At 52.1% G+C, this 55,517-nt stretch carries 51 protein-coding genes and 2 pseudogenes (1 of these 53 cut by a window edge); 31 read left to right on the forward strand and 22 right to left on the reverse strand.

Annotation, left to right across the window (positions count from 1 at the left end):
- Both cyoC and cyoD read left to right on the forward strand, forming a co-directional pair.
- Positions 1-383 carry the 3' portion of a cytochrome o ubiquinol oxidase subunit III gene (gene cyoC, locus FCN15_RS09035; protein WP_138494677.1) on the forward strand. 235 nt of this gene lie to the left of the window's left edge, so the window shows 383 of its 618 coding nt (coding positions 236-618); its start codon lies beyond the left edge, outside the window; the stop codon is at positions 381-383.
- Positions 384-713: a cytochrome o ubiquinol oxidase subunit IV gene (gene cyoD / locus FCN15_RS09040; RefSeq protein WP_138494678.1), complete on the forward strand. Its 330-nt coding sequence runs from the start codon at positions 384-386 to the stop codon at positions 711-713. It abuts the gene before it with no gap.
- 277 nt (positions 714-990) lie between these two features.
- Here cyoD and FCN15_RS19175 read toward each other — a convergent pair whose 3' ends face one another.
- The 3 genes from FCN15_RS19175 to FCN15_RS09055 form a co-directional block, all read right to left on the reverse strand.
- Positions 991-1,152, reverse strand: coding sequence for a hypothetical protein (locus FCN15_RS19175; protein ID WP_162515329.1), 162 nt, complete (start codon positions 1,150-1,152; stop codon positions 991-993).
- Between the two features lie 157 nt (positions 1,153-1,309).
- Positions 1,310-1,825, reverse strand: coding sequence for a hypothetical protein (locus FCN15_RS09050; protein ID WP_203232110.1), 516 nt, complete (start codon positions 1,823-1,825; stop codon positions 1,310-1,312).
- An 83-nt stretch (positions 1,826-1,908) separates the two neighbouring features.
- On the reverse strand, positions 1,909-2,694 hold the full coding sequence (locus tag FCN15_RS09055) for a peptidylprolyl isomerase (RefSeq protein ID WP_138494681.1): 786 nt from the start codon (positions 2,692-2,694) through the stop codon (positions 1,909-1,911).
- Positions 2,695-2,903: 209 nt separating this feature from the next.
- Here FCN15_RS09055 and FCN15_RS09060 point away from each other — a divergent pair, with 209 nt between their 5' ends.
- Entirely contained in the window at positions 2,904-4,892 is a 1,989-nt protein-coding gene (locus FCN15_RS09060; RefSeq protein ID WP_138494682.1) for a methyl-accepting chemotaxis protein, read from the forward strand.
- 73 nt (positions 4,893-4,965) lie between these two features.
- On the opposite strand, the gene FCN15_RS09065 is transcribed toward FCN15_RS09060, so the two are convergent.
- Positions 4,966-5,388, reverse strand: coding sequence for a hypothetical protein (locus FCN15_RS09065; protein WP_138494683.1), 423 nt, complete (start codon positions 5,386-5,388; stop codon positions 4,966-4,968).
- Between the two features lie 86 nt (positions 5,389-5,474).
- Positions 5,475-5,651: a hypothetical protein gene (locus tag FCN15_RS19290; protein WP_203232111.1), complete on the reverse strand. Its 177-nt coding sequence runs from the start codon at positions 5,649-5,651 to the stop codon at positions 5,475-5,477.
- Positions 5,652-5,847: 196 nt separating this feature from the next.
- On the opposite strand from FCN15_RS19290, the gene FCN15_RS09070 reads away from it, so the two are divergent.
- Positions 5,848-7,731 (forward strand): sensor histidine kinase, encoded by a 1,884-nt coding sequence (locus FCN15_RS09070; protein ID WP_238996585.1) that lies wholly within the window; start codon positions 5,848-5,850, stop codon positions 7,729-7,731.
- A 47-nt stretch (positions 7,732-7,778) separates the two neighbouring features.
- On the opposite strand, the gene FCN15_RS09075 is transcribed toward FCN15_RS09070, so the two are convergent.
- From FCN15_RS09075 to ytaF, 3 genes are all read right to left on the reverse strand, one after another.
- Positions 7,779-8,036 (reverse strand): NHLP leader peptide family RiPP precursor, encoded by a 258-nt coding sequence (locus FCN15_RS09075; protein WP_138494685.1) that lies wholly within the window; start codon positions 8,034-8,036, stop codon positions 7,779-7,781.
- Positions 8,037-8,132: 96 nt separating this feature from the next.
- Entirely contained in the window at positions 8,133-9,095 is a 963-nt protein-coding gene (locus tag FCN15_RS09080) for a hypothetical protein (protein WP_138494686.1), read from the reverse strand.
- Between the two features lie 208 nt (positions 9,096-9,303).
- Positions 9,304-9,915, reverse strand: a complete 612-nt coding sequence (gene ytaF, locus FCN15_RS09085) for a sporulation membrane protein YtaF (RefSeq protein WP_138494687.1) — start codon at positions 9,913-9,915, stop codon at positions 9,304-9,306.
- A gap of 153 nt (positions 9,916-10,068) precedes the next feature.
- On the opposite strand from ytaF, the gene FCN15_RS09090 reads away from it, so the two are divergent.
- The 11 genes from FCN15_RS09090 (at position 10,069) to FCN15_RS09135 (ending at position 23,740) form a co-directional block, all read left to right on the forward strand.
- Complete coding sequence (locus FCN15_RS09090) at positions 10,069-10,278, forward strand: twin-arginine translocase TatA/TatE family subunit (protein ID WP_138494688.1); 210 nt, start codon at positions 10,069-10,071, stop codon at positions 10,276-10,278.
- Between the two features lie 169 nt (positions 10,279-10,447).
- Positions 10,448-10,828 carry a DivIVA domain-containing protein gene (locus FCN15_RS09095; protein ID WP_138494689.1) on the forward strand — a complete coding sequence of 127 codons (381 nt, stop codon included), beginning with the start codon at positions 10,448-10,450 and terminating at the stop codon, positions 10,826-10,828.
- A gap of 232 nt (positions 10,829-11,060) precedes the next feature.
- The gene (locus tag FCN15_RS09100; RefSeq protein ID WP_138494690.1) at positions 11,061-11,516 is read left to right on the forward strand and encodes a Dps family protein; all 456 of its coding nucleotides are present in this window, start codon (positions 11,061-11,063) and stop codon (positions 11,514-11,516) included.
- A gap of 207 nt (positions 11,517-11,723) precedes the next feature.
- Positions 11,724-11,891 carry a hypothetical protein gene (locus tag FCN15_RS19295; RefSeq protein ID WP_203232112.1) on the forward strand — a complete coding sequence of 56 codons (168 nt, stop codon included), beginning with the start codon at positions 11,724-11,726 and terminating at the stop codon, positions 11,889-11,891.
- A gap of 128 nt (positions 11,892-12,019) precedes the next feature.
- Positions 12,020-12,352, forward strand: coding sequence for a KGG domain-containing protein (locus FCN15_RS09105; RefSeq protein WP_138494691.1), 333 nt, complete (start codon positions 12,020-12,022; stop codon positions 12,350-12,352).
- Positions 12,353-12,782: 430 nt separating this feature from the next.
- Entirely contained in the window at positions 12,783-13,583 is an 801-nt protein-coding gene (locus FCN15_RS09110) for a cell wall hydrolase (RefSeq protein ID WP_238996586.1), read from the forward strand.
- A gap of 201 nt (positions 13,584-13,784) precedes the next feature.
- Positions 13,785-14,366 carry a TetR/AcrR family transcriptional regulator gene (locus FCN15_RS09115; RefSeq protein ID WP_138494693.1) on the forward strand — a complete coding sequence of 194 codons (582 nt, stop codon included), beginning with the start codon at positions 13,785-13,787 and terminating at the stop codon, positions 14,364-14,366.
- A 63-nt stretch (positions 14,367-14,429) separates the two neighbouring features.
- A complete protein-coding gene (locus FCN15_RS09120) occupies positions 14,430-16,616 on the forward strand; it encodes a YhgE/Pip domain-containing protein (protein ID WP_138494694.1) in 2,187 nt (728 codons plus the stop codon).
- Between the two features lie 666 nt (positions 16,617-17,282).
- Positions 17,283-21,878: a glutamate synthase large subunit gene (gene gltB / locus FCN15_RS09125; protein ID WP_138494695.1), complete on the forward strand. Its 4,596-nt coding sequence runs from the start codon at positions 17,283-17,285 to the stop codon at positions 21,876-21,878.
- 184 nt (positions 21,879-22,062) lie between these two features.
- On the forward strand, positions 22,063-22,977 hold the full coding sequence (locus tag FCN15_RS09130; protein ID WP_138494696.1) for an ABC transporter ATP-binding protein: 915 nt from the start codon (positions 22,063-22,065) through the stop codon (positions 22,975-22,977).
- A complete protein-coding gene (locus tag FCN15_RS09135) occupies positions 22,970-23,740 on the forward strand; it encodes an ABC transporter permease (RefSeq protein WP_138494697.1) in 771 nt (256 codons plus the stop codon). Before FCN15_RS09130 ends, FCN15_RS09135 begins: the two co-directional genes overlap by 8 nt.
- Positions 23,741-23,895: 155 nt before the next feature.
- On the opposite strand, the gene FCN15_RS09140 is transcribed toward FCN15_RS09135, so the two are convergent.
- From FCN15_RS09140 to FCN15_RS09170, 7 genes are all read right to left on the reverse strand, one after another.
- A complete protein-coding gene (locus FCN15_RS09140) occupies positions 23,896-25,074 on the reverse strand; it encodes a response regulator transcription factor (RefSeq protein WP_138494698.1) in 1,179 nt (392 codons plus the stop codon).
- Entirely contained in the window at positions 25,071-26,783 is a 1,713-nt protein-coding gene (locus FCN15_RS09145; RefSeq protein ID WP_203232113.1) for a sensor histidine kinase, read from the reverse strand. The genes FCN15_RS09140 and FCN15_RS09145 overlap by 4 nt, the downstream gene beginning before the upstream one ends.
- 140 nt (positions 26,784-26,923) lie before the next feature.
- A complete protein-coding gene (locus tag FCN15_RS09150) occupies positions 26,924-27,763 on the reverse strand; it encodes a carbohydrate ABC transporter permease (RefSeq protein WP_138494700.1) in 840 nt (279 codons plus the stop codon).
- Between the two features lie 17 nt (positions 27,764-27,780).
- Positions 27,781-28,674: a carbohydrate ABC transporter permease gene (locus FCN15_RS09155; protein WP_138494701.1), complete on the reverse strand. Its 894-nt coding sequence runs from the start codon at positions 28,672-28,674 to the stop codon at positions 27,781-27,783.
- 89 nt (positions 28,675-28,763) lie between these two features.
- Positions 28,764-30,107, reverse strand: coding sequence for an extracellular solute-binding protein (locus tag FCN15_RS09160; RefSeq protein ID WP_138494702.1), 1,344 nt, complete (start codon positions 30,105-30,107; stop codon positions 28,764-28,766).
- 228 nt (positions 30,108-30,335) lie between these two features.
- Positions 30,336-30,740 (reverse strand): bactofilin family protein, encoded by a 405-nt coding sequence (locus tag FCN15_RS09165; RefSeq protein WP_138494703.1) that lies wholly within the window; start codon positions 30,738-30,740, stop codon positions 30,336-30,338.
- A gap of 43 nt (positions 30,741-30,783) precedes the next feature.
- On the reverse strand, positions 30,784-31,797 hold the full coding sequence (locus FCN15_RS09170) for a M23 family metallopeptidase (RefSeq protein ID WP_138494704.1): 1,014 nt from the start codon (positions 31,795-31,797) through the stop codon (positions 30,784-30,786).
- 173 nt (positions 31,798-31,970) lie between these two features.
- On the opposite strand from FCN15_RS09170, the gene cls reads away from it, so the two are divergent.
- Positions 31,971-33,395 carry a cardiolipin synthase gene (gene cls, locus FCN15_RS09175; RefSeq protein ID WP_138494705.1) on the forward strand — a complete coding sequence of 475 codons (1,425 nt, stop codon included), beginning with the start codon at positions 31,971-31,973 and terminating at the stop codon, positions 33,393-33,395.
- 55 nt (positions 33,396-33,450) lie between these two features.
- On the opposite strand, the gene ligD is transcribed toward cls, so the two are convergent.
- Positions 33,451-34,338: a non-homologous end-joining DNA ligase gene (ligD, locus tag FCN15_RS09180; protein ID WP_138494706.1), complete on the reverse strand. Its 888-nt coding sequence runs from the start codon at positions 34,336-34,338 to the stop codon at positions 33,451-33,453.
- A gap of 296 nt (positions 34,339-34,634) precedes the next feature.
- Here ligD and FCN15_RS09185 point away from each other — a divergent pair, with 296 nt between their 5' ends.
- Positions 34,635-35,582 carry an ATP-dependent DNA ligase gene (locus FCN15_RS09185; protein WP_238996587.1) on the forward strand — a complete coding sequence of 316 codons (948 nt, stop codon included), beginning with the start codon at positions 34,635-34,637 and terminating at the stop codon, positions 35,580-35,582.
- Between the two features lie 316 nt (positions 35,583-35,898).
- Here the strand turns inward: FCN15_RS09185 and ku are convergent.
- Positions 35,899-36,777, reverse strand: a pseudogene (gene ku, locus FCN15_RS09190) (non-homologous end joining protein Ku); the annotation flags it as partial.
- Between the two features lie 289 nt (positions 36,778-37,066).
- On the opposite strand from ku, the gene tsaE reads away from it, so the two are divergent.
- The 6 genes from tsaE to FCN15_RS09220 all read left to right on the forward strand — a co-directional run bounded on the left by tsaE (position 37,067) and on the right by FCN15_RS09220 (position 42,011).
- Positions 37,067-37,549, forward strand: coding sequence for a tRNA (adenosine(37)-N6)-threonylcarbamoyltransferase complex ATPase subunit type 1 TsaE (gene tsaE / locus FCN15_RS09195; RefSeq protein WP_238996589.1), 483 nt, complete (start codon positions 37,067-37,069; stop codon positions 37,547-37,549).
- A gap of 3 nt (positions 37,550-37,552) precedes the next feature.
- The gene (gene tsaB / locus FCN15_RS09200; RefSeq protein ID WP_138494708.1) at positions 37,553-38,383 is read left to right on the forward strand and encodes a tRNA (adenosine(37)-N6)-threonylcarbamoyltransferase complex dimerization subunit type 1 TsaB; all 831 of its coding nucleotides are present in this window, start codon (positions 37,553-37,555) and stop codon (positions 38,381-38,383) included.
- A gap of 162 nt (positions 38,384-38,545) precedes the next feature.
- Entirely contained in the window at positions 38,546-39,016 is a 471-nt protein-coding gene (gene rimI / locus FCN15_RS09205) for a ribosomal protein S18-alanine N-acetyltransferase (RefSeq protein WP_138494736.1), read from the forward strand.
- Between the two features lie 32 nt (positions 39,017-39,048).
- On the forward strand, positions 39,049-40,104 hold the full coding sequence (gene tsaD / locus FCN15_RS09210) for a tRNA (adenosine(37)-N6)-threonylcarbamoyltransferase complex transferase subunit TsaD (protein WP_138494737.1): 1,056 nt from the start codon (positions 39,049-39,051) through the stop codon (positions 40,102-40,104).
- Positions 40,105-40,218: 114 nt separating this feature from the next.
- On the forward strand, positions 40,219-41,157 hold the full coding sequence (locus FCN15_RS09215; RefSeq protein WP_138494709.1) for a TRM11 family SAM-dependent methyltransferase: 939 nt from the start codon (positions 40,219-40,221) through the stop codon (positions 41,155-41,157).
- Between the two features lie 122 nt (positions 41,158-41,279).
- The gene (locus FCN15_RS09220; protein WP_138494710.1) at positions 41,280-42,011 is read left to right on the forward strand and encodes a metallophosphoesterase family protein; all 732 of its coding nucleotides are present in this window, start codon (positions 41,280-41,282) and stop codon (positions 42,009-42,011) included.
- Positions 42,012-42,144: 133 nt separating this feature from the next.
- Here FCN15_RS09220 and FCN15_RS09225 read toward each other — a convergent pair whose 3' ends face one another.
- From FCN15_RS09225 to FCN15_RS09240, 4 genes are all read right to left on the reverse strand, one after another.
- Positions 42,145-43,449, reverse strand: a complete 1,305-nt coding sequence (locus FCN15_RS09225) for an MFS transporter (protein ID WP_138494711.1) — start codon at positions 43,447-43,449, stop codon at positions 42,145-42,147.
- Positions 43,450-43,531: 82 nt separating this feature from the next.
- Positions 43,532-43,876 carry a DUF3889 domain-containing protein gene (locus FCN15_RS09230; protein WP_238996590.1) on the reverse strand — a complete coding sequence of 115 codons (345 nt, stop codon included), beginning with the start codon at positions 43,874-43,876 and terminating at the stop codon, positions 43,532-43,534.
- A 127-nt stretch (positions 43,877-44,003) separates the two neighbouring features.
- The gene (locus FCN15_RS09235; protein WP_138494712.1) at positions 44,004-44,384 is read right to left on the reverse strand and encodes a rhodanese-like domain-containing protein; all 381 of its coding nucleotides are present in this window, start codon (positions 44,382-44,384) and stop codon (positions 44,004-44,006) included.
- A 391-nt stretch (positions 44,385-44,775) separates the two neighbouring features.
- Entirely contained in the window at positions 44,776-46,740 is a 1,965-nt protein-coding gene (locus tag FCN15_RS09240; protein WP_138494713.1) for an ABC-F family ATP-binding cassette domain-containing protein, read from the reverse strand.
- 273 nt (positions 46,741-47,013) lie between these two features.
- On the opposite strand from FCN15_RS09240, the gene FCN15_RS09245 reads away from it, so the two are divergent.
- The 6 genes from FCN15_RS09245 (at position 47,014) to groL (ending at position 51,738) form a co-directional block, all read left to right on the forward strand.
- The gene (locus FCN15_RS09245) at positions 47,014-47,652 is read left to right on the forward strand and encodes a 5-formyltetrahydrofolate cyclo-ligase (RefSeq protein ID WP_138494714.1); all 639 of its coding nucleotides are present in this window, start codon (positions 47,014-47,016) and stop codon (positions 47,650-47,652) included.
- Between the two features lies 1 nt (position 47,653).
- Complete coding sequence (gene moaC, locus FCN15_RS09250) at positions 47,654-48,139, forward strand: cyclic pyranopterin monophosphate synthase MoaC (RefSeq protein ID WP_238996591.1); 486 nt, start codon at positions 47,654-47,656, stop codon at positions 48,137-48,139.
- Between the two features lie 49 nt (positions 48,140-48,188).
- Positions 48,189-48,674, forward strand: a complete 486-nt coding sequence (locus FCN15_RS09255; RefSeq protein WP_138494740.1) for a MogA/MoaB family molybdenum cofactor biosynthesis protein — start codon at positions 48,189-48,191, stop codon at positions 48,672-48,674.
- Between the two features lie 31 nt (positions 48,675-48,705).
- Entirely contained in the window at positions 48,706-49,464 is a 759-nt protein-coding gene (gene tatC / locus FCN15_RS09260; RefSeq protein ID WP_238996593.1) for a twin-arginine translocase subunit TatC, read from the forward strand.
- A 269-nt stretch (positions 49,465-49,733) separates the two neighbouring features.
- Complete coding sequence (gene groES / locus FCN15_RS09265; RefSeq protein WP_138494715.1) at positions 49,734-50,015, forward strand: co-chaperone GroES; 282 nt, start codon at positions 49,734-49,736, stop codon at positions 50,013-50,015.
- Between the two features lie 97 nt (positions 50,016-50,112).
- Positions 50,113-51,738 (forward strand): chaperonin GroEL, encoded by a 1,626-nt coding sequence (groL, locus tag FCN15_RS09270; protein ID WP_138494716.1) that lies wholly within the window; start codon positions 50,113-50,115, stop codon positions 51,736-51,738.
- Between the two features lie 164 nt (positions 51,739-51,902).
- On the opposite strand, the gene FCN15_RS09275 is transcribed toward groL, so the two are convergent.
- Positions 51,903-52,964, reverse strand: a complete 1,062-nt coding sequence (locus FCN15_RS09275; RefSeq protein ID WP_138494717.1) for a type I restriction endonuclease — start codon at positions 52,962-52,964, stop codon at positions 51,903-51,905.
- 379 nt (positions 52,965-53,343) lie between these two features.
- On the opposite strand from FCN15_RS09275, the gene FCN15_RS09280 reads away from it, so the two are divergent.
- Entirely contained in the window at positions 53,344-54,024 is a 681-nt protein-coding gene (locus tag FCN15_RS09280; RefSeq protein ID WP_138494718.1) for an SOS response-associated peptidase, read from the forward strand.
- A 274-nt stretch (positions 54,025-54,298) separates the two neighbouring features.
- A pseudogene (locus FCN15_RS09285) lies at positions 54,299-55,517 on the forward strand (5-methyltetrahydropteroyltriglutamate--homocysteine S-methyltransferase); the annotation flags it as partial.

The following is a 55,517-nucleotide window of genomic DNA, read 5'->3' on the forward strand; positions in this document are numbered from 1 at the left end:
CAAGCAGCTTTACAAGCGGTCTGGCGACTCTCGCCATGAACCGCGGCAAGAAGAGTCAATTAATCGGATGGCTGGTCGTTACAGCCATCCTGGGTGCAGCGTTTGTTGGCCTTGAGGTCAACGAGTTTGTCAAAATGGTAAATGAAGGCGCCGGCTTCTCCAGAAGTGCATTCTTATCCTCCTTCTTTACCCTGGTCGGCACGCACGGACTCCACGTTTCTGTTGGTCTATGCTGGATGATCGGTCTTATGATTCAGCTGGGCAGACGCGGAATTACGGAAACGACAAAAGGTAAAGTCACACTGATCAGCTTGTACTGGCACTTTTTGGACGTTATCTGGATCTTCCTGCTCACGATCGTTTATTTGATGGGGGTGATGTAAGTGGCGCAGCCTAATACACATGGTCACGAAAGTCACGAATCACACGGTTCGGTAAAATCGTATGTTATCGGTTTTGTACTATCCATCGTGCTTACCATCATTCCTCTGGTCATCGTAATGAACGATCTGATGGCCAGAACGGCGACGTTCGTTGTCATTATGATTGCTGCAGTCCTTCAGCTTCTGGTTCAGCTCTTCTTCTTCATGCACTTGCGTGAAACCGAGAAGCCGCGCTGGAACGTTATGGGGCTTGTCCTTGGCATTATCATTCTGGTTACGGTTGTCGGCGGTTCGATCTGGATCATGGAAGTCAACAAAATCGGATACTAAGTTTGGTGAAGGCCCGCATGATTTCATGCGGGTCTTTTGTTTGGAAGAAAGCTGTTCCGGCAGGGCTTTTTGCATTTAGTACCATGTTTAATTTCTTCAGGAAACGGTTAGTATACAGTAACAAAGGCACTGCGAAGAAATCAGCAGACAACTTGTATAACTAGACCGGGAGTGATTAGAAATGGCCGCTAGAATATATCCTTTCAAGAGCAGAAAAGAAATGCGGGAAAACGGACATTATTTTGCTTTGGCATTAAGTACAATCGCTTGGATCATTTTAGCTGTAGGCATCGTACTCGTTCTTGTCCGCCTGTCTGATTTCAATGACCGTAATATGTACCTGATGAGCGGTATAGGGTGTATAGTGGGCAGTATCTTCATCTACAGCATCGGCGGGTTCCTGCATGCCGCGCAGACTAAGAAATTCCGCCAGGCTCATGATGATGTTGCAGCCAAGCGAAAATCATAACGACTAAAAAAGCCTCCCTGTGATAAGGAGGCTTTTGGTCTGCTTCTATCCGATTCCGTTTCCATTACCGATTCCAATACTGATTCCGTTTCTTGCCGCAGTTCATTCTGTGTATTCATTATGTGTACTACTGATGAAGCTTATGCCAATAATGCCGCTTAGGATAGGATTGTTTAATCGTTCTCTTGAGTTCGTGCAGCTGGACATCTTCGTTATCGTAATTCCCTGTAATGCATCCGGAACAATATTGATGGCTGTTCATCAGCATCGTTTTGTAACTGTTGTTGGATAAGGTATGTAGGGCTCTTTGAGCCGCTTCTGGAAAGCTGATCGGGCATCTCTTGAACAAAGCGTATGCCATATAAATTTCACTGTTGAATGTAGTTGAGTGCAGTCTGCAGAATTGCTCCATGTCCATTAATTGAGGTGTGTGGCCGTTAACTAAAGTAATGATTCCTTGTTCTCCTGCATAGACTCCTGAATATTCTCCTAACCCCCCATATAAAGCAGCAATGATAATAGAGCCTGGATTTGGACTCTGTTTTTTTAAAAAATCAGCAAACATGTTTTTCCCTTCTCTATAAGTAAAATAATTCCAGTTCATAAAGGCATTATAAAACGCCTCATTGAGAGAAATCAACAAGGACTGCGTACAAATATGCGGCAGCAAAATAAAAAGAGCGTATCTGGAACTCCGAACGGAGCAGGGGATACGCTCTTATTCGCTTATTTCGAGCCGTATTTTTCAGGTTCCGGATACGTTTTGCCTTTGGTATCAACCGTCACTTTGCTCATGACATCAAGATCGTTGGCATCCGGCATATCGTTGCTGTCCCGCGGAAGATTGACGATCGCATCTACAGCAGCCATTCCTTTGATGACTTTGCCGAAGGCGGCGTACTGCCCGTCCAGATAATCGGCATCAGCTACCATAATAAAGAACTGCGAACCGGCAGAATTCACATCCTGCGCACGAGCCATGGAAATGACGCCCCGGGTATGCTTCAGTGTATTCTGTACACCGTTGGAAGTGAATTCGCCGGCGATTGAATAGCCAGGACCGCCTGTCCCGTTGCCCTGCGGATCGCCGCCCTGAATCATAAAGCCTGGAATGACGCGGTGAAATTTGGTGCCGTCGTAGAATCCTTTGTTAATCAGGGAAATAAAGTTGTTAACGGTATTTGGAGCCGCCTTGGGATAAAGCTCAATTTCAATGGTGTCTCCGCTCTTCATTTGAATGGTAACGACCGGATTGTCTGAAGAAGTGAAGGCCGGGTCCGGCTCAACCTCGGTTGAGGCGCTGCTGGAAGGGGCTGCCGAAGCTGCGGCTTCCGACGAAGCGCTGCTGTTATCGCTGCTGTTACTGCTGTCAGTCGACGGAGCAGAACTTGTTGTGCTCCCCGAATTGGCTGCATTCCCGGAATTTGTATTATTACCGCAGGCGGTAATAGCGAGTGTAAGGACCAGCATCAAAGCAAGCATGGCTGGCCAAACAAGGGTACGGCGTTTCATGTGAAAAAGATCCTCCTTAGCATCAGCTGAAATTTGTCGATATTACTATCATAACCGACATTGCTTGCAGAATAAACCGGAATAACTGCTGAGAGCGCTTTAAAGAAAAATCAAAGTTCAGAAGGAATTTTGACGCTGCCTGTCGAAAATCAATCAAGCGAGCAAGGCGGCCTGCCGCCAAGTATTTTTACAGATAAAAGGGGGACGACATGAATACATTCACGCGGAAATTTTGGAGCTCTTCAATTAAGAAGAAAATGATCTTATCGTATTTGGCTGTTCTGCTTCTCCCGAGTTTGTATATCGGCTACAGCACCTACCGTTCGGCAGGGAGTGAGATGAAGAGCCAACTTGTTGACAGCGCCACTGAAAGCGTTAACACCGTCAATGACATTGTAACGGGAAGCTTGACAGCAAAGTTCAGCGATCTTGCTTATTATGCGAATTCCACCAGCGGGACGGATGCGGCTCAGGGGATGATGGACGGCGGCAAGAATCTGCAGGAAAGCTTATCGCAATACGTCAAAACCCATTATGATGTTCTGGATGTTTATACCGTAAGTGATGATGGGGTCAGCCGGCACGGAGCCGAGAATGCGAAATCGGACACGGATGAACGAAAGAAGCAGGGATACATAGACGCGCTTAAGAACCCGGGCAAGACGATTGTCTCTACGGTTTTCCAGACGCCTGAAGGCCAGTCCTCCGTCTCCATCACCAGAGGCTTGTCCGACGGCAAAGGGATTATCGGCATCGATCTGAACCTGGATTCCCTGGCAGCGCTGGCAGATTTGAAGGTTGGCAAAGAGGGATATGTGATTATGCTCGACAGCGGGCATCATTATATTGTCCATCCGGGTTACGATGATATCGGGCAGGAGGAGAAGGGCGATTTCATTAACAGCATGTATGCCGGCGAGAGCGGCGAATTCTCCTACACCTATAACAATCAAAGCAAGAAGATGATATTTGCAACGAACAGCCTTACGGGATGGAAAATAGGAGGAACGATTTTTAATAAAGAAATAAACGGAGCCAGCCGGCAGATCGGACTGACGACCCTGTGGGTCATCCTATCGGCAGTAGTGCTGGGCGGTCTGCTCATTGTTTGGGTTATTCGTTCCATCTTGAAGCCTATTATCAAGCTGAAGCAGTCTACGTACCGGATTGGACAAGGGTACTTGAATGAGCAGCTGAAGATCGATTCCAGGGATGAAGTCGGGGAGCTTGCGGACAACTTCCAGCGGATGGTTGATAATCTCAGGGACACGATTGTAATGGTGCGCAATACGTCCGAAGGCCTGTCGCTGTCGGCTGAACAGCTGGCCATGGGCGCAGAACAGTCCAAAACCTCGATTACTCAGGTTACCGAGGCTATTCAGGAGGTTGCATCCGGCGGTGAGAAGCAGGTTGAGAGCATGGAAGCAGGGGCGCAGAATGTGCGCAATCTGACAGAAGAGGTAACGCAGATCGCGAATGAAATCGGCGAGGTTCATATGATGATGAACGTGACCTCCCAGCTTGCCCAAGAAGGTAATGAAGCCATAGCGACTACTACGAACAAAATGGGTTCCATACATGTTCATGTCGATGATTTAGGCCAGGTCATTACCGGGCTGAGCGAACGCACAGAAGAAATAGGCAGCATCGTAAGTGTGATGGCCGGAATTGCCCAGCAGACGAACCTGCTCGCGCTGAACGCCTCCATTGAAGCCGCGAGAGCGGGTGAACAGGGCCGGGGCTTTGCGGTTGTTGCTGCAGAAGTTCGGAAGCTCGCGGAGAATTCGGCAGAATTTGCGGATCAGATCCGGTCCCTGATTACACGGGTTACGGAGGAAATGACAGGTGCACGCTCTTCAATGGCGTATGTGTCGACTTCCGTTACAGATGGAATTAAGGCAGCGCAAACCTCAGAGACGGCCTTTAACCATATACTGGTTACGGTTCAGGGATTGGCGCAGAGCATTCAGTCTTCCTCGGACAAGCTGCAGCGAATGAAAGAGGAAGCAGGCAGTGTAGACGAAGCAATCAGCCTTGTTCAGCTGCTCTCCAGAGACAATGCCAGAAATACCGAAACGATCTCCGCTTCTGCAGAGGAACAGCTTGCCCTGGCGCAGGAAGTCGCTTCTTCAACTGAGGAGCTGAAGAACAAAGCGGACGAGTTGAATAATCTGATCAGCCGTTTTACTATAGAATAGGAGAACAGGCGGAAGGATTGCAGGGGAACAATAGCAAACAAGCACCGCGGCTAAGCCGGCGGTGCTTGTTTTGTCAGGAACGTTCGTCATGCCCTGGCCCGCCTAGGGCAGGGGCATCGTCTTCATCGGCGCCAGCGCCGTTAATGAGGTCAGTGCCGTGCACAAGGTCAACGGGCTGGGCGGCCGCATCCACCGGGCTGTCCGGCTGAATGTCATCCGCATCCGGAATATCCGGGAGCGTGCCCTGCTCCAGCAGCTCGGTATTTTGATCAGTCTTGTCATCCGAGCTTAAGCTTTGGGTGATCCGTGAATCGTGAGGCAGCAGATCATCACCTGGAATATCATTTTCTTCATTATAATCAGCCAGGAGCTCATACTGCTCAAACATTCGGTCGCCATAGGTTTTATTGAGCGGGTCCTCAATATTGCTGCGCGATGATTCGCCTTGTCCTTTAAATTCAATCATTTCATCAAACTTGTCATCATAATGGCCCATAGGATAAACCTCCCAGTTCTAAATAACGGATTATTTCCTGGTTGGAGTTTGCCCATTTTTTACTGGGATCAACCGCATTTTACAACCTAGAACTTTGGAAACACATATCTGACCAGAAAATACAGAAAGCCAAAAAATAGAACAATATAAGCCGCATACTTGATAAAGGTAGAAGCAACCTTACTGGAATCCGAGTGTTTATGAATTTCTCTTCTTTCCACGTCCACGTCGCTTGTTTCACGTTGGTCGCGAGTTTCAATCATTGCGTTCTCCTCCTTTAGCGGCCTGCTTCTGCAGACCTATCCTTGATTCTTAAATAAACAGCCTTTGGTTTAATGAACCAGCAGGTAGGGTCTATTTACCCTGCTGGAAAAATTTGAAAATGTTAAATTGTGTTTTCATAGCTATAGGAAAGCTCAGGGGTGGCGAATGAAGTATTTTTTAAAGAGTTTCATTATATTGTTAGTTATCGTAATCATGGGAGCCGTCATTCTGCCTGCCTTGGATTTAACCGCTCACAAGCAAGCTGCGCAAATTAATTCCTGGAAGGTATGGAAGGTGAACTCGCTCAAACCGGATATCACGGAACAGGAGCTGGAGAATTCGGGAGAGTGGATACAGGCTGACGCCCTGAATCCGTATCCGCCGGGCAGTACGGACCCGAATAAGACGAACTCCCTTTGGATCAGGCTGTCCCTTCCGGCTGACCCCAGCAATACAGCGGTCATACTCAGGCAGCTGTATGGAGAAAGGGTTAAAATTATTTATGATAACAAGGTGCTCTACAGCGGGAATCATTTGAGCGGCCGGGATACCAATAATTTGCTGCTTCCCGTCAAGCCGGAGGATGGCGCCGGGCTGCAGACCTTGTATATCGGCGTCGCTTCAAACGGCGATAGGCTTGGTTTAAATGAAAACGTGCTGATCGGCGGATTCGACTCCCTGCTTGTCATCTTTGTCAAGAAGGATTTATCGGACTTTATCTTAGGCAGCTCATTTGTATTCATAGCCGTGATCATGCTGCTGTGCGCCTTATTTTTGACAGAAGGGAATTTCAAGAGCTGGCTCTCGCTGGCCATTGTCATTCTGTGCATCGGGGTTATTATCATTACGTATTCACCGTTTCTGTATAACTTCTACAGCCGGTATGAAGCCTTCTATTATAATCTGTTCGACGCTGCGCTGTTTATCTTTGTGCCTGTGTTTATCTTTTATGTGGAGCAGATTTTTGATAAAGAAAAATACGTCATCCTCATCCGGGTCTGCCGGATCTTCCAGACGATATTTTCCGTCATTTGTTTCGGCCTTCTCCTGCTTGATCATCTTACGGCTTCTTCGATAGGAGATCTTTATGATCAGGTTACGGGAACATTATTAGGTTACGTCATGATCGCCCAGCTGCTGATCCTGGTGATTTACGCTGTTATCAATGCGCTGAAAGGCAACCGCGAAGGTCTTATCTTTACAATCGGATTTGCCATTTTTGCCGTGACAGGCATTACAGAGCTGATCCTCTATTATGCAAGCGGGGAAGACTACCGTCTGGTGCTGTGGAAATGGGGCACGCTTTGCTTTGTCATTTCGCTTATCATTATTCTGGGGCGGCGGTTTGCCCGAAACCACGAGCAGGTTGTGGAGTATTCCCGGAAGCTGGAGATGTTCAATAATGAGCTGCAGCGCTCCGAGAAAATGGAGATCATCAGCGTGCTGGCCGCCTCGGTGGCCCATGAGGTCCGAAATCCGCTTCAGGTGACCCGGGGATTCATTCAGCTTCTATTAGAGAAGGAGCAGCAGACCCAGGAGCGGGTCTATCTGGATCTGGCTCTGGAGGAGCTGGACCGCGCGTCGGGAATCATCACGGACTTTCTGACCTTTGCCAAGCCTGAAGGAAGTAAAATCAAGAAGCTGAACGTCAGTGAAGAATTCCGGCATATCGAAGGAATCTTAAAGCCGATGGTTCATCTGGTGGGCGGCAAAATAGAGGTATCCATACCCGAATCAATCCATGTTATGGGAAGCTCGTCCAAGTTTAAGCAGGCCTGTGTCAACATGATCAAGAACAGCATTGAGTCGTTCAGGTCAGTGGAGGGCGAAATCAAGGTCTGGGCTTATGAACTGCAGGACCAGGTATTCATTCATATTAGAGATAATGGAGAAGGAATGACGGAGGAAGAGCTCGGGCGTCTGGGGGAGCCGTATTTCTCGAATAAGACCAAAGGGACAGGCTTAGGTTTGATGGTGACGTTCCGGATTATCGAGGCGATGCAGGGGAGTATTCATTTTACTAGTGAAAAAGGAAAAGGCACCGAAGCCGTGCTCCGGTTTCCGTCAGGCAAGAACTGAGGGCGGAAACCAACCGGGGCAGCTGCGGTGCCTTATGCTTTCAGGACTTATTTAACAGAATCAGAATTCCACATCGCTTGAGGCTGAACTTCATCCTGTACGATTGAAGAAGGGCTCGGAGGCAGCACCAGGTAAAATTCATCCGGATGCTCTTCGACGGTTCTCACTGAAATATGATCAGGGAGAGAGAAGCCCAGAAACTCCTGAATGGCTCCTTTGGGGTCGGACAGCAGTTTGTTTTTGAAAGTGGGATCCTGCCAGGCCTTCTGAATAAGCTGGGATTGAAGAAGAACACCTGTTGACATCTTACATCATCCTTTCAAAATTGGGTATAATTTCCTTTTTAGTTTAGCATTAATAGAGTTAGTTTGCTAGATTTAATTTGAATATATAACCAATTTTTACAATTGTTTTGTCAGCCAGTACTGCAGCCCGCCGCCGAGCAGCAGCAGCTGCTCTCTCTCAATCTGGGCCGCTCCGGCCTGTAAATTGTCCAGCAGAAATTGGTAGAACTCGTAAAGCTCAGGAACCAAAGCCGCCGACTTAGCAACTGCATCGTGGCCTTCCGCCGCTTTATCGGCATAACGGGACAGGACGCCGCGCGTGTACAGGGCTTCTCTCATTTCTATGTAAGTGATCTTGTGTTCAGCCGGGAGCGCTAACTCCTTATGGGCCATAGCAGCCAGGCTGTTATAGCTCAGCTCCTCTATGTCCAGGTTCCAATCCTCCCAGTCATCCAGCATTTGCAGCAGCATCAGCGTATGGTCCAGAGCCAGCCCTGCTGCCGTAATTTCGTCTGCAAGACCGCCCAGAAGCAGCATTCCAGCTGCGGCAAGCTTGACTAAAGAGGCTTTGTGGCCCATTTTCAAGGGGTCCTCATGAAGCCAGTCCCGGTCTAATTCTCCGGTTACAGCGGCTGCCCATTCCGACTGATAGGTTCTAAAATAGCCCCAGAATGGGGATGCTGCCGGAAAAATGCGGCTGTAAATCTGTGTAAACTCCGTATGCAGCATGGCGGCAAGAGCCAGCGTGTGATGAAGCTTTGCCTGATTAGATTGTACTTCATTAATCGGTGTCCCGGGCTTGTCCATCGCTTCATCCAGCAGGTGGTAGGACATCATCCCGAACAGGTTGGCAGTAGAGAGCTGCCTGCTGAGACACCGGCTCTGGCCGGATGCTTCCTCCATCCAGAAAGGCAGGAGAAAAGAGATATAGTTGGTTGGAACTTCTCTCCTCGTAATATCAAAGCCCTCCAAATAATGAAGGGCCTGCCTCCGGAAAGGCTCCTCCCAGCCTAGTATTTGATCCTTTGCCTGATCGAAAGCCCATCTTACATCTTCTTTGTACCGGATATACCATTCCATAATCACACCTCCAGGATTGATCCTCCTGCAACCTCTGGCTGTCACCTCTATTATAGTAGAAGAATTCCAGTATTTGGGATGTGAATGGGAAAAATTCTTCATTCAGCTGCTCACCCAGCAGAATGGAATGCGGCCGTCCGCAAGCCCGTTATTGGAAGCGGGCGGCCTGTACGTAACTTTTATCATTCCGCGCTCGTGGAAGGGGCGGCTACCATACTTGTGCAAGCCCGATCAGAATAAGCAGTATGCCGGATATGACCGTTGCCCGGCTGCCGAGCTTTTCGGCGGCGTACTTCTTGCCAAACCAGAAGCTGAGCGCAAACAGCAGGTAGCTGAAGATGCCGACCGAAAGCGAAGTCAGCCAGATGTTCAGCTGCGTTACGCCCGCGTTAAAGCCACCGGCCAGCGCGTTCATAGCCAGTGCAATTCCCAGTACAGTCGCTTCACTGAGGCTGATGGTGTTCGACAGATCCTTATCCGCTTCCTCCGGGTTGCGGAGCAGCCGGGCAAAATTTCCTGCACCTTCCGGCAAGGGGGCTTTACTCTTTTGTTCTATAGAAGATTGGAGCAGGACCCAGATTCCGACGAGAATGATAACCGCAGAGCCGGCAATCTTGCTGATCCAGGGATGCACCCAGGAGGAGAGCAGGCTGCCGAACATTCCGGACAGCAGCGTTCCGAGAAAGGAAATCAGGGCGACGGCGAGGTTTGAATACCAGGGGATGCGGATTTTTCGGACGCCGTAAGCAATTCCGACACCTGCGTTGTCAAGATTGGAGGCCAGGCCGATGGCGAGAATAGCCAGCAAATGGTAAGACATGTTGTTCGCTCCTTTGCTTAACTTTCAACACAGCATATGCCCTGAGCCCAGATTGTGTTTCTGACAGAAAGGTGTCGAACAGACAAATGTTATCTTTTCGGAGCGTTAAAGTGTATAATCAGAATCAGATTATGTGAGGAGGGATACCTACCCGTGCTGGAAAATCTGCTTCGGCCTTCCCATCTGCTGCTGCTCGCGATAGCGGCATTACTGCTGTTTGGCCCCAGCAAGCTGCCCGAACTTGGACGCAGCTTCGGTACGATGCTGCGGGAATTTAAACGGAGCGTCCGCGGGGATTCGGCTGGCGACAAGCAGCCTGAAACAGGCCCGCTTATTGAGGAGACGGCTCAAGAGAAGAAATGATACAATCCCATTGTTAGTCTGGCGCGCTCTAAAGCGCCTGCTGCGCATTGTTTTCCTGCTGGTGGCCGGGGCAGGATTGGCAGTGCGTTTTTTGCTATGCTGCGGGAATATGATACATTGTTATAAGACATTACATTGCTATTAGACATTGATCGATGGAGGGACAAACATGCAGGATAATTACAACCGCAAACTGGAGGATCAGCAGAGCTTATTCAAGCAGCTGGGCATCAAGCTGGATGCGCTCACCATACATGAGAAAGATTTTGATGCCAAAATGCGCGGCTATGACAAGGAAGAGGTAGACAGCTTCCTGGACGATATCATTGTAGATTATGAACGTTTCTATGACATCATTACCGATCTGCTGGACAAATACAAAGAAATGCAGCGCCGGCAGTCCAACTGGGAGGAAGAACGGCGGTTGCTTAACGTTCAGCGCGCGAAGGCCGACAACACAAACGCAGTAGACCGCACCATCGTGGAGAACGGAATCCGCAGCCTGGAGCGTGCCCTCGAGCAGCTAAAGCTGAACATCAAGGAATTCTAAGCATAAAACCCGCGTGCCTCTGCACACAATAAAAGGGAGCTTGCAGAAAGTGGAATTCTCATATTGCTATTTCAGATAAAGAGTGTTATGATTGAAACAGGATTTAGAATAAGTCTAAATTTAAAATAATCACTAAGTATTACTAAAGAACAGAAAGAAATTACTAAAGAACAGACTGTCCTGTGACAGCCGTTTCCCTATCTAATGAAATCCAAATGGAGGTCGAAGACAAATGAGTACCGTAACAACAAACCAAGCCGTTGAACAGCAATTAAACCTGCAGGTAGCAAACTGGACTTTACTGTATACAAAGCTGCATAATTTCCACTGGAATGTGAAGGGCAATCACTTCTTTACGCTCCATGCCAAATTTGAAGAGCTCTATGATACGGCTGCCGGTTATTTGGACGACATCGCTGAACGTCTGCTGGCAATTGGCGGCAAGCCGGTTGCTACGCTGAAGGAAGTGCTGGAAGCAGCAAGCGTTAAGGAAGCGGCAGGCACCGAAAGTGCGGATCAAATGGTGGCTGCTGTAATTAGCGACTTTCAGTCTGTAGCCGGGGAACTGGAGAAAGGCATGAAGGCCGCTGAAGAGGCTGGTGACCAGGCGACTTCCGATTTGCTGCTCGGCATTAAGAAGGATCTGGACAAACAAGTCTGGATGCTGAATGCTTACCTGGGCAAATAATAAACCGTTAGGAACAATAATAATTAGATGTGAAAAATAAGCAAGCTCCCCCGCCTGATCAAGGCTGGGGAGCTTTTTTGCATACACCGGCCTGTTTCGATTATTGCTGGCTGGGTAATTTAATCTCAAGCCCGACCGCTGATAAACTGCGAAGCTGCAGACGAATATATACGGTGCTCCCTGGAGCCCGGAAGGAGAGTATACAGAATGAACAAACCTAATTTTGGCTTTACAAAAATAACCGTAACGGTTAACGGCAAACCCGTTGGCAGCGAATTTCTGATCGATAAAGAAACCTATGTGCCGGTAGCGCGTGAATATGTCCGTATCCATGACACTGCTATTTTTGAAAGCAGAAAGACGCCTGCTGTATAAGCAGCACCCGATGAGCCCGGAAGCCATTCCGGGCTTTTATTTTTGGAAATAACGTTTCACCCCCGGCGGGAAGTTTAATATTATACCGTACCGCTAGTACAACAAACCTTGATAAGGAGTGATTCTAAATGGCACAAAGAAATAATCGACCAATGAGCCGTGAAGAAGCAGGCCGAATGGGTGGAGAAGCTACGGCAAAAAGCCATGATAAAGAGTTTTATCAGGAGATCGGCCGCAAGGGCGGCGAAGCGACTTCTGAATCACATGGCAGAGATTTTTATCAGGAAATCGGCCGCAAAGGCGGCGAAGCGACTTCCGACTCGCATGACAAGGAATTTTACCAGGAAATCGGCTCCAAAGGCGGAAGCGCTCCGCATGACGGTGACGACGGTAAAATGAGCAGGGAAGAGGCGGGCCGCAAGGGCGGCGAAGCCAGAGCAAGGCAGAGGAATGACGACTAAGCTTGTGCGGATTGACGGAGAGTTAAGATAAATATGAGTTAAGCTAAAATAGATTTAAGTAAAATTAGATTTAAGTAAAATTAGATTTAAGTAAAATAAGATTTAAGCTAAATAAGCTTTGAAAAAGCAGCGGAAAAAGCTGATGGCCCCTGACAGGGTCATCAGCTTTTTTCTTGTTCATACCCCCTCAGGAATAGGGATATTTTTGTCGATTCTTCGGAGAAATTATTCAAACCTGCCAGTTTGGGTTACATAGAGAGAGTGGTTAATAGAAGAGAAAGCATTCCGGCTCCCGCCAAACGGGAGGTTTCGGCCGGAAAGCCAAAAGTAGAGATGCCGAAGCAGGGAGGATAAGATGGAACTATTGAAACATCATAAATTTGTAATTATATTAATCAGCACCCTTTTTATTTGCATGGGGATATTTTGTTTGCTGTGGAACGTCCAGCAGCCAAGGAACAAGGCTGAAGCGGCGGCTGTTCCCGGTATAGAGAGACTGTCCGTTAACGCGAGCACTGCTGCTGCCGGTTCCGCCGGAAGTCTGAACGCCCGGTCCGGGCTGCTGTCGAATTTGCCTGTCCAGTCTTTTGCGGCGAAGAGCAGGGGAATTGTGCTGCCCCAAAATACATACGGCGAAAATGATCCCGGCAAACCTGCAGATGCTGCTGCAGATGCCGGCAAGGCCGCAGCCGCAGCAGCGGCAGCTGCCAAAGCAAAGCGGCAGGCTGCAGTGAAGACTGCAGCTGCAACACCTGAAGCATCTGCGGCACCCGCAGCAGATCTCAACCCCCCAATCACTCTTTTCTTTACACGGACATCGCTTCTTTCCAAGGAAGACAAGGACAAAGCGGTCAAAACCTACACCGTGACGAAAGAGGATCTGCTTCTCCTTGAGAAAATTGTCATGGCAGAAGCGGAAGGCGAACCGTACGAGGGCAAAGTGGCAGTCGCCAATGTTGTCCTAAACCGGCTGCGGTCAGCCAATTATCCCGATACCATTCATGATGTCGTTTATGAAAAACACCAGTTCAGCCCGGTGGCAAACGGGCGTCTTAACCGTGTCCAGCCGAATGAGGATACCCGCAAGGCGGTAGCCGATGCTTTGAGCGGGCGAAAGGAAGTCAGCGACGATACGTACTATTTCCTTTCCTTGAAGCTGGCTACGGATCTCAGCGTGCATAATCACAAGAAAATAACGAAGACAATCGGCAATCATACCTTCTATAAATAATATTTGTATAAATTCCGGCTGGCCGTCTTGATCCTTCGCTTAAGAAGTGGTAAAGTGATGTTTGTCGGTTGACCGACTGACCGAATTTGAAATTTGGTCAGTTTATCGGAAATCAGGTCACTAGGTATCAGTTGACCGGAAGTTGATTTAGGAATTGATTTAGGAATTGATTTAGGAATACGTAAGGAAAGGAGGAAAGCGATGCCTGCCATAGACCGAAGGAAGCAGGTGCTGGAGGCGGCCGCCAAATCTTTTTCCCTGTTCGGATATAAGGCGACTACCATGGATCAGGTGGCGAAGATCGCCAATGTCGGGAAAGGAACTATCTATACCTTTTTCACGAATAAGGAAGAATTGTTTGACGAGATCCTTCGTTCTGTTCTTGCTGAAATGAAGAATGTGGTGCTGAAAGAAATTCAGCAGGATCAGACGTTCTTTGACAAGCTGTATAAAGGGCTCGACGCCCTGCTCGATTTCCGCAGTGAGCACGGACTGCTCGTCAAGATGGCTCAGGAAGTAAGAGACTTTGGTACGGTTCAGGCCCAGGAAGCGATGCAGCGGGTGGAGAATCTCATCCTTGAGTATATCGAGCGGCAGGTGATGCAGGCGATTCAGCAGGGAGAAATGATCGCTGCCGATCCGAAGATTGTCTCTTTTATTATGATGAAGCTGTACATTGCCTTAAGTCTGGATTGGAACAAACAGCACGATGCTTTGGATAAAGAGGAAATTAAACATTACTTCCGCATGATATTGGGCGAAGGCTTTGCGCCCAGGCCCTGATAAGCCGGAGCAAGCACGATAAAGAGAGAAAAATGATTTTGGAGCAAAGGAGAGGAGCCTCTCATGAAGGCGATATCTGTCTTTTTTAAAGACATGAAATTCGGGGCGAAGAAGCCGCTGAATATCATTTCGTTTATTGCCGTTATCTTCGTTCCTATTCTGTACAGCGGCATGCTGATTGCAGCCTTCTGGGATCCTTACGGCCATCTTGATAATCTGCCGGTCGCAGTAGTCAACATGGACAAAGGAGCCGATTATGAAGGAGAGTCTTTGCACATCGGCAGTGATTTGGTCGACGAGCTGAAGAAGAATAAGGAATTTGACTGGCAGTTTGTCAGTGAACAAGAAGCCGACAAAGGCATTACCGATAATGAGTACTATATGAAGATAACGATTCCGGAAAACTTCTCGGCACAGGCAACAACGCTGATGGAGGACGATCCTCAGCCTGCAGAGCTGATCTATGAGCCCAATGGGGATTACAACTTTATCGCGGGCCAGATCGGCAACAGTGCGGTTAAGGATATCAAATCCCAGGTTTCCGCGAAAGTAACGGAGGCTTATACGGAGAGCCTGCTGGGCAAAGTAGAGGATCTTTCCAGCGGTCTTGCACAGGCGGGAGACGGCGCTGGAGATCTGCAGGAAGGAGCCAGCAAGCTGGAGGACGGTACAGCCAAGCTCAAGGAGAACCTGAACAAGCTTGTTGCGGGTACAACAGAGCTGAGCGACGGGGTTAGCCCGCTGATAAGCGGGGTTTCGGAGCTGAACAGCGGTGCGAAGGACCTGAAGAGCGGAACGTCAAGCCTGGCCAGCGGTCTGGATCAGCTGAGCTCGGCCCACAAGCAGCTGGAAAGCGGAACAGCTCAGGCTGTGCAGGGGGTCACTCAAATTGCGGATGGCTTACAGCAAACCCAGACAGCGGATACCCAGCTGAATCAAGGTATTCACTCCTCGCTGGAAGGCAGCCAGCAGCTGCAGCAGGGGCTGCAGAGCACGGTCAGCAGCACGGATCAGCTGGTGCAGGGAGCTGAAAGTGTAGCCCAGGGGCTGGAGCAGGCGATGCAAGCCAACCCGGCGTTAGCCCAGGATGCTTCCATGCAGAAGCTTCTCGCGGCAAGCCAGGTGGTTGCCCAAGGAACCCAGCAGCTGCAGGACGGCCAGAAGCAGCTGCTTGAAGGCAGCAGCCAGCTGGTAGCAGGGAATGAGAAGCTGGCCGCTGGCAGCGACCAGGTGGTGAGCGGGGAAGAGCAGCTGGTTCAGGGCGCTGACAAGCTGAAAGCAGCGGGTCCGCAGCTCACCCAGGGGATGAGCGAATTCGGCACTAAGCTGTCGGAAGCCGCAGCTGGCAGCCAAAAGGTTGCAGCCGGGGCAAGCCAGCTGGCTGCCGGTACGGCTGCTCTCCAGAGCGGTGTGGATAAGCTGGACAGCGGAGTCAGCGAGCTGGCTGACGGCTCTAAACAGCTGGATGAAGGAGCGGGCACGCTGAACAGCGGCATGCAGGACCTGGTCAGCGGTTCAGGCGAGCTCGCCAGCAAGCTGAATGATGCGGCGGATCAAACGGCCCAGGTCAAGAGCGGCGACGACGTGGTGACTATGTATGCGCAGCCGGTTGATGTCAATGAGAACGACAGCCGCAAAATCACCCAATACGGTACAGGAATTGCGCCTTATTTCCTGTCTCTCGGATTGTTTGTGGGCGCGCTGCTTTCTACAATAATTCTCTCCATGAGAGGCACTTCCGTAGAAGAGGCTTCGGGCTGGCAGCGTTTCGTCAGCCGGTTCCTGACCTTCGGAGCCATGAGCTTGTTCCAGTCGCTGGTGGCGGCGTTCATCGTCCACAGCATTGTAGGTCTGGAAGTAGCCAGCGTGCCGCGGTTTTATCTCTTTACGTTTATAACGAGCTTCGCCTTTATGATGGTGATCCAGGCGATCGTAACCTGGCTGGATCAGCCGGGCCGCTTCGTGGTGGTGCTGCTGATGATCTTCCAATTGACAACAAGCGGAGGAACCTTCCCGGTAGAACTGCTTCCGGACTGGATGCAGCCGATCCATCCTTGGCTCCCGATGAGCCATTCGGTAGCGGGATTCAAGGCCGTAATCGCCAGCGGGGATTTCAGCCTGATGTGGCATCAGCTTGAGCTGCTGCTCGTTTATGCCGTTATTTTTACAGCATTAACTTTGCTTTATTTCCTTTCCCATACGCGGAAAGAATCCGCTGCAGCACCGAAGGAGCAGGCAGCAGCCTTGTAAATCTCCTCAAGAGGAGCAGATTTGGAATCGTCATAAACCGAACCGTCATAAATCCGGCAACGGGTTTATGGCGGTTTTTTAATGAAGAAGCAAGAAGGCGGTCTGCATGGATTTGAGCTGTATTTCGGCCGGGCTGCTTCCTTGCAGGGGGATACCATTTGGTAAATAGCTGAATATAATAAAATAATTTCTTTGGCTTCAGGATGGACAAATAATTAAAGCGCTGTCATTATGTTTTATTTATGTTAATTAACTTAACATATATTACATCAAAATTAAGGTAATTATTGTGGTAAATCGAAATAAACGGCAAATTCATGTCAGGTTATGCTCGATAGAGAAAGAGAGTTGTATAAATTGCATAAATATTCAAGCTAAATGTATAAAAAAGTCAAAACATTCAGCTATCGATGTCATTTATTTTAACGTGTGCAAGATTCGGGGGAATAACTTCCATTGCGGGTCATAAAAAAACTTTTTACCATCATAAAAAGTTTGTATTATCCTCTTAAGCTTTGCAGTGCTAAAATATTAAAACTAATAGGGATTCTTGATTGAATATTTATGCAAGTTACATTCTTGCTGGATGCCGTTAACCCTCTTTGATTCAAATAGATTTGGCTTTCTTGGATTGAAAGAAATAACGTACAGAAAGGTTGCATGAGAATGAAACATACTGACATTCCCGCTAAACAGGGTCTGTACGATCCGACATTTGAAAAAGACGCCTGCGGCATGGGGTTTGTGGCCCATATTAAGGGGCGCCCATCCCACGATATCGTCAGCAAGGCGCTGACGATGCTGATCGCCATGGAGCACCGCGGCGGTCAAGGCAGTGAGCCGAACTCCGGCGACGGAGCAGGCATTTTGCTGCAGATTCCGCACCGTTTCTTCGCTGAAGAATGCGAAGCGCTGGGCTTCCATCTTCCTGAGCCGGGACAATACGGAGCAGGGATGATTTTTCTCCCTCATGATGAAGAAGTCCGCCTGAAGCAGGAGAACCGCCTTGCCGAGATCGTGAAGGAAGAAGGTCAGGAGCTGCTCGGTTTCCGTACCGTGCCTACCCATGATGAAATGCTGGGCCAGACGGCCAAGGCTGCTAAACCGTTCGTGCGGCAGATTTTTATCAAGCGCAGTGAAGGTCTCAAGCAGGATATTGATTTTGAACGCAAGCTTTATGTCATCCGGCGCAGAGCGGAGCTGGACATCCGGTACGGAGGCGCAGAGCATGGCGACCAGTTCTACATGCCGAGCTTATCCTGCCGCAAAATCGTTTATAAAGGCATGCTGACAACGGAGCAGGTCGGCGAGTTCTACCTGGATCTTAAGGATGAGCGGCTGGAGTCGGCAATTGCGCTGGTTCACTCCCGCTTCAGCACCAACACCTTCCCGAGCTGGGAACGTGCGCATCCATACCGCTTCATGATTCATAACGGGGAGATCAATACGCTGCGCGGCAATGTGAACTGGATGCGTGCCCGCCAATCCCTGTTCCAAAGCGATGTGTTTGGCGATGACCTGGAGAAGGTGAAGCCTGTCATCAATCCGGACGGTTCTGATACCGGCATGTTTGATAACACGTTTGAGTTCCTGTACCTGTCCGGACGTCCGCTTCCGCACGTGGCAATGATGATGGTGCCTGAGCCATGGAACAATCACGAAAGCATGTCAGACGACAAGAAAGCTTTCTATGAATATCACAGCACGCTGATGGAGCCTTGGGACGGACCTGCCGCCATGGGCTTCACCGACGGGATTCAGATTGGCGCGATCCTTGACCGGAACGGTCTGCGTCCTTCCCGTTACTATGTAACGAATGATGATTTGATCGTATTATCCTCCGAAGCAGGGGTTCTTGATATCCCGCCGGAAAATGTCCGCTTGAAGGACCGTCTGCGTCCTGGACGGATGCTGCTGGTGGATACGAAGGAAGGCCGGATCATCTCCGATGAGGAAGTGAAGAGCCAGATTGCGGCGGAGCGTCCGTACCGCGAATGGCTGGATGAGCACCTCATTACGCTGGAAGAGCTTCCGGAAGCACCGGCCCTGCCGGAGCCGAATCATGATAATGTGACCCAGCAGCAGCTTGCTTTCGGCTATACGTTTGAAGAGCTGCGCAAGGTGCTGGAGCCAATGGCGCTGACGGGACAGGAAGCGATTGCTTCGATGGGATATGATGCTCCAATCGCCGTATTGTCTGACCGTCCGCAGCGGTTGTTCAACTACTTTAAGCAGATGTTCGCCCAGGTGACGAACCCGCCGATCGACGCGATCCGCGAGGAGCTGGTTACCTCTACCTGGACGACGGTTGGCCCTGAACGCAATCTGCTGAATCCGGAACCGGAAAGCTGCAGACAGATTCGTCTGGAGTCGCCGATTCTGTCCAATGAAGAGTTCGCGAAGCTTCGGCACGTCCACCGTCCTGGCTTCCGCGCCATGACCATTCCGATTTTATTCCCGGCTGCTGAAGGTGCAGAAGGGCTTCGCGAGGCCATTGCAACACTGTGCGAGGCTGCAGACCGGGTTATTGATAAAGGCCACAACGTTCTGATCCTGTCTGACAGAGGCGTAGATGCGGAGAACGCAGCGATTCCATCGCTGCTGGCCGTTTCAAGCCTGCATCACCACCTGATCAAACGGGAGACGCGTACGAAGGTTACCCTGCTGCTGGAATCCGGCGAACCGCGTGAGGTGCATCATTTTGCGCTGCTGCTCGGCTATGGCGTAAGTGCGGTCAATCCGTACCTGGCGTTTGAAACGCTCCGCGATATGATCAAGCAGGGCATGCTTACCGGCCTTTCGCTCGATAAAGCAATCAAGAATTATATTAAAGCCGCAACCAAAGGCGTTATCAAAACCTTGTCCAAGATGGGGATTTCGACGATCCAATCCTACCGCGGCGCGCAGATTTTTGAAGCGGTCGGCTTGAAGCAGGATTTCGTAGACCAATACTTCACCTGGACACCGTCGCGGATTGGCGGTATCGGGATTGAAGAAGTGGCGATGGAGAACCTGTCCATGCATTACCGCGCTTACACGGATCAAAGCGGACGCGATGAAGTGCTGGATACAGGCGGCGATTACCAATGGAGAGCTGACGGTGAAGAGCATCTCTTCACGCCGCAGACGGTACATCTTCTGCAGCAGGCGGTCCGCACGGGCGATTACCAGCTGTACAAGAAATTCGCCAAAGCGGTCGAAGGGGAGAACGAGCGTCATCTGACTCTGCGTTCCCTGCTGAAGCTGAAGCCGGTGGGTCCGAAAGTGCCGCTGGAAGAAGTAGAGTCGGCAGCCTCGATTATGAAGCGTTTCAAGACGGGAGCCATGTCGTTCGGTTCCATCAGCAAGGAAGCGCACGAGACGATTGCGATCGGCATGAACCGCATCGGCGGCAAGAGCAATACGGGTGAGGGCGGCGAGGATCCGGCGCGCTACATTCCGGACGCTAACGGCGATTCCCGCCGAAGCGCGATCAAGCAGATCGCTTCCGGCCGGTTCGGCGTAACTTCACATTACCTCGTGAACGCGGATGAAATTCAGATTAAGATGGCGCAGGGCGCGAAACCGGGTGAAGGCGGACAGCTGCCTGGCCGTAAGGTATACCCTTGGGTTGCCGAGGTGCGCGGCTCCACGCCGGGCGTGGGATTGATTTCACCGCCGCCGCATCATGACATCTATTCGATTGAGGATCTGGCCCAGCTGATCTACGATATGAAGAATGCCAATGCCAGAGCGCGTATTAACGTGAAGCTGGTATCGGAAGCCGGAGTCGGCACGATCGCGGCAGGCGTGGCCAAAGGCCGCGCAGACGTGATTCTGGTCAGCGGTTACGATGGCGGTACAGGTGCTTCTCCTCAGAGCTCCATTCGTCATGCAGGACTTCCGTGGGAGCTTGGGCTTGCCGAAACGCATCAGACGCTGATGATGAATAAGCTGCGTGACCGCGTTGTTCTGGAGACGGACGGCAAAATGCTTAACGGCCGCGATTTGGCTGTTGCTGCACTGCTTGGAGCCGAGGAATACGGCTTCTCCACTGCACCGCTGATTGCGGTAGGCTGTATTATGATGCGTGTCTGTCATTTGGATACTTGTCCGGTTGGCGTAGCGACCCAAAATCCGGAGCTGCGCAAGAACTTTACCGGCGATCCGCAGCATGTCGTCAACTTCATGACCTTTGTTGCAGAGGATTTCCGGGAATGGATGTCGGAGCTCGGATTCCGCAGCCTGAATGAAATGATCGGACGCACCGACTGCCTGGAAACCAATGAAGCGGTTGAGCATTGGAAGAAGAAAGGCGTCGACCTGTCCGGTCTGCTCCATATGCCGGAAATTCCGGCAGACGCTGCCCGCTACTGCACGCGTCAGCAGAACCACGGCATTGAAGAAACGCTGGATTACAAACAGCTGCTGAAGGCTGCCGCTCCGGCTCTGGAGCGCGGCGAAGCCGTAAGCGCCCGGTTCCCGATCACGAACGTGGACCGCGCAACCGGCACGCTGCTTGGCAGTGAAGTGACGCGCAAATACGGCGCTGCCGGCCTGCCTGAAGATACGATCAGCTTCCATTTCGAAGGATCGGCAGGACAGAGCTTCGGCGGGTTTGTACCGCGCGGTATGACCCTTTCCGTTGAAGGGGATGCCAACGACTATACGGGTAAAGGATTGTCCGGCGGCAAGCTGATCGTCAAGCCGTCTCCGAAAGCAACCTTTGCGCCGGAAGAGAATATCATCGCGGGCAACACCTCGTTCTATGGGGCAACTGGCGGTGAAGGCTACATCAACGGTATTGCCGGCGAACGTTTCGCCGTCCGGAACTCCGGTGCCAATATCGTTGTTGAAGGCGTAGGCGACCATGGCTGCGAATATATGACCGGCGGGCGGGTAGTCGTGCTGGGCGGAACCGGACGCAACTTTGCGGCGGGCATGTCCGGCGGTATCGCTTACGTATATGATCCGGAAGGCACTTTTGTCAAACGCTGCAACCTGGAAATGGTGCTGCTGGAGCGGGTTGAGGACTCTGACGAGCAGGACCAGCTGCGGAAGCTGATCAGCCGCCATGTGCTCTACACAGACAGCAAGGCCGGCCGCCGGATTCTGGATTCCTGGTCTGAATCGCTTCCGTTATTTGTCCGCGTCATTCCTAAGGATTACAAACGGATGCTTGAGCAGATCCGCAAAGTTCAGGATAACGGCCTGCAGGGTGAAGAAGCGCTTCTGGCCGCATTTGAAGCCAACATGCGTGAAATGGCGAGAGCCGGAAACTAACGATAATAAGATTGAAGCTATATCGACGATTGACGCTTATATAGGAAGGACGGTTTAAGGCAATGCTGCCTTGAGCCGTCCTTTTCTTTTTTGGAGAGAGAGGAACTGCCGGATGTGATACAATTAAGGAAATTACTGCCTGAATTTAGCGGTAATGCAGTCATTAAGAGGAGGAGCGTGCCCCATGACAAGCCAGGAGCCGGTTGTTCGGATGATTAACGTCACGAAGAAAATCGGCAGCAAAACCTTGATTGACAAGCTCAATCTGGAAATTCCGCCGGGCCGGGTATTTGGATTTCTCGGACCGAACGGTGCCGGCAAAACGACCACAATCCGCATGATGGTAGGCCTGATGTCAATCAGCGAGGGAGATATTTACATAGGCCAGTCCAGCGTCAAAACCGATTTCGAGGGCGCAATGAGACAAATTGGCGCCATTGTTGAGAACCCGGAAATGTACAAGTTTCTGACCGGCTATCAGAATCTGCTGCACTACGCCCGGATGACCCCGGGCATCACCAGAGCCCGGATTGATGAAGCCGTTGCCCGGGTAGGCTTAACCAACCGGATTCATGAGAAGGTGAAGACGTATTCCCTCGGTATGCGCCAGCGGCTTGGCGTAGCCCAGGCCATTCTTCACCGGCCGAAGCTGCTCGTGCTTGACGAGCCGACGAACGGTCTGGACCCGCAGGGCATCCGCGAGCTGCGCGATTATCTGCAGGAGCTGGCCCATCAGGAAGGGACCACCGTATTTGTCTCCAGCCACCTGCTGTCCGAGATGGAGCTGATGTGCGACACGGTTGCGGTAATCAAGCAGGGCAGGCTGGTTGACGTCAAAGACCTGCGTGGAAGCGCAGAGGCAGGCAGACGGGAAACGGCCTTTGAAGTGGATAAGCCGCTGGAAGCAGCCGCCCTTGCAGGCAGCGGCACCATTGACGGATCGAAGCTCATCGTTGCCGTAGACCGGGAGGAAACGGCCGACCTGAATGCCCGGCTTGCCGCAGGCGGAATCCGGGTGTACAGCATTACGGTGCTGACCCGTTCGCTGGAGGATCAATTCTTTGAAATGACAGGAAGAGGGGGCGGGCAAATTGGGTAATTTTCTGCTGCTTCTGCAGAACGAGAATATGAAGATTTACCGGCGTATCCGTACCTGGGTTATGCTGGGACTCATTGTGGCGATACCGGCACTGTTTGCCGTATTGGTGAAAGTTAGCGTGACAGATGACCCTGGAGCTTGGGATATGTTTTCCAATATAACAATTATCTATATGCTGGTGTCTGTATTCGCCTCTGTGATCTTCGCCGACATTGTAGCTTCCGAGTTCGGATGGGGAACCATCAAGCTTCTGCTGATCCGCCCCTGGAAGCGAAGCAAAATTCTGCTGTCCAAGCTGCTAGCAGGCATTCTGTTCTCTCTGATCTCGACGATTTTGTTCCTTGCCGTAGATTTCATCTTATCCTTTGCTTTATTCCACGGACGGTCCGTCAATGAGTATCCGGCGGATTACACGGCGTTCTCTTATGCCATGGAGCAGATGCTGTATCAGTACGTGGACCTGCTTGTCATCTGTGTCATCGCGTTTATGCTGTCCACTCTTTTCCGCAGCAGCGGCATCTCGATCGGTTTGTCGATCTTTATCCTGTTTGCGCGCAACATTTTTCAGGCCCTGCTGAATCCCGAGCTGTATCCGTGGGCGAAATACGTCCTGTTCACCAATATGGATTTAAGCCAATATATGATGGGGGGCGGTCAGGCAGGGATGACGATGGGATTCTCCATCACCATGCTGGCCGTATATGTACTGGTCTTTCTGGCCATTTCCTGGGTCGTATTTATGAAGAGAGATGTGGCGGCATAACCCTTGATTGATTCGTGGGAAAAAAAGAAAGAAACCCGCAGCCTCCTTCCGGAGGCGCGGGTTTCTGCATGTTTATCGGCACTCAAGCCGATTAGAGCCGCATATGGTCGGCATCGTGCCGCACTAGAGCTGCATTCGGGCGGCGCCCGCCGTACCTATTTCACGGTGCTTTCCTGCTGCATCCGGTATTCGGTCGGGGTCAGCCCGAATTTCTTGCGGAACACCTGGGTGAAATGCCGCATGTCCTGGTAGCCGATCTGCTCGGCGATTTCCGCCAGCCTGAAGCTGGGGTTCTGCAGAAGCTTCTTGGCATGCTCCAGTCTCAGTGAAATGACGTATTCCTTATAGCCCTGGCCGGTCTTCTGCTTAAAGAGCTGGCTGAAGTACACCGGATTCAGAAATACAACGGAGGCGACGCGCTCCAGGGAAAGGTCTTCGTTATAATGTTCATTGATGTAGTCCAAGGCGATGTCAATCGCTGTTTCGCCAGTTCCCTTGGCCGGTTCTGTCAGCTTCACCGGAGATGGCTTGCGCATGCCGCTGATCATCTGCGGAACGGACCGGATGTCATTGCTTTCGCCGGACACCCTAATTTGATAAGGAACCCGCAGATAATGGTTCATATGCTCTTTGAGCTGCTGCTGAAGCTGCTCCAGCTTGGCTGGACTGGCAGGCTTAAACAGTCCCAGCACGCTTTGCCGGTCATAGCTGACCACAAATCCGCCGCCGCAGCGGTCGATGAGTTCGGAGAGAACATTTTCCATTATAAAATGCTCCAGGTTAGCGTTTCGTTCGCCGGCATCCAGCTGGACAAGAATTAAATGAAAGCGGGGGTAATCCTCGATAAAGGGCTCGAGGCTGAGATTACCGGTGTCCAGTCCGGAGGCCAGACGCTGAAACACGCCTTCGCGAAGGTACTTGAGGTTGGACTTAAGCAGCTCTTCTTCCCGGAAGAGGGATTTCTCCTGGCGGATTTCCTCTTCAAGCTCGCCGATCAGCTCGGCTAACCGCTTCTTGCCAATCGGCTTGAGCAGATAGTCACGGGCCCCGAGCCGGACGGCTTCCTGAGCGTATGAGAACTCATTATGGGCAGAGATGACGACCCACTTTACGAAGGGGTAGCGGTGTTTGGACATCCGCATAAATTCCAGTCCGCTGATGCCCGGCATCAAAATGTCGGTCAGTACAAGGTCGAAGCGCTTGCTGCCCAGCAGCTCCGCCGCTTCTGCTGTTGTTTCGGCGACGTCGACAGCATGCTCCGGAAAGGCCTGCAGAATGGTTCGTTTAATGCCTTCCCGGATCGCACGTTCATCATCTGCAATCAGTATATTCACGAGCTAGTTCCTCCTTCTTCAGGCTGCGGCAGCCGGATGATGACCGTGGTTCCCAAGCCTGGGATGCTTTGGATGTGCAAGCCGCCGTCGGCTCCAAACATATTTTTCAGCCTGCGGTGCAGGTTAATCAGGCCAATGCCGCCTTTGGTCCCGCTCTCCGCCTCCTGCTGGCCGTTCAAGGAACGGGAGAGACGTTCAAGCGTCGATGGCTCCATGCCTTTTCCATTATCCTGGATAATAATTTCAAAGGTGCGCTCCTGCTCGCGTGTATAAACAATCAGCAGGCCGGGGCGGTCGAGCGCCTCGAGCCCGTATTTAACAGCGTTTTCAATAACGGGTTGAAGCGTCATTTTGGGCAGCCGGATCTCCAGCAGCCGTTCTTCGATCTGAACCTCCACCTGAAGCCGGCCTTCCAGGCGCATCTTGATAATATTCAGATAATGCTGGATCTGCTCCAGCTCCTCGCGCAGCGTTACTTTGGCCTCTGCTTCCCAGTGGCTGCTGTAGCGGAACATATGGGACAAAGAGAGAACGACTTCTCCCAGGTCGTCTTCTTCCTTCTCATCCAGCATCCAATAAATCATATCCAGCGTATTATATAAAAAGTGCGGGTTCACCTGGGACTGAAGGGCCTGCAGCTCGGCATTTTTCTCACTGACGGAAGAAAGCTTGACCCGTTCGATTAATTCCTCGATCCGGTGAACCATCCGGTTAAAGGAAGCCACCAGAATATTGATCTCCATATAAGAAGTGACGTTCACTTCCCCGCGGAAGTTCCCGATCTCCACCTGCTTCATTTCGCGGATCAGCCGGATGATCGGCTGGGAGATGGTCCTTGATACCATAGAGGCAATCAGGGCGGATACGATAATCAAGATTGAGATGACAATCAGCAGATAACGCTGCATCTGGACCATTTCGACATTCAAATCCCGGTTCGGGGTTACGCTGGCCACATACCATTCCGATAAGGGAAGTCTGGAGGCGACGGTCAAATTCTGCTTATCCTGCCGCACAGCGACATCCTGGGAATCGGCCAGGCCGGACAGCTTTGGTGCTGGATTACCTGACGTATCGGTTGAGAAAATAACACGGTCATCCTGGGAAATCAGGTAGACCTGACTATGCTCGCTTAATTTCAGATTGTCCAAAGCGGACAGAATTGCCTGGGGATCGGTCTCGTAAAGGACGACGCCGATCGGCTTGTGTTCATCCAGATTATAAATCTGCCTCCCGAAAGCGAAGACTGGGCGGCTCTCATTCTGGTCAATCAGGGAGTGGGGGAATACGCCGAGCAGCATAAGCCTCCCGGAGGACTGCATCAGCTGCTGGTACCAATCCTGGGACTGGTAATCCGGATCCACAATATTGAAGTAGTTGCCGTAATTATAGATGTTGCCTTTGTTGGTAAGGACATGGATGCCGATCAGATCATCACGGGAATAGAATACCGCGCCGATGATGTTGGTGATCGACCGTTCATTAATGTACTGAATTGCCGGTTCATCCGTCGTTTCACTCAGCACCCGGACCAGGTCGAAGTTGTTGCTGAGCGTCTTGGACAAGCTGTCATAGCCTTTATACAGCAGGTCGAACAGCCCGACGGTCTGGGAAACGTTCTTCGTGGATAAATCGCTGATCTTCTGATGAACCTGTGAGGTTGTCCTGTTGTAGTAGAGCAGGCTGACAATCAAGAGAAGGCCTGACATACAAAATAAAAACAGCAGAAACAACCGATGGTGTATGGAATGAATGCCTCTCCTCAAGGAATTAATCCTCCCGTCATGGTGTTCTGCTGTTCTATTATAAAGCGGATGAGTGGAAAAACAAACCACTTTGTCAATTTCGCCTAGCCTTTAACCGCACCAGCGACCATCCCTTTGGTAATGCGCTCGGACAAGATGAAATAGATGATGATAACCGGCAGTGCGCCCATAATCAGGAAGGCGCCGATATCGCCGTAATTGACTGAATATTGGCTGACGAATGAGTATACGCCAAATGGGAGTGTTTTCCATTTCTCGGAAGAAATAAAGGTGGCAGCCATAATATATTCGTTCCAGATGTTGATGAAAGTAAGGATACAGACCGTCATCATCGGCGGAGCCGAAACCGGAAGAATAATGCTGCGGAAAATCCGGTAAATGCTTGCGCCGTCCACGAAAGCGGACTCTTCAATTTCTCCCGGAATGCTTCTCATGAAGCCGGACAGAATGAAGATCGCGATCGGCAGCTGGAAGGCGATATAAGGCAGAATCAGGGAGAGCGGCGAATCCAGGACATGGAAGGAGCCGGTCTTGAGATTTTTAAAGATCAGCATCAAGGGCAGCAGTGTTGCCTGCATTGGAATCATCATGCCCATCAAGAAGACCAGCATGACCACATTGCCGTATCTCCAGCGGAAGCGGGAGACTGCGTAAGCGACCATGGAGGCCAGCAGAATCACGAAGATCATGGTCACTGCAGTCACTAATACGCTGTTGCTGAGGTACCGCACATAATGCCCGTTCTCATAGGCCTCTTTGTAGTTGGCCCACTGAAAATGCTTAGGCAGGGAGAAGAAGCTTCCGCTCAAAATTTCTTCGTTCGTCTTCAGGGAATACAGAAACAGCCACAGCAGCGGGTACAATTGGGTAATGACCGGAATCGCGAACAGAAGATACACGAGTCCTTTTTTTGCATATTTCATATCGTGTTCTCCTCTCCTTATCCTACTTTTTTCTCTACGCGGCCAAAAATAAAGTTAATGAAGAAGGTGCAGATCAGGCAAACGAGAACGAGGAAGGTTGCGATTGCACTGCCGTAACCATATTTCAGGGACAGGAAAGAGTTGTTGTACATCAGTGTCGAAATCACGTCCGTAGCATGCGCAGGCCCGCCGCCTGTGACAACCATAACCATATCGAAGGACTGAAGGGAGCCGATAAACGCAAGCACGATCGAAATTTTCAGGATAGGTACAATCAGCGGCAAAGTAATGTAACGGTCTGCTTTAAAGCCTTCTGCGCCGTCGATTCTGGCCGCCTCGTAAACTTCCTCCGGCAGGTTCTGAACGCCAGTGAACTGGATCAGAAGGTGATAACCGAAATACTGCCAGAGCGAAATGATATAGACGAAGTACATGGCGATTTTGGGTTCGGTCAGCCAGCCGTGCTGCCAGCTGTCGAGGCCGAGGGAGATGAGAATGCCGTTCAGCATGCCGCCCATCGAGGCGGGGTTATAGATCGTTTTCCAGAGCTGGCCGATGATAACGACCGACAGAATAACCGGAACGAAATAAATGGAGACGAGCGTATTGGCTCTTCTCTTGATGAAACGGTTAAGCAGGATTGCCATAAACAGACACAAAGGAATTTCCAGCATGGACGCTACCGCGTACAGCAGGGTCCGCCGAACGGACGGCCAAAATACGGGATCGTGGAAGAACATCGTTTTGAAGTTGTCAAAACCTATAAATTTAGCTGTAGTAATACCGTCCCAGTTCAGAAGGCCGGTATAGAAGGATACGAGAATAGGCACAAACACGAGGACGACGTACAGAAGCAAGCATGGAAGCACAAACACGGCAATTGTACGGGCCGGGACTTTCAATACATTCATGGTTTCTCAGCCTCCCTTTATATATTTATTGGAAAAAGCAGGATGCGAAGGAGCTTTATCGGCTTCTTCGCATCCCTTCGTAAGCCGTCTTATTTGTTGGCTTCAAATGCGGTTTGATGCTCTTTAGCAACAGTTGCAGAGTCAACTTTTTGGACAAACAGGTTTTGGATGCTGCTGAGGTGAGCCTGGGAAACGGCTGGGTTCATCGTGTTATCGAAGGACAGGTCGCCGCCTTTGATGTCGTTAAACATGGAAGCTACTTCCATTGCCAGATCGGAATAACCAGCGGATTTCAAGTCGCCGTCAACCTTTTGGCCCAAGCCTACAGCATTCTTGTATTCGAATTGTTTCTTAGGATAATTAACAGCGAAGTAGTTCAGGAAATCTTTGGTTTCTTGCAGGTGTTCACTGTTGGCGGATACGGCGAACGCGCTGCCTGGAGCCAGCATGAACTCGTTCAGATCGCCTTTGCCGTCGACCGTAGGGAAGCGGAATGCGCCGACTTGGCTGCCCACGGAGGAAGAGTCGATTGCGCCGGTCTCCCAAGTACCGATAATGAACATGGCTGCTTGACCGGTCTTGAACAGGTTGCCGCCTGCGTTGGCGTCAATGGAAGTTGCACCTTCAGGGAACGCGCCAGCCTGCACCAGATCCTGGAAGCGGTCAACAGCTTCGACGAAGGCAGGATCTTCAAACGTTCTCTTGCCGTCTACTACGTCTTTCAGGAAGCCAGGGCCGCCGTTTGTGCGGAGCAGGATGTTCATGAACAGGAAGGAGCCGGTCCAGGTATCCTTCTCACCGATCGCGATTGGCGTAATGCCTTTGGCTTTGAGCGCTTTCACGTCTGCCAGCAGCTCGTCAAACGTTGTTGGAACCTGCGAGATTCCGGCTTGCTGGAACAGATCTTTATTGTAGTAGACAACCTCGATGTTGTTGCCGTCCGGAACTGCATAGACATTGCCGTCAAAGGTATAGTTATCCAGCAATCCGGCTTGATACGTATCTTTCAGGCCGTTCTGATCGAGCATATCGTTCAGCGGAGCCAGAAGGCCGGCGTCTACGAATGGCTGCATTTGGGCGGCCGGGTTCACGATTGTAATATCAGGCACTTCTTTGGAAGCCGCTTGGGTCTTCAATTTCAGCTTCTGCTGGTCGGTATTCAGCGTATCCAGCTCGATCTTGACGTTTGGATGCTCTTTCATGTAGCTGTCTACCAGATCATGCAGGGTTTTGTAGGAAGGTGTTGTCGGATCCGGCTGAATGTTCTGGAAAGTGATGGTCACCTTCTTGTCGCTGGCTGTGCTGCTGGATCCTCCGTTTGAGGAAGCAGCTCCGGAATTGCTGTTGTTGTTAGCGTTTCCACATGCGGCCAGGCCAAGAGTCAAGGCGCCTGCCAGAACTAAAGCCAATGTTTTTAGCGGTTTGTTTCCCATTGTTCAATGCCCCCTAGATTTGTTATGTTTCTATTGTTACTTTTTGAAACGCTTCCATCAAGGCATGAATTTAAGGTTTGAGGTTTGTTTTTTTTAGATATACGGATTTGAGGGAAATTCTAACTAACAAAAAAGACCACCCGCCCAAACAAAGCGGTGATCTTCACACATCCAGCTTATTCTTATAGAGCTCTGTCTTAGCTGCAAAAGGGTCCCCGGGAGCTGTATTCATCCGGTTTCTGCTCCGGTCTGGACGGAACTCTTGCCGAAGATGCTTTTGCTGTCTGCAGCAGCCGCCGTATCCATCCGGGTTTCTCCATTTAACCGTCCGCCTTCGGAAATCACCAGGATGCGGGCGTCGATATTGCCGATAATATGGCCGTTCTCAAGCAGCGTAAGCCGTCCGTTCGTGACCACATCGCCAAACACTTTGCCTGCCACAACGATGGAGGAGCCTTTAATGTTGGAGTGGGCTTCACCGCTTGCGCCAATGATGACCTCGCCGGAGCTTTCGATCTCCCCGCGGAAGACGCCTTCGATCCGGACACCGGACTCGCTGCGCAGAATGCCTTCGATATCGCTGCCCTGGCCGATCAAGGTGTAAGTTGCTTTGCCTGATTTGGACATTTTCATTCTGATGACCTCCGTTTCTGATGATCTCCGTTATTGATCTCCGTTATTGAATATAAGGGAGCGGATTCACCGGCTCATGTCTCTTCATGACCTGAAAGTGCAGATGGGGGCCTGTGCTTCTCCCGGTATTGCCCAGCTTTCCGATGATCTGGCCTTTCAATACATTGTCCCCCTGTTTAACCACGGAGGCGCTGAGGTGCATATACCAGGTTTCCAGGCTATTGCCGTGCTGGATGACGATAAAATTCCCTCTGGAACCGTCCCGCTGGACGGAGGTGACAACTCCGGCTGCCGCCGCATAAACGGGATCGCCGGTATGTCCGCCGATATCGATTCCGGCATGGAAGGCTGATTTTCCGGTAAAAGGATCGCTGCGGTAGCCAAAGCTCGAAGTTAAGCTGCGTGAAGGAGTGGGCCATAAGGAGGGGGTGGAGGAGAGGGCTTCAAGTCTGGCTTGGGCTTTGTCCAGCTGCGCCGGTATTTGCGCTTTCATGTGGTCGATCAGCTCGTTAATCGCCTCCAGATCGTCCTGCGTTTCATCCAGCAGCGCTTCTGTTCCCTGTCCGGCTTCTAGCTGATAAGCGGCTATGAATTCCCCGCCGGCTGCGAGGCCGGGGCTCCAGCCCAAAGAGGCGGATTTGAGCGAGGCTGTGGAAGCTTCGGACTCTTCCTCGGGTGACGGCTCAGAAAGCCCTGAATCTGCTAAAAAAGATTCCAGCTGCTCCTGCAGCCCGGAGACCTCGGCAAGCCTGCCCTGAACCTGCCGTGTTTCTGCGGCGAGGCTGACCACTTGACTCCGGAGCCTCCGCAGCGCTTCGTCTTTATCGGACACAACAGCTTCCATCGCAAGCTGCTGATCGGCCAGCTCCTGCTGAAGTCCGGCAATCCGGTCAGCCGACCTTAAATGCAGGCTGATGATGAGGCTTGAAATGGACAGAACAGCGGCAAAAGGGACGTAAACCAGCACAGGCTTCGGCACATACAATTGCTTGACTGGCACTTTGCTCTCTCTGAGGACCAGAAGAGTCAACCCTTGCGGAATTCTTGCAGCTCTCATAATGGCTCCTTTCACTTGCGCTTGATAGAGTCAAGAATCAAAGCTTGCTTATCCATTATGTATTCCTGCAAATCTTAAAACATGCCAAGTTGTCAATTTCATATGCCGGAAGGCTGGGGCGAATAAGATTAGAGCGGGTTGGTTAATGCTGAATAGATGGAGGTGGCGCTGCTTTGGCTTTATTGATTTTGATAGCTTTTATCTTTCAACTCGCAACCATTCTGATACTGGAGTTCCGCAGCCCGCCTAAGACCGTGGCCTGGCTTTTTATCCTGTTCTGCGTTCCGTTTATCGGATTCTTCCTTTATTATTTCGTGGCCAAAGATTATCAGAACCGCAGAAGAATCCGGCTGAGCGGCTCACCGCTGTTTCGGCGTATCGAAGCCCGTTTAAGGGAGCAGGCCGAAATCATCGAGGATACCGCCGGCATGAACAATCCGGAATTTGCCGGACAGGAAAGGCTGTTTGCGCTGCTGAGCCATCTCCGGGAATGTCCGATGACAGGCTGCAACGCGACGAGGGTGCTCAAGGATGGAGAGGAGACTTTCGCCAGCATGCTGGAAGCCATGGAGCAGGCAAAGGAGCATATACATATTGAATTTTATATTTTTCGCAGCGACATGATCGGCAGCAGGTTCAAGGATCTGATGATCCGGAAGGCCCGTGAAGGGGTTAAGGTCAGAGTGCTCTGCGACGGGCTTGGAAGCCTTATGCTCAAACGCAGCTTCATCCAGGAGATCAGGGAAGCGGGGGTAGAATTTCATTATTTTCTGCCGCCTTTCATCGCTCTGCTGGACAAGCGGGTGAATTACCGGAACCACCGGAAGATCATCGTGATCGACGGCACTGTCGGCTTCATGGGCGGCTTGAATGTAGGCGATGATTACCTGGGCCTGCACAGGAAAATGGGCTATTGGCGCGATACCCACCTGAGGCTGGAAGGGGACGCGGTCTATTTTCTGCAGCATACCTTTCTTGGGGATTGGAAGCTCGCCGGCGGCGGGGAAGTCACCCCTGGAGTTTTGTTTCCGCCTCATCATTGCCGCGGGCAGGAGCGGGTGCAGATTCTGACCAGCGGGCCCGATCAGGACTGGAGAACCATACAGGAAATGTGCTTTGGGGCAGCCGCTGTGGCCAAGCGGAGAATCTGGATCACAACGCCTTATTTCATTCCGGATGCGGCTGTCTATGAAGCCTTAAAGACGGCTGCCGTAAGCGGGCTGGATGTCCGGATCATCATTCCGTATCACTCGGACAGCAGGCTGGTTCACTGGGCTTCCCTGTCCTATCTCGAGGAGCTGCTGCGGGCTGGAGTAAAGTTTTACCAGTATGCCAAGGGCTTTGTGCACGCAAAAGTAATGGTTGTGGACGGCCTCCTGGCAACCGTCGGTTCAGCGAATCTGGATATGCGCAGCTTCTACAGCAATTTTGAAATGACGGCGGTCCTCTTCGATCCTCTTGCAATAGAAGAGCTGTCCCGGCAGTTTGAAGAGGATCTGCAGGAATGCAGGCCGGTTCTGCTGCCCAGCTTCCTGCAGCGGCCGAAGCGGCAGAAGGGACTTGAATTGTTCGCCAGAATGCTGTCGCCGCTGTTATGAAGGGGCAGGCAATTGCGGCGTGAGCTGCTGGCCATGTGCTGCCATGCGGAAGGCTTTATTTCATTAAATGCTTGAGAATCAAGTCCAGCGACTGGGGCGGCACCTGTGTGAGCAGGTCGCCTGTCCGCTGCAGCCGTTCTCCGATGTTGAGCAGATGGAAGTCGGAAGGCTTTGGATTCCGCCGGACCTCCTCCCAGGTTAAGGGAGTGGAGACGCTGGCCGCCTTTCTTGCCCGCGGCGTGTAGGCTGCGGCTATGGTTTTGCCGGAGTAGTGCTGCAGATAATCGAAATAGATCCGGTCCCCCCGGTCTTTCTTGAGCCTCTCGATGGTGAACAGGCCAGGGTGCTTCTCCGTAATATAGCGGGCGACAAAATGGCCGATGGCCCGGAGCTCGTCAAAGGTAATCCCGTAGTGGATCGGCACCATAATCTGGACGCCGGTAGCGCCGGAAGTCTTGGGCACAGAGTCCAGCCCCAATGAGGACAGGCAGTCCCCCACATAGGAGGCGGCTTCCATAATGCGGGGTTCTTCCTCCACCGATGGATCGAGGTCGATAATCCATTCGCAGGGCAGCTGTTCCCCTATATAGTGCAGCGAGGGATGAAACTCGATTGAGGCCAGATTGCCAAGCCACAGCAGGGTGGGGAGGCTGTCCAGAACGACGTAGCGGATGCCTTCATGCACGGAAGTGGGCACGAAGTCCGGAAGGGGCTCGGGGGCATTTTTCTGATAGAAAAAGGTGCTGTGAATGCCTCCTGGATACCGGATCGTCGTCAGCAGCCGGTTCCGGCAGCTGCGCAGCAGATAAGGTGCAAGCTCGGCAAGCTTCTGCAGGTAGACCATTTTGGTCACGCCGGCTTCCGGCCAGAGCAGCTTGTCCGGATTGGAAATGGTAATCTCATGACCTTCAACCTGAATTGAACCTTTAACAGCGGACGGCATGCTGAAACTCTCCTCCTTCTGTAATTTCTGTAGTGAATGGCAGCGGCTGATCCGCTCCCCCGTAGAATTCCCAAGGCAAGAAGCATTTATAAGGGATGGCTGGATGGGGAATGACAGCCGCGGCGGCAGGAAATGCTGTAAATAATGCTGTAAATAATGCTGTAAATAATGCTGTAAATCTAGGCACGGAGGGAAAACAGGGGAGTGGAAGTGGAGAAAGGAACGATGCAGCCGATGGAAATGATGGAAACGATGAAACTAATGAAACCAATGAAACCAATGAAACCGGTGAACCGATGAACCAAATGAAACCGGTCGAGCCTTTTGAGCCTGTCTCAACAGTCAGCCTGCCCTCCGGCAGCCGCTGGGCAGCCCAGGTCAAATGGGATGGAGTGCGCATGCTGGCCTATATGGACGGCTCCAGCTGCAGGCTGATCAACCGCAAAGGGAATGAACGGACTGCGCAGTATCCGGATTTGGCGGACATCGGGCGGTACTGCCGCGCGCAGTCTGTCATTCTGGACGGGGAGATGATGGCGATCGAGAACAGCAGGCCCTCCTTCCATGCCATTATGAAGCGCGACAGCCTGCGAAAGGAGCAGGAAATCCGTTCTGCGGTAAACCGGATTGCAGTCAATTATATGATCTTTGACATTTTGTGCCTGGACGGGGAATGGGTGACCGGTCGGACGCTCGAGGAACGGCAGCAGCTGCTGCAGAAGGTTATCGTTCCTAATGAGCGGGTTCAGCTCTGCCAAAACTTCAACGACCCGGAGCAATTGTTTGAGGTGATGCGGCAGCAGAGCTGGGAGGGCGTGGTCTGCAAGGATCTGGACAGCACGTATGCGGTCGGCGGCAAGGATAAGCGGTGGCAGAAGAAGAAATTTGTCCGCGATTTGTATGCGGCGGTGGGCGGTGTCACGTACCGTGACGGGATTGTAAATGCCCTGCTGCTGGGGCTTTATGACGAGCTGGGCCAGTTTATTTATATTGGACACGCGGGAAGCGGAAAATTTACCGGCTCCGACTGGCGCTTCGCCACGGAGGAAGCGAAGCGGTTAAAGGTTCCCGCCCGTCCCTTTGCCAATATTCCGGCACGGGTAAAAGGGGCGGCCTGGATGCTGCCGTCCCTGACAGTGAAGGTGGAATACCTGGAATGGACAACCGGCGGGACGCTGCGCCATCCCGTGCTGCAGGGCTTTGCGGGCGCTGCTCCGGACCAGTGCACCACTGCGCAGGTTTAAACCGGTCGGCCCCCATCATTCCACCTGCCAATCCGTTGAAGGGTCAGGACAGCTTCTTGGTGCTTGCTCTGCGCTTCGGCTTCGCTGGTTTGGTCAGTGAAGCGGCTGCCGCCGCCGTGATGACGCCAGTTTCGCCGGCTGTCTGTCCGGTGCGGTCAGCAGGCTCTGCGGCCGCTGCCGCTGCCTTCGCTCCCGCTGCCTTCACTCCCGACGCCTTCGCTCCCGACGTCTTCGCCCCTGCTGCCTTCGTGCCCGCCGCTTTGGAGCGGCCCCGGCCGGCTGCAGCTGTGCTGCCGCCCGCTGCTGCGGCTGCTTTGGCACTGGCTTGGGCCGGGACAGCTTCAGCGGCTGCCGCCGTTTTGCCGGCGCGTGTTTTGCGTCCAGCTGCTGCAGAAGCCGGTGCCGGTGTGCCGGGATCGGTCACGATCGGTCTGACCGCCTCGATGCTGGCCTGCAGCGCGGCCATCAGGTCGATGACATTTGTCTCCGGTTTGGCCGGAGCGAGGGACACCTCTTCCCCTGCAACCTTGTGCTGGATCAGCTCCAGCAGGGCATTCCGGTAATCGTCCGTATATTTCTCCGGCTCAAAGGGAGTCGAGAGCTGCTCGATCAGCAGCTTCGCCATCGTCAGCTCCTTATCGCTGACCTCGACCTCTCCCGGCAGGCCCGGCACCTGGGAGATCGGCCGGATCTCATCCGGATAAAAAATCGTTTCAACAGCAAGGCAGTTGTCCAGCACGCGGATGGCTGCAAGGCTGCTCTTGGAGCGGATCGCAATTTTGGCGATGCCGATCTTACTGGTGTCCCTCATCGCCTCAAGCAGGAGCCGGTAAGCATTTGAGCCTGCCTGGTCGGGCGATAAATAATAGGTTTTTTGAAAATAAATCGGGTCAATGTCGTGCAGATCGACAAAGTCCAGTATCGTAATCGTCTTGCTGCTCTGCTCTGCAAGCTGTTCAAGCTCCTCCTTCTCAAACAGCACGTATTTTCCTTTTTCATATTCATATCCTCTCGTGATTTCATCCCAGTTCACGTCTTTCTCGCAGGCCGGGCAGCGCCGCACATAAGAGATCGGGCTTCCGCACGTTTTGTGAATGTATTTCATTGAAATATCCTTGTCTTCGGTGGCGGAGAACATTTTGACCGGGACGTGAACGAGGCCGAAGCTGATCGCGCCCTTCCAGACGGTATGCATGGGCAAATCTCTCCTTTCCGTTTGAGCTTCTGCTCCTTCTGAAGGCAGCTGAACTTTTCATTAGTATGGTTGCTGTCAGGGGGGATTATTGCAGGCAGATAACGGGCATTTTGGCTGGCTGAAGGCCGGGTGTCCTTGCGGGACCTACGCATGAAATATATAATGGGATAGAAAAATCAGGGGATTTCCTATGCCGGATTTGCCTCTGCAACTCAGGCTTCAAACTGGTGCCAGGCCTTTCCGGATAAGGAGGGGGCTGGTTCGGTGTGAACAGAAAGGCGGTAACGCTTTGAATGCAAAGAAATCCGCGCAGCTCGTCTACCGGGCGGGCAGCCTCAAGGATACGCAGCTGCTTGCAGCAAGGCTGGCAAAGCTGGCCGTACCAGGAACATTAATCGTGCTGGACGGCGATTTGGGAGCGGGGAAGACGGCTTTTTCCCAGGCGTTTGCAAAGGCTTTGGATGTGAATGACCAGGTAAACAGCCCTACATTTACAATTATTAAGGAATATGCTGGCCGGCTGCCTTTTTATCATATGGACGTTTACCGGCTGTCCCTGGATGAAGCGGACGAGCTTGGCCTGGACGAATATTTCTTCGGGGAAGGCGTTACGCTCGTGGAGTGGGGAAGCCTGATCGAAGAGCTGCTGCCGGAATCCAGGCTGCATTTATATATGGAGACTGTGAATTTGGAAGAACGGCAGATTTATATTCACGGACAGGGAGAACCGTATAAAGCCTGGACGGCGGACCTGAAGGAAAATGGGGTATAACAGATGGAACAAAGTCATAATTCAGCAGGACGCTTTCTGGTTATGGATACGTCAACGGCTATGCTGTGCACAGCCGTCATGGAAGGGGCCGCAGTGCTGGCCGAAAATAATCTGCTCGCGCAGCGGGGCCATGCCGAGCTGCTGATGCCCGCGGTGCGGGACGTGCTGCAGGCGTCGGGGACGAAGCAGCACGAGCTGAGCGGCATCATCGCCGGCGTCGGACCCGGCTCATATACGGGCATCCGCATCGCGGTTGCCGCAGGCAAAAGCCTGGCCTGGTCGCTCGGCATTCCGGTCGTCGGCATCTCCAGCCTGGAGATGCTGGGACTCGGAGCCTGGGCGCAGGGCGCAGGCCTTGCCGCCGGGGATCTCCTGGCGGCAGCGGAAGGCCGCGAAGCTGCCCCGGCCACCGGGGCGGCTTCTGCGGCGGAGTGGGTCGTGCCGCTGATGGATGCGCGGCGCGGCCAGGTCTACACGGCGCTGTTTGAAACAGCGCCGGGCATTATGCCCCGCCGGCTGGAGCCGGACGGCATCCGCCAGATGGCGGACTGGACGGCAAGCCTGGCGGCTCTTTGGTCCGCGCTTCCGCCGGAAGTGCGGCCTTCCGCGGTGACGCTGGCCGGCGACGCGGACAAGCATGCAGCGACCGCAGAACTGCTGCGGCCGCTGCTCGGTGATGCGCTGCGCATCACCGAATACGCGCCCCAGGGCGCGTGGGGCGGGCTGCTGGGCGCGGCCCGCCTGCTTCGCGGGGAGCATGGCGACCCGCATCAACTGCAGCCGAATTATACCCAACTGACTGAAGCCGAAGTCAACAAACTTCAGGGATTGTAAGGAGGGGAACTGATGGAGAGCGAGAAGAGACCGGATAACCAGATACAATCAGATAACCAGATACAATCAGATAATCAGATACAACCGGATAACGGGATCAAACCGGATGACGCGAGCAGTCCGGATCACGTGGTGCCTAAGGATGAAATTGTGTTCCGCCCGATGCTGATGGACGATATCCCCGATATTATGGTGATTGAGCATGAATCCTTCACCCTGCCATGGTCGAGCGACGCTTTCCGCAACGAGCTGACGCATAATCAGTTTGCCCGCTACCTGGTCATGGAGCGGAACGGCGCCCCAGTCGGGTATGCGGGGATGTGGACAGTCCTTGACGAAGCGCATATTACGAACATTGCGGTAAGAACGGCCCACAGGGGCCGGCGGCTTGGCGAGCTGCTGCTGCGCCAGCTGATGACCTATGCCTGGGAGCTCGGGATGATCCGGATGACCCTGGAGGTCAGAGTGTCCAACCATGTCGCACAATCGCTGTATGAGAAGCTGGGCTTCCGCGGCATCGGCATGCGCAAAGGATACTATTCGGATAACGGGGAAGATGCACTGATTATGTGGTGCGATTTATCGGACAGGATGACAGCTGAAGGCGGCAGGGAAGGAAGCGAAACCAAGTGACAGAGCCGAAATTAGATTTGACGGTATTGAATTTGAATGGAAATGAGGCAGCCGGAGCCGGGCCAGACGGTGACTGCTGCATACTGGCGGTGGAGACAAGCTGCGATGAGACCTCGGCTGCCGTCATCAAAAATGGCCGCGAAGTGCTGAGCAACGTCATCTCCAGCCAGATCGACACGCACCGGGCGTTTGGCGGCGTAGTGCCGGAGGTGGCTTCGCGCAAGCACGTCGAGGTAATCACCCTCATTATGGAGGAGGCGCTGGAGAAGGCCGGCATCGCCCCTTCTGACCTGTCGGCCATAGCGGTGACGCAGGGCCCGGGCCTGGTCGGCGCGCTGCTCGTGGGCGTAGTTGCGGCCAAAAGCATGGCTTTCGCCCTGGACAAGCCGCTGATCGCAACACATCATATTGCCGGCCACATTTATGCCAACAGACTCGTCAAGGAGCTCCAGTATCCGTGCATGGCGCTCGTTGTCTCCGGCGGACATACCGAGCTTGTCCTGATGGAGCGTGAAGGCAGCTTCAAGCTGATCGGGCGGACCCGGGACGATGCGGTTGGCGAGGCATACGACAAGGTGGCCCGTGCGATCGGGTATCCGTATCCCGGCGGTCCCTTTGTAGACAAGGCTGCATTAGAATCGCCGACAGCGGAGGAGCTGCCGCGGGTCTGGCTGGAGCCGGATTCCTACGATTTCAGCTTCAGCGGCTTGAAGTCGGCGGTGCTCAATCTGGTGAACCGCAGCAAAATGAAGGGCGAATTGCCGGATTACGGCGCCATTGCCCGCGGGTTCCAGGAATCCGTGATCGAGGTCCTGGTTGAAAAAGCCATCCGCGCCGTCCGCGCCACCTCGGCGCGGCAGCTGCTGCTTTGCGGCGGAGTCGCCGCAAACAGAGGACTCCGCGCCGCATTGACAGAGCGCTGCGAGCGCGAAGGCGTGGAGCTGATCATTCCGCCCCACGCCTACTGCACCGACAACGCCGCGATGATCGGCGCCGCGGCTTACCTCAAATGGCAATCCGGCGAGTTCGCGGATTTGTCCCTGAAAGCCGACCCCGGCCTCTCCCTGGAGGCCTGGTCGGTCAAATAATGGATTCACCCGCCGTTTTACCAGGCGGGTGTTTTTATTTTTTTCAAATTGACATAAGCCAAAGCGCGGCATCACAATAAAGATCAATAGACAGAAGGAAAAGGGGGGACGGGAGTGAAGATCGAAAAACCATTATCCCGGCTCTACACCTACGCCTGCCATGAGGATGAGCGTGAGCTGTGCAGGCTGGAGCTGCGCTCCCTGCTTGGCGCGGAGCCGGAAAGCCGGCATGTGGAGAGCGGAATCGGAATTAACCCGGACCGGAGTCCGTTTCTGCATGAAAGGCTGGACATCCTGATGGAAGGGGACAGCCTGGAAGAGATTGAAGCCCAGACAGGCGGGCTGGAGCTGGGGGATTCCACCTTCAAGCTGCGTTATCTGGATGCAGACCGCACAGAGACCTATGAAGGCAAGCGGGCGGTAGAACGCCGGATTGGCGCGGGGATCCGCGGCAAAGCGGAAATGAAGCGGCCGGACCGTCTGCTTGGCCTAGCTTATTCCCGGGGCCGCTGGGTGCTGGGCGACTGCATCACGCAAGAGTCCGTCTGGCTGAAGCACAACGAGAAGCCCCGCCAGTATTCGACTGCGCTCAGCACCCGCGTGGCCCGCGCTGCCGTCAATATCGCCATGCCGGAGCCGGAAGGCTTAAAGCTGCTCGATCCCTGCTGCGGCATCGGCACCGTGCTGATTGAGGCTTTATCCATGGGCATCAGCATTCAGGGCTTTGATATTAATCCCCTTGCGGTGCAGGGCGCGCGCGAGAATCTGCGGCATTTTGGAATGTCGGAGGAGGCTGCTGCGCTAGGAGACATGCGCCGCCTGGAAGGGCGTTACGACGCGCTGATTCTGGACCTGCCTTATAATCTCTGCTCGGTGCTGCCCCTTGAGGAATTAGACGAAATGCTCTGCAGCGCCCGGAGGCTGGCGGCTAAAGTCGTTATTTTAACGACGGAGGAGATCAGGCCTTCGCTTCAGAGGGCCGGGTATGAAATTGCCGGCTTCTGCAATATTTATAAGGGCCGGTTCAAGAGACAGCTTTTTTTATGCCGGTGAATTATATGCCGGTGAATTATATGCCGATGAACCGGCGGCCAGGGCCCCTGCTCCAGGTTTGGTGGCGGGTGCCGTATTCGATATAATTGAGTCAGGGGAAGCCCGGGAAGGAGAAGTCTCGCATGGATAGAATTGCTGTTATTTCGGATATTCACGGCAATATGCCTGCCTTGAAGGCGGTGCTGAAGGACATCGGGGACAGAGGCATTACACGGATATTTTGTCTGGGCGATCTGGTCGGCAAAGGGCCGCATCCGGATCTGGCCGTTGATTTGGTCAGGGAGAAATGCGAGATAATAGTCGCCGGCAACTGGGATGAATTCATCCGTGAGCCGAGCCAATTCGAGGCGGTGACGTGGAGCCAGGCGATTTTGGGTCCGGAGCGCATGGCTTACCTGGAATCGCTGCCCTTTTGCATCGAGTTTATGATGAGCGGGCGGCTGGTGCGGCTGTTTCACGCTTCTCCAAGAAGCCTGTACGAACGGATTTACCCTTGGGATGAAGAGGAGAAAAGGAAATCTCTGCTTGAGCCGTCAGAACACGGCATCATTCCTAAAACGGCCGACGTTGCCGGGTATGGCGACATTCATACGGCTTTCCTGCAGCATCTGGAGGGCGGGAAAACGCTTTTTAACGCGGGAAGCGTCGGCAATTCGCTGGATATGATCCAGGCTTCCTATGTCATTATGGAAGGAATTTACGGGCAAGCGGAGCCTGCTCCGTTTGGGCTTCAGTTCGTGCGGGTTCCTTATGACGTGGAACAGTCAATCCGCGAGGCGGAAGAACGGGGCATGCCTTTGATTGAGCCTTATGCGGTAGAGCTCAGAACGGGGCAGTACCGGGGCAAGAACTAATGCCTGACAATCGCCTGACAATTTAGATAGGTTAAAATTAATAGAGATGCGTATCCGGCTTTCCGGGCGCATCTCTTTTTTTCGCTTCATAAACTATAAACTCGCAGCTATAATCCGCAGCTATAATCCGCAGCTATAACTCCGCCGCAGACTGGGAGCTGCGGGACGGCGACGGCGTGGGCGAGGTTCTGCGGAACATGAAGAAATACAGCAGCGAAGCGGCGACGTACAGACAGCCGGTAATGCTGAACGTAATGGCATATCCCCAGTAGCTTCCGTGTTCGGTGACCAGCCGGGATTGGACCGGCCCCATTGTCGCCCAGCCCAGCATAAAGGCCGTCTGCGTAAGCGAATTGGCGATGCCCCGCTTGTTGTCGCCGACCCGGTCAATCATGATAGAGGACTGGATTGGATTAGCTGCATTCATCAGCGCCTGGCGGAAGAGAAAGCTTACAGCGGCAACCGCAAACCAGTGGGTATAACCGGTCAGCAGCAGAAACGGCAGGGACAGCATTTGAAAAATCACGACCGCCCGGACTTGTCCCACCTTTCGGGCCAAAGTAGGGCCGATCAGCATGGATACAATCGTCATCACCTGTCCAAGCGAGATCAGAATTCCCATCAAAGACAGCGATGCCGAGAAACGGTTCGTAAAATAAAGGTTCAGGTATGGCACCACAAGCCCTGAGCCGAACCCGATCAGCAGCTGAGCCAGCACGAACTTGCCGATCATCCGGTATTCTTCAATGGTCTGGCGCGTCTGGCCCGTCTGGGTCAGGATCAGGACGTCCTCCTGCTTAGTTGAAGCTCCTGCCGCGCTCCCTGCGGCTTTGCCTTCGCGCACAAACAGCATCGGGATAAAAGCGGCCAGCGTTGCGCCCCCGCCAATGGCGAGTACGATCTGCAGGCTGGAGAGCCGGCTGAGCCCGAAAGCCTGAAGGCCGTCTGCCAGGAAACCTCCGCCCATGCTGCCGATAACCTGGGAGGCTAATACAAGCGAGGAGAAATAACTGAACATTTTCAGGCGCTGCTTGGGAGTCACCGTCTCGGCCAGAAACGGAATGGCCAATACTTGAAAGAAGGAGGCAAACAAGCCGGTAACAACGGCAAGTCCGAGCAGACCCGTTTCGCCCGAAATAAAGGAACGGATCAGATAAGCAGCCCCGGTAAACAGGGCGCCTATGATCAAAATTTTTCTGCGGCTGGCCCGGTCACCCCAAATACCGATCGGCACAAACAGCAGCGCCGTAGCAAGGGACTGGATGCTGACGACCCGGCCGTTCATGGCATCGCCGTACCCCAGCGCCTGGATATATAAATTATAAAGGACACCAAACATGCCGGTGCCGATTTGATACAGGATATTGGCGAGGAAAAATAACTTGATGTTGCTGGGCCAGCTCTTCAGCTCCCATCTGACAGATTGGACAAAACGCATGCAGGCAAGCACCTCCGGTTGTTAACAGCTCTATTATTCTAGCATGATAAAGCCCGGGGAAGGAATGATCTGGCCTGCAAATCTATTTTGCGTGTTCAAAGTGAACGGAGATCAGCTCTTCGGAGGCCGTATCGAAACGGACATAAACGTAGACGCCAAACTCATGGCCCTTCTTTCTGAGCCACAGCTTAAACCGCTCTTCACTAACAGCAGGCGAAATGGAGTAGCGCCCCACATGGAGGTAGTCCAGGACAGAGGCTCCGTATTTGGCTTTTGCCTGCTGCACCGCTATCTGTCCCCACTTCGCATAAGAGGGATCGTCGGCATGGACGGCTGAGGAAGCCGGAAGGAAAGGGGCGAAGAAATGGATAAACAGCGCGAGAACGCTGCATCTAAACAGAATGGTGAACAGGGGCATCATAGGCATAAGATCATGTCCTTTCCCGGGAAGATTGAAATTCAGGAATAGGATGCGGTTTGGAAGGGAAAATCATACCAAATAAAAAGGCGCCCGGCCGCCAATAAGAATTGGCTTTCGAACGCCTTCCGCCATGCTATTTTCGTTCCAGCTGGTCCATGCCTGTGAAATCTTCAATGATGTTCTCCGGGCCGTCCACAACAGCTTTATCCCAGGCCAGCATACCGCCCTCGTAATTAAGAATGTTCGTGAACCCAAGCTCCTGAAAATACCGGGCGACATTCAGGCTGCGCTGTCCGCTGCGGCAAATGAACACATATTCCCGCTCTTTATCCATATCATCGGCATATTCGGCGATTTCGCCCATTGGAATTAAAGGCACTGTGGGGATATGCCCTGCAATATACTCATAAGGCTCCCGTACATCAATAACAATCGTGCCGCGCACTTTATCGTCTAAGATCTGCTGCAGTTCATCTGCATCGACATGGGGAACGCCGTAAATCATTTTGCTCATGTTTCAGCACCTCTTCATAATTGGTATGCTTTTGCCTTCTATCTTTGCCTTCTATCATTGAAGGGTAATAACTGTTTGTCAAGGTGTGGACAAAATTATCCACATTTCAGCAGGATTCTGTGTGTAAATAAAATGAAAGCATACCCAGCAAGGTTTTGTTTGAAACAGAAATTTGCCTGCGGTTATCCGCAATTTTTCTGTGAAAACTGTGGACAATGTGCATAACTTGGTGGATAAAAATGTGACATCTCCGCAAAAGGTTGATTTTAGCGGAGTTTCGGCCGCTTAATGCCAAATAATTTACATCATTAATAACTGAATTTGTGGATAAGGCTGTGAATAACGATTATGTCTAACTTTTGAAAATTTCCTGTGTTTTTATCGCCAGGCGTCAAGCTTCGGCAAGCTGCTCCCATTCGGCATAAGCATCGGCCAGATCGGCCTTATATTTGTCGATTGCTGTCTGTCTTTCCTGTACCGCCATGTAATCCTGGTACACTTCAGGCAGAGTCAGTTCGGCTTCCAAGGTGCCAATCTGCTCCTCCAGATCGGCAATCGCCGTCTCCAGCTGTTCCATTCGGCGCTGGCGGTTCCGCTCCTCGCGTTTGGCCTGCTTGTCAGCCTCGAAGGAGGCGGCTCCCGTTTTGGATTCGTTCTGCTCGGAAGAGGCAGCTTTAGCTGCTGATGCTGCTGCGTTCTTAGGTGTCTCCGATGCGGCGCGTTCTGCGGCTATTTCGGCAAGCTCCAGCTTCTTCTCGACATAGTCGTCATAATTTCCTAGGAAATGGCGGGCCCCATCGGGATGCAGCTCGATGACCCGTTCTGCCATTTTGTTGAGGAAATAACGGTCGTGAGAGATAAACAGCAGCGTGCCGTCATAATCGAGCAGGGCGGATTCCAGCACTTCCTTGCTGTACAGATCCAGATGGTTCGTCGGCTCGTCCAGAATCAGCACATTGGCTTTCTGAAGCATCAGCTTGGCGAGCGCCACCCGGGCTTTCTCCCCACCGCTCAAGCTGGAGACGCGCTTCAGCACATCCTCGCCGCTGAACAGGAAATTGCCGAGAATGGTGCGGATGCGGGCTTCCTCCACATGGGGAAAAGCGCTCCAAAGCTCCTCCAGCACGGTATTGGTTCCCGTAAGGTGGGTCTGCTCCTGATCGTAATAGCCGATCCGAACCTTGGTGCCCCAGTTCACTTTGCCTCCGGCCGGCTTCAGGTCACCGGTCAGAATTTTAAGCAGGGTAGACTTGCCGATCCCGTTCGGGCCGATTAAAGCGACGGTTTCGCCGCGCCAAAGCTCGAAGGAGACATTTTTGAAGAGCGGATGCTCCTGGTCAAAAGAGTAGGACAGCTGATCAAGCTTCAGCACCTCCTGCCCGGACGTAATCTCGGCTTCAAATGAGAAGCTTGCCCGCTTCAAATCGCCGAGGGGCTTGTCCATGACCTCCATTTTCTCAAGCATTTTGCGGCGGCTCTGCGCCCGTTTGGTGGTGGAGGCACGGACGATATTTTTCTGGATAAAATCCTCCATCCGCGCAATTTCATCCTGCTGTTTCTCGTACTGCTTCATGGCGCTTTCGTATTCGGCAGCCTTCAGTTCGGCGTAGCGGCTGTAGTTGCCGGTGTACCGCTTGGACTGGCGCCGCTCGATTTCGACGATCGCAGTCACCAGCCGGTCCAGGAAATAGCGGTCATGGGACACGACAAGCAGGGAGCCGGAATAAGCGCGCAGATAGTCCTCGAGCCAGGTCAAGGTTTCAATATCCAGATGGTTCGTTGGTTCGTCCAGCATAAGCACGTCGGGAGCCTGCAGCAGAATCCGGGCCAAGGCCAGCCGGGTCTTCTGGCCGCCGCTTAGCGTAGCAATCGGGGTATCCGGCGCAAAATCACTAAAACCCATGCCGTGCAGCACGCTGCGGATCCGGGTTTCGATCTCATAGCCGCCCAGGTCCTTGAACCGGTCGGAGTTATGGGCGTACCGCCCGAGCAGATCCTGGTAGCTCTTCTCTTCGTGATTGGCGGAAGGGTCCGCAATCTGGTGCTCCATCCGCCGCAGCTCGGCTTCCATCTCCAGGAGAGGCGCGAAGACCAGCAGCATTTCCTCCCAGATCGTCTTGTCTGAAGCAAGCCCGCTGTTCTGGGCCAGGTAGCCCAGCGTTGTTTCTTTGGCTTTAAAAATCTGCCCGCCGTCATAAGACATCTCTCCGGCGAGAATTTTGAGCAGGGTTGATTTGCCGGCACCGTTAACGCCGACCAGACCGATCCGCTCGCGTTCCTGAATTTGAAGGCTGATGCCTTCCAGAATAGGGGTCACCCCGTACAGTTTTGTAATATTCGAGGCTTGAAGCAGCATATGAACAAACATCCTCCATCTCTATAGTGACTGCCGTCAAGAAAGGCAGCGATAAGTCCGGGCATTCCTCTTCAGTTTAACCGAAACCGGCCTTAATTGCACCGGAAAGAGCGGCTTAAGCGGTTTTGGAAATGAGGATGATGGAAGTCCCGGGTCTTGTTTTCATTTTCAGGGAACAATGATAAACTATCTGTTAGAACCTTATTGCGTCTTTTTATTTGTCATTTTATTAATGGGAAGAAAATATGGCCAGCCGGAGAGGTTTTAACCGACATGAACGAGAAAGAACGGAAGCGGCTGCTCCGGCAGCAGGCTGCTGCCAGGAGAGCCTCGCTGGATGAGAATATCCGGAGAAGGCTTGCTTCAGAAGCCTGCAGGCTCGCGGAAGCCGAGGTGCTTGCGCCCCTGCGATCAAGCCGGAATGGGGAAGGGCTGACGGTCTTTACCTATCTTTCCTTCAAGGAGGAGCTGTCGACCGCAAGCCTTGTGGACTGCTGTCTGGAGCAGGGCGACAGGGTGCTTGTGCCTAGAGTTACAAATGGCGGCCGGCTGGAGCTCCATCCGTTTGAAGGCTGGGAGAAGCTGACCGGCGGTGTCTGGGGCATCCCGGAGCCGGCTGCGGACAGCCCGGTTTGGCCGGAGAGCCGCCTCGGCGAAATTGATGTCGTGATCGTTCCCGGACTGGCTTACGATATGCAGGGAGGGCGGATCGGCTATGGCGGCGGATACTACGACCGCTTTGCCGAACGCCTGAAGGAAGCAGGAGGCTGCAAAGGCCGGCCGCTGTTTGCCTCGCTTTTGTTTGAAGAGCAGCTGATGGAGCAGGTCCCTGCAGAAGCGCATGATCTTAAGCTGGATATTTTGATTACGGCAGCTCAAATCTTTTACATAAACAAGGGCAGTGGTGAGTGAAATGGAACAACACGGACACGGAATGACGCATTTTAATGAACAGGGCCGCGCCAGGATGGTTGATGTCTCCGGCAAGGAAGTCACGTTCAGGACGGCGGCGGCAGTGACTACGGTCACGATGCTTCCCTCCACGCTTGCGGCGGTCAGGCAGGGAAATATTCATAAAGGCGATGTGCTGGCCGTCGCCCAGATTGCCGGTATTCAAGGCGCGAAGCGGACCTCGGACTGGATTCCGATGTGTCATCCGCTGCCGCTGACCGGCGTGAACATCACGTTCTCCGATAACGGCCATGACCAGCTTTATATTGAAGCTTCCGTCAAAACCGAAGGCCGGACAGGCGTGGAGATGGAGGCGCTGACAGCTGTCTCGGCGGCGGCGCTGACGGTTTATGACATGTGCAAGGCGCTGCAGAAGGACATCGTCATCGGGCCTACCGAGCTGAAGTCCAAGCAGGGCGGCAAGAGCGGAGATTACAGCAGGGAATAACACAACCAAACCTAAGAGTTCCTAAATGTGGATGGAGGAGACCTTTATGATGAAGTGGAAAACGGCCATCCTCACGGCCAGTGACAAAGGCTCCCGGGGCGAACGGGAGGATACAAGCGCCCAGGTGATCCGGGAGCTGGTCGAAGAGGAATTAAACGGTGAAATTATTGAATACCGGATTGTACCGGATGAAGAAGATGAGATCATTGCGGCATTGATCGAAATGACGGATTATTTTCAGGCCAATCTCGTATTGACGACAGGCGGGACAGAGCTGGCGGTGAGGGATGTGACGCCGGAGGCGACGCGGAGAGTCATTGAACGCGAGGTTCCGGGAATGGCGGAGGCGATGCGGGCCGGGGCTATGAAGAAGAACCCTGCTGCCATGCTCTTCAGGGGTGTAGTCGGAATCCGCGGCAGAACGCTGATCGTGAATTTGCCGGGAACTCCAAAGGGAGTTCATGAGAACCTGGCCGCGATAATGGACCAGATTCCGGAGGCGCTGCTCATGGTGACCGGACAGTTCCGCCTCTAGCCAAGAGCCTGCAGCTGACGAGGAGGAGCTTATGACCGAACCTACCGAACCTTCCCAACCTGTCAGATCCCAGACGATGAGCATGACGAGTCACCTTGCGGAGCTCCGAAGACGACTGCTCGCCGTATTTCTTGTATTCGGCCTGGTCGTTGTCGGAGGTTTTTTTGCGGCTGAGCCGGTTTATCATTACTTGACGGCTGAAGGCAGCGGCGGGTCTTATGTGCAGCTGAACGCTTTTTCCTTCTGGGACGGGGTCAGCATTTATATGAAAATTGCGTTGACGCTGGCATTTGGCATTACACTGCCTTTTACCCTTTACCAGCTGTGGGCATTTGTAAAGCCGGGCCTGAAGCCGGAGGAGCGCAGAGCGACTCTGAAATACATACCGTTTGCTTTCCTCAGCTTTGCGGGCGGAACGGCCTTTGCCTATTACGTCGTGTTCCCGCTTGCGCTCCATTTTACTTCCTCTTTAAACAGAGAGCTGGGACTCGTCGAAACCTACGGGGCTGCTGACTATTTCCGCTTCCTGACCAACATCGTTGTACCTGTTTCTCTGGTGTTTGAACTGCCGCTGGTCGTTCTGTTTCTGACTCACCTCCGGCTGGTCAACCCGGTTAAGCTCCGCAAAATGCGCAAAATCGCTTATTTCGCCCTTGTGGTGGCTTCGGCAGCCATCACGCCGCCGGATTTGTTATCCGCATTTCTGGTACTCGTGCCGCTGCTCCTGCTGTACGAGCTGAGCATCCTTTTGTCCGGGCGGGTATACCGAAAGCAGAATAAGCAAGAATAGAGAAGCGTTTGATAGGTCCGTTAGCCTTTTCCGGAATATATTCTTTCTTTAGCGGATAGAATGAGTAGGGAATGTCCAGACGGCTTTTTTTACCATAAGGGATGGGCAATTTTAGGTGAAAAAGTTAGACAAAGGACTTGAAAATTTGATTCACTTTGTATATCATAAACAGTGTTGTTAGCACTAACTGATGTTGAGTGCTAACGCTGGGTTAACAAACATACTTAAACTAAAAAACTAAACATAACTTTGAAGGAGGCTATTTTTTCATGATCAGACCTTTAGGTGAACGCGTATTGGTGGAAGCTATCGAGCAAAGCGAAACAACTGCATCCGGGATCGTTCTTCCGGACACCTCCAAAGAGAAACCTCAAGAAGGCAAAATCGTTGCTGTAGGCAGCGGCACGCTGAAAGACGGCGTTCGTGTTCCTTTGGAAGTGAAAGTTGGCGACGTGGTGATCTTCTCCAAATATGCCGGCACAGAAGTGAAATACGAAGGCAAAGAATACTTGATTATGAAAGAAAGCGACATTCAAGCCATCGTTGAATAATAGACCTGCACGAGAACAGTTCGTGATCGAAAGGCAGATTTCATAGTCTGGGAACGACTAACTATAAACTAAACGATAACTTGGGAGGTTTTTTACAATGGCAAAAGACATTAAGTTCAGTGAAGACGCTCGCCGCGCAATGCTTCGTGGTGTTGACGCTTTGGCTAACGCTGTAAAAGTAACTTTGGGTCCTAAAGGACGCAACGTAGTTCTGGAAAAGAAATTCGGCAGCCCGCTCATCACGAATGACGGTGTTACCATCGCTAAAGAAATTGAGCTGGAAGACGCATTCGAGAACATGGGCGCTCAGCTCGTTAAAGAAGTAGCAACTAAGACTAACGACGTTGCCGGTGACGGTACTACAACTGCAACGGTTCTGGCTCAAGCTCTGATCCGCGAAGGTTTGAAGAACGTAACTGCAGGCGCTAGCCCAATCGGCCTTCGCAAAGGTATCGACAAAGCTGTCCGCGCTGCTGTAGAAGAGCTGCAGAAGATCTCCAAAACCATCGAAGGCAAACAATCCATCGCTCAAGTAGCTGCGATCTCCGCTGCTGACGATGAAGTTGGCCAGCTGATTGCTGAAGCGATGGAGAAAGTCGGCAAAGACGGCGTAATCACTGTAGAAGAATCCCGCGGATTTGCTACAGAACTGGAAGTTGTAGAAGGTATGCAGTTTGACCGCGGCTACATCTCTCCTTACATGATTACCGACACCGACAAAATGGAAGCTAACCTGGATAACCCTTATATCCTGATTACAGATAAAAAGATCAGCAGCACGCAGGAAATCCTGCCTTTGCTTGAGAAAATCGTTCAACAAAGCCGTCCGCTTGTGATCATCGCTGAAGATATCGAAGGCGAAGCTCAAGCGATGCTGATCGTGAACAAACTGCGCGGTACTTTCAATGCGGTAGCGGTTAAAGCTCCTGGCTTTGGCGACCGTCGTGAAGCTATGCTGCAGGACATCGCTGCTCTGACTGGCGGCCAAGTGATCACTGAGAAATTGGGTCTTGACCTGAAATCCACAACCATCGATCAATTGGGTAACGCTCGTCAAGTGATCGTAACGAAAGAGAACACTACAATCGTTGACGGCGCTGGCGACAAATCCGACATCGATGCTCGTGTGAACCAAATCCGCTCCCAACTGGAAGAAACAACTTCCGAGTTCGACAAAGAGAAACTGCAAGAGCGTCTGGCTAAACTGGCTGGCGGCGTAGCCGTTGTTAAAGTTGGCGCAGCTACTGAAACAGAATTGAAAGAGCGCAAACTGCGCATCGAAGACGCCCTGAATGCAACCCGCGCTGCGGTTGAAGAAGGTATCGTATCCGGCGGTGGTACTGCCCTCGTTAACGTATATCACGCTGTTGCAGCTGTTGAAGCAGCTGGCGACGAGAAAACAGGCGTTGAGATCGTGCTTCGCGCTCTGGAAGAGCCAATCCGCACAATTGCAGCTAACGCTGGTGAAGAAGGTTCCGTAATCGTGGACCGTCTGAAGAAAGAAAAACCAGGCATCGGATTCAACGCTGCTACCGGCGAATGGGTAAACATGATCGAAGCCGGTATCGTTGACCCTGCTAAAGTAACCCGCTCCGCACTTCAGCACGCTGCATCTGTTGCAGGCCTGTTCCTGACAACCGAAGCCGTGATCGCTGACAAGCCAGAGCCTGAAAAAGGCGGCGCTCCTGACATGGGCATGGGCGGAATGGGCGGCATGATGTAAGAAGGGCTCTAGAGCCTGTAATAGCATTATTAAAAAAGGCTCCCGAAAGGGAGCCTTTTACAATTATACTTTTCGAATAAATGGATAACCATTGACTCAGTTTTGAGAAAGTACGATTGAAGCCGGAGAAAAAGAAAAACCGTTCCGGGATTAAGAGATTATTGTTAAATAAATCGTTCTGCAGTAATTATAATCTTCTCCTTATGGGAAATTAAATCGGCTACATCATTGATAGCTATTGTGGTTTTATCTTCATCGTTAAATTGAATAGACTTATTTGAACCATTTAGATAAAGTCTGCATATCCATTTACGAATATTGTTATCTAGCAAGATATTAAAATAACTAAGATTGTCTCTATAGTTTACACGATCAGGGGAAATAATATCTTTCAATAACACTTTAATAGTAATGTACCCTTCCAGCTCATCTTGAGTTGTAATAACTTCTGGAGATTCAACTGAACTGTTTTCAACGGAAACAGCGGCCTCTTTAGAGGAAAGTTGCTCCGAATCTGTATTTGCTAGGGCTGACTTAAGTTTATCGTTTAAGGCATCATTTAAAAATTCTTTGAGTGAGCGTTTTACGATACCATTGAACTTTTCAATAACTTGCTTTGTCTTTTTTCCAGCATAAATATCAGCTAGCACAAATGAAACAAAATCATCGCTAGGACTATCCCACTGTTCTTTTAAAAATCTTTTGACTTCATTGGTATATTTTAATTCTTCAGCAGTAGTGTTGATACTAGCAACGTCAAAGATATCCTTTTTAAATTTGTTTAACTCTAGGATCTGGTGGTCTCTGATATCAAAAAGGTTAAATTCAAAAAAAGGAGTCGTGTCCATTTTGTTCTGTTCTTCAAGGTCAGTAAAAAACTTGTAATGAATACCGTTTGTAAGAATAGCAAATTTTGCTTCAGTTGTTCCAAAATATCTAAACAGTTGAGAATCGTGTTTTGTAAGTGGTTCTTGGATAGATTTAGCTTCAATTAGAATAATAGGCTTTTTATTCTGTATTATAGCATAATCAACCTTTTCTCCTTTTTTTATGCCGACATCTGCAATAAATTCTGGTAGAAATTCTTCTGGATTAAACACATCGTAGTTTAAGGCTTGAAAAAAGGGCATAATTACTGATGTCTTTGTTGCTTCTTCAGTTAAGATGCTATCTTTCATTTTTTGTACTCTTTTTGCTAATGCTCTAATTTGATCCCCGAATTCCATCTCTACATCTCCCAAAATTTCTCCATCGGCTGAAGTATTTGCTATTAGCATTATGTATCAAGTTGAGCACAAACATATGGGTAATATTTAATTTTTAATATAACTACAAGCCCTATAAGAATGATACCAAAGTCCCGGATTGATGAAAAGTAAATAATATATTAAAGCAGAAGTTAAAATTTTAAAAATAACTAGTTATTACTACTAGCTCTTTTTCTTGGTTTTACCTAACATTTAATGTCTTACTCATGTTGATATCGAATCTTATCTTAATCATTTGAGAGTAGTCTTATGTTACATTCTCTTTTTTGTTACGTTGATTCATCTCCCCATTTCTGTTTATAGTACAAGCAAAAGTGATCGAGAGAGGAGCCTTACGATGTGCGGACGTTTTACGCTCGTTGCTGACGCTGATGCAGTTGCGGATGAGTTTGGAATTGATGAAATTCAATATAACTATGATCCGCGGTATAACGTGGCGCCGGCCCAGACGATTGCAGTTGTGACGCAGCAGGACGGACAAAGGGTGCTAAGCGGCTTCAGATGGGGCCTTGTTCCGCGCTGGGCGAAGGATGTTAAGATTGGATACAAAATGATCAATGCCCGGGCAGAGACCCTGGACGAGAAGCCTTCGTACCGCGGACTGCTTGCGGGGAACCGGATTCTTATTCCGGCAGACGGCTTTTACGAATGGAAGCAGGAGGAGGATGGCAAGCAGCCTTACCGTTTTCAGCTTAGGGATAAATCTATCTACGGTTATGCCGGACTGTATGATGTCTGGAAGTCGCCGGAGGGAGAATGGATGCACAGCTGCACGATTATTACCACCCAGCCGAACGGGCTGGTCAAGCAGGTGCATGACCGGATGCCGGTCATTCTGAAACGGGAAACGGCCGAGGCCTGGCTTGATCCGGCGAACCGGGAGGTGCCAGAACTGCTGGAGCTTCTAAAGCCTTATCCGGCTGAGGAAATGCTGTCCTACCCGGTCTCCAGAGCGATTGGCAATGTGAAAAATATCGACCCTTCTTTGATCGCAGAAGTGCCTTTAAATTCGAAGTAATGCCCTAGAATTCGAAGTAATGCCCTAGAATTCAAAGTAAGAAGGGAAGCTGGCCGCAAATATTTCAGTTGGAAAATGAAGCCTGACGAATGGCGTGGGTCACGCTGGGTCAGGCTTTTTCTGTTGCTATAGCTTTCAGCTATAACCGGCTATATCTTTTAGGAGTTACACTATACCCGGAAAATTATGCTATTTTGAGCTTAATACAAACAGCGGACGACGGCAGGCCTGCAGGAACCGCTCAACCAAACTCAAAATAGAGGAGTGTTATCCGATGATTAGCGGTAACTTGGGATACCCGCGGATTGGGCAGAACCGGGAATGGAAGAAGGCAGTTGAGGCTTATTGGGCAGGCAGGCTGGAGGAGCAGGAGCTGCACAGCCAGCTGGAGGACATCCGGCTGAATAACCTGAAGCTGCAGCAGGAGCAGGGCATTGATGTGATTCCGGTGAATGATTTTACTTATTATGATCATGTGCTGGACACAGCGGTTATGTTTGGCCTGATTCCGGAACGTTTTGGATGGAGCAGCGGTGACAAAGAGGTTGATCTTGCCACTTATTATGCGGTTGCCCGCGGGAACATAACGGCAGCCGCCTCTGAAATGACGAAATGGTTTAATACCAATTATCACTATATTGTTCCGGAGCTGACGGCGGATTTGCAGCCTGTCTTGACGGTCAACCGGCCGCTTGCGGCTTACCGGGAAGCGAAAGCCAAGCTGGGCATCGAAGGCAGACCGGTGCTGGTCGGACTGTTTACGCTGCTGAAGCTGTCGAAGGGCTATGAAGCCGGGCAGTTTGCAGACTGGGTGGACCGGCTGCTCCCGCTGTATGGACAAGTGCTGGCGGAGCTGGAGCAGGAGGGCGCGGCGTGGGTGCAGATCGACGAGCCTGCCCTGACGGGGACTCTGACTCCGGAGGAGCTGGCTGAAGTGCAGCGTATTTACGGCACTCTGAGCGGGCAGCGGTCCGGACTGAACGTGATGCTGCAGACGTATTTTGAGGCGGTGGATCACTATAAAGAGATTACAGCGCTGCCGGTGCAGGGCCTCGGACTGGATTTCGTGCATGACCGGGGAGCGAATCTGCGTTCCGTGCTGGAGCAGGGCTTTCCGGCGGACAAGGTGCTCGGCGCAGGCCTCATCGACGGGCGGAATATCTGGAAGGCGGATGTAGCGGGAAAAATCAAGCTGCTTGACGCGCTCAAGCAGGCGGTTTCGCCGGACCGGCTTATCGTGCAGCCTTCCTGCAGCCTGCTGCATGTGCCGGTAACGGCAGCGCAGGAAGAGAAGCTGGAGCCGGTGCTGCGGGAAGCGCTGGCCTTCGCGAATGAGAAGCTGGCGGAGCTGGTGCTGCTGGCGAAAGCCGACCGCCTGGGCGCAGACGCGGCCGCCGCGGAGCTGGCCGCTGCGGAGCGCGCCCGCCAGGCGCTGCAGCAGTCGCCGGCGCGCAGCAGCAGCGCGGTCCGCCAGCGGGCGGCACACGCGGCCG

This window comes from Paenibacillus pinistramenti, assembly GCF_005869875.1.
GTDB classification, from domain to species: domain Bacteria; phylum Bacillota; class Bacilli; order Paenibacillales; family Paenibacillaceae; genus Fontibacillus; species Fontibacillus pinistramenti.

Excerpts from the sequence above, each read along its gene's own strand:
- FCN15_RS09120 (WP_138494694.1), top strand. The coding sequence starts at position 14,430 with ATGAAGGCGATATCTGTCTTTTTTAAAGACATGAAATTCGGGGCGAAG.
- FCN15_RS09230 (WP_238996590.1), bottom strand. The coding sequence starts at position 43,876 with ATGCCTATGATGCCCCTGTTCACCATTCTGTTTAGATGCAGCGTTCTC.
- FCN15_RS09160 (WP_138494702.1), bottom strand. The coding sequence starts at position 30,107 with ATGGGAAACAAACCGCTAAAAACATTGGCTTTAGTTCTGGCAGGCGCC.
- FCN15_RS09245 (WP_138494714.1), top strand. The coding sequence starts at position 47,014 with ATGAACGAGAAAGAACGGAAGCGGCTGCTCCGGCAGCAGGCTGCTGCC.
- FCN15_RS09145 (WP_203232113.1), bottom strand. The coding sequence starts at position 26,783 with ATGTCAGGCCTTCTCTTGATTGTCAGCCTGCTCTACTACAACAGGACA.
- FCN15_RS09115 (WP_138494693.1), top strand. The coding sequence starts at position 13,785 with ATGCCTGCCATAGACCGAAGGAAGCAGGTGCTGGAGGCGGCCGCCAAA.
- FCN15_RS09105 (WP_138494691.1), top strand. The coding sequence starts at position 12,020 with ATGGCACAAAGAAATAATCGACCAATGAGCCGTGAAGAAGCAGGCCGA.
- gltB (WP_138494695.1), top strand. The coding sequence starts at position 17,283 with ATGAAACATACTGACATTCCCGCTAAACAGGGTCTGTACGATCCGACA.
- FCN15_RS09065 (WP_138494683.1), bottom strand. The coding sequence starts at position 5,388 with ATGGGCCATTATGATGACAAGTTTGATGAAATGATTGAATTTAAAGGA.
- FCN15_RS19295 (WP_203232112.1), top strand. The coding sequence starts at position 11,724 with ATGAACAAACCTAATTTTGGCTTTACAAAAATAACCGTAACGGTTAAC.
- ytaF (WP_138494687.1), bottom strand. The coding sequence starts at position 9,915 with ATGTCTTACCATTTGCTGGCTATTCTCGCCATCGGCCTGGCCTCCAAT.
- FCN15_RS09130 (WP_138494696.1), top strand. The coding sequence starts at position 22,063 with ATGACAAGCCAGGAGCCGGTTGTTCGGATGATTAACGTCACGAAGAAA.
- groES (WP_138494715.1), top strand. The coding sequence starts at position 49,734 with ATGATCAGACCTTTAGGTGAACGCGTATTGGTGGAAGCTATCGAGCAA.
- FCN15_RS09155 (WP_138494701.1), bottom strand. The coding sequence starts at position 28,674 with ATGAATGTATTGAAAGTCCCGGCCCGTACAATTGCCGTGTTTGTGCTT.
- FCN15_RS09150 (WP_138494700.1), bottom strand. The coding sequence starts at position 27,763 with ATGAAATATGCAAAAAAAGGACTCGTGTATCTTCTGTTCGCGATTCCG.
- FCN15_RS09220 (WP_138494710.1), top strand. The coding sequence starts at position 41,280 with ATGGATAGAATTGCTGTTATTTCGGATATTCACGGCAATATGCCTGCC.
- FCN15_RS09080 (WP_138494686.1), bottom strand. The coding sequence starts at position 9,095 with ATGGAATGGTATATCCGGTACAAAGAAGATGTAAGATGGGCTTTCGAT.
- FCN15_RS09235 (WP_138494712.1), bottom strand. The coding sequence starts at position 44,384 with ATGAGCAAAATGATTTACGGCGTTCCCCATGTCGATGCAGATGAACTG.
- moaC (WP_238996591.1), top strand. The coding sequence starts at position 47,654 with ATGGAACAACACGGACACGGAATGACGCATTTTAATGAACAGGGCCGC.
- FCN15_RS09240 (WP_138494713.1), bottom strand. The coding sequence starts at position 46,740 with ATGCTGCTTCAAGCCTCGAATATTACAAAACTGTACGGGGTGACCCCT.
- FCN15_RS09060 (WP_138494682.1), top strand. The coding sequence starts at position 2,904 with ATGAATACATTCACGCGGAAATTTTGGAGCTCTTCAATTAAGAAGAAA.
- ligD (WP_138494706.1), bottom strand. The coding sequence starts at position 34,338 with ATGCCGTCCGCTGTTAAAGGTTCAATTCAGGTTGAAGGTCATGAGATT.
- FCN15_RS09275 (WP_138494717.1), bottom strand. The coding sequence starts at position 52,964 with ATGGAATTCGGGGATCAAATTAGAGCATTAGCAAAAAGAGTACAAAAA.
- groL (WP_138494716.1), top strand. The coding sequence starts at position 50,113 with ATGGCAAAAGACATTAAGTTCAGTGAAGACGCTCGCCGCGCAATGCTT.
- FCN15_RS09075 (WP_138494685.1), bottom strand. The coding sequence starts at position 8,036 with ATGTCAACAGGTGTTCTTCTTCAATCCCAGCTTATTCAGAAGGCCTGG.
- FCN15_RS09280 (WP_138494718.1), top strand. The coding sequence starts at position 53,344 with ATGTGCGGACGTTTTACGCTCGTTGCTGACGCTGATGCAGTTGCGGAT.
- tsaB (WP_138494708.1), top strand. The coding sequence starts at position 37,553 with ATGGAACAAAGTCATAATTCAGCAGGACGCTTTCTGGTTATGGATACG.
- FCN15_RS09225 (WP_138494711.1), bottom strand. The coding sequence starts at position 43,449 with ATGCGTTTTGTCCAATCTGTCAGATGGGAGCTGAAGAGCTGGCCCAGC.
- FCN15_RS09100 (WP_138494690.1), top strand. The coding sequence starts at position 11,061 with ATGAGTACCGTAACAACAAACCAAGCCGTTGAACAGCAATTAAACCTG.
- FCN15_RS09055 (WP_138494681.1), bottom strand. The coding sequence starts at position 2,694 with ATGAAACGCCGTACCCTTGTTTGGCCAGCCATGCTTGCTTTGATGCTG.
- FCN15_RS09095 (WP_138494689.1), top strand. The coding sequence starts at position 10,448 with ATGCAGGATAATTACAACCGCAAACTGGAGGATCAGCAGAGCTTATTC.
- FCN15_RS09165 (WP_138494703.1), bottom strand. The coding sequence starts at position 30,740 with ATGAAAATGTCCAAATCAGGCAAAGCAACTTACACCTTGATCGGCCAG.
- FCN15_RS19175 (WP_162515329.1), bottom strand. The coding sequence starts at position 1,152 with ATGAGCCTGGCGGAATTTCTTAGTCTGCGCGGCATGCAGGAACCCGCC.
- FCN15_RS19290 (WP_203232111.1), bottom strand. The coding sequence starts at position 5,651 with ATGATTGAAACTCGCGACCAACGTGAAACAAGCGACGTGGACGTGGAA.
- FCN15_RS09255 (WP_138494740.1), top strand. The coding sequence starts at position 48,189 with ATGAAGTGGAAAACGGCCATCCTCACGGCCAGTGACAAAGGCTCCCGG.
- rimI (WP_138494736.1), top strand. The coding sequence starts at position 38,546 with ATGCTGATGGACGATATCCCCGATATTATGGTGATTGAGCATGAATCC.
- tatC (WP_238996593.1), top strand. The coding sequence starts at position 48,706 with ATGACCGAACCTACCGAACCTTCCCAACCTGTCAGATCCCAGACGATG.
- FCN15_RS09185 (WP_238996587.1), top strand. The coding sequence starts at position 34,635 with ATGAACCAAATGAAACCGGTCGAGCCTTTTGAGCCTGTCTCAACAGTC.
- FCN15_RS09170 (WP_138494704.1), bottom strand. The coding sequence starts at position 31,797 with ATGAGAGCTGCAAGAATTCCGCAAGGGTTGACTCTTCTGGTCCTCAGA.